This is a genomic window from Pseudomonas sp. B37(2017) (assembly GCF_002112885.1).
Lineage (GTDB): Bacteria > Pseudomonadota > Gammaproteobacteria > Pseudomonadales > Pseudomonadaceae > Aquipseudomonas > Aquipseudomonas paraglycinae.
On the sequence record NZ_NEIX01000020.1, the window covers coordinates 1 to 53,902 of the forward strand.

Here is a 53,902-nt window from a genome sequence, read left to right on the forward strand (position 1 = left end):
TTGCTCCCACTCGTGCTTAAAGCACCGCGGACTCACAGCTTGCCATTCACCCCTCTCACCCCAGAGTCTATTCCCTTACCTAGACACAAGCGGGCTTGCTCGCGAAGAGGCCTGATCAGGCGATAGAGTTCAACCGGCCAGCAACCACGCGCCGGTCACCGCCGAAGCCGCTCCGGCCAGTCGAACCAGCGGCGCGGCCGCCTGAGGCAGAAAACGCACGACGGCATAACCCGCCGCATGCAGCGCAGCCGTCGCGACCACGAAACCGGCGGCATACGCCCAAGGGCTCGACATGTCCGGCAGCTCCAGGCCATGGGCCACGCCATGGAACAGCGCAAACAGCGCCGTTGCCGCCACCGCCATCACCAGTGGCGGACGCACCGCCAGCGCCACCGCCAGACCCAGCGCCAGCACCGAGGCGGCAATCCCGCTTTCCAGCGCCGGCAACTCCAGCCCTTCAAAACCGAGCAGGCCGCCGATCAGCATGGTGCCGACGAAGGTGCACGGCAGCGCCCAGCGCGCCGCGCCTTGCTGCTGCGCCGCCCACAAACCGACGGCCACCATCGCCAGCAAATGGTCGAGGCCGCCGATCGGGTGGCTGATGCCGGCCACCAGGCCAGAGTCGCCGTGGCCGGGGTGGGCGAAGGCCAAGGCCGGTGTCAGCAGCAGTGCGACGGCGCCGAGAATGCGTTTGAGTGTCATGGATAAGCTTCCTTGTTGATCAGTGAATCAGGCTGCGGTCAGCAGGCCCTGGCGTTCGATGAAGGCAATGATTTCTTCCAGGCCCTGACCGGTTTTCTGGTTGCTGAACACGAACGGCTTGCCGTTGCGCATGCGTTGGGTGTCGCTGTTCATCATCTCCAGCGAGGCGCCGACCAGCGGCGCGAGGTCGATCTTGTTGATCACCAGCAGGTCGGATTTGCAAATGCCGGGCCCGCCCTTGCGCGGCAGCTTGTCGCCGGCCGAAACGTCGATCACGTAGATGGTCAGGTCGGACAGTTCCGGGCTGAAGGTTGCTGACAGGTTGTCGCCGCCGGACTCCACCAGAATCAGATCCAGCCCCGGAAAGCGGCGGTTCAGTTGATCCACGGCTTCGAGGTTGATCGAGGCGTCTTCGCGGATCGCGGTGTGCGGGCAGCCACCGGTTTCCACGCCGATGATGCGTTCCGGTGCCAACGCTTCGTTGCGCACCAGAAAGTCGGCGTCTTCGCGGGTGTAGATGTCGTTGGTGACTACGGCCAGGTTGTAGCGCTCGCGAAGGGCCAGGCACAGGGCCAGGGTCAACGCGGTCTTGCCGGAACCGACCGGGCCGCCGATGCCGACGCGCAGGGGTTGTGTGTTCATGTGATTCTCCAGATAAAAGGCCCTAGGAACGGAACAGGCGGCTGTACTGGCGCTCATGGGCCATGCACGCCAGGGACAGACCGAACGCGGCGCTGCCGAGGTGTTCGGGATTGATTCGGGTGGCGTCCTGCTGCGCCTGTTGCAGCAGCGGCAGCAGTTCGCTGGTCAGGCGCTGGGCGGCTTGCTGACCCAGCGGCAGGGTTTTCATCAGCACCGCGAGCTGGTTTTCCAGCCAGCTCCACAGCCACGCGGCGAGGGCGTCCTGCGGGCTGATCTGCCAGGCGCGCGCGGCCAGTGCCCAGCACAGGGCCAGGTGCGGTTCGGCGCAGTGTTCGAGAAAATCCCGCGCGGGCTGATCGAGTTCGGGCAGGCCGTTGAGCAATTGCTGCAACGAGTAGCCCATCTGCCGGCTCTCCAGATGCAGTTCGCGGGTTTCGCGGCTGGCGCGGTGGTTTTCGCAGAGGTTGCGCAACTCATCCCAGTTTTCATCCGCGGCGGCCTGGCAATGGGCGAGCAGCATGGGTGCCTCGAACCGCGCGAGGTTGAGCAGCAATTGATCGCTGATCCAGCGACGGGCGCGGTCCGGGCTGTCGACGCGGCCGTTATCCACAGCCATTTCCAGGCCCTGGGAATAGCTGTAGCCGCCAATCGGCAATTGCGGACTGGCCAGGCGCAGCAGCGCCCAGGCCGGGTTCACAAACGTACGCCGAACTGATGGAGTTTCGGCGCGTAGTTGAAGTCTTCGTCACCGTGCCGCGAATGATGATGGCCGCCACCGTAGGCGCCGTGTTCCGGCTGGAACGGCGCTTCGATCGATTCGACCTGCGCACCCAGTTGTTCAAGCATCGCCTTGAGCACGTAATCGTCGAGCAGGCGCAACCAGCCGTCACCGACTTGCAGCGCCACATGACGATTGCCCAGGTGATAGGCGGCGCGGGTCAGTTCAAAGGCGTTGGCGCAGGTGACGTGCAGCAGTTGTTCGGGGCGGGCGCAGACCCGGACGATCCGGCCATCTTCGGCTTGCAGGCATTCGCCGTCATATAGCGGCGGCTGACCGCGCTCCAGAAACAGTCCGACGTCTTCGCCTTCGGCACTGAAACAGCGCAGGCGGCTTTTGCTCCTGGCTTCGAAGGTCAGGTGCAACTCGGCGGCCCAGACGGGTTGGGGGTCGATTCTGCGATGAATCACCAGCATCGGAAAGCTTCCAGCAGTGGACGATGCTCAGGCTAGAGCAAGGGGCTTGCCAATCGGACGAAGCGTAGGAAAACCCTGTCGGAGACTAGTGGATGTTTCAAGATGTTGCAGGATTGTGGGGTGTTTTGGTGCATGAAGTTTTTTACATGCACCAATTTGCGGCGCAAAAAAATCGCAGCTCCAGGCTGCGATTTTTTGCTTTCTCACTCGGTACTGCCGAGCCCTTGCCAATGCTTCAACCCGATAAAGATGAAGCGCAACTGCTGGGTGATCTTCGCCTGGGGCGTCAGATGCTCGGGCAGGGCTTCGGCGGGCGGGTCGATGATGTCCGGCAGGGTGGCGAACACCGATTTGACGATCAGGTCGGCCATCACGCTCAGGCCCTCGCGATTGAGGTGCTGCAGCTTGGGCATCAAGGCCAGGTCCGCCGCCAGGTCGGAGCTGATGTCCTCCCGCAAACGGCCAATGGCCTGACGCACCGGCAACGATCCGCCGTACTGCTCGCGGGCCAGAAAGAGAAATTGCGAACGGTTGGCGCTGACCACATCGAGAAAGATTCGCACCGACGCATCGATGATGCCGCCCATGACAAATTCGTTGTGGCGTACCAGGCGGATGGTTTCGCGGAAGGTCTGGCCGACTTCACTGACCAGCACCAGGCCGAGTTCGTCCATGTCGGCGAAATGCCGGTAGAAACCGGTGGGCACGATGCCGGCGGTTTTCGTCACTTCACGCAGGCTCAGGCTGCCGAATCCTCGGCCGCTTTCCATCAGGTGGCGGGCAGCGTCCATCAGGGCGTTGCGGGTCTGTTGTTTCTGTTCGGCGCGGGGCAGCATCGCAAGGGAGTGTTTTTAGGCAAGACAAGCGCCGCACTCTAGCAAATCGGCTTTGTCGGCGTCGAACGGCAGGGGGGGATGAAAGCGGGAAATCGCGACTTCTTTATACAGGCTGCTAAAAAGTCAAAAGCCCAATCCGGAGATTGGGCTTTTTTTCCAGGCCGCCATGGGCTTAGCTCAAAGCGCTGTTGCGTTCGATCACACGGTCACCACCACCTTCGGCCAGCGTTTGACCTTGTGGGGTTTTGTCGTAGCCGTCAGCAGCCAGGGTTTGACCTTGTGGGGTACGGTCGCCGCCGTCAGAAGCCAGAGTCTGGCCTTGTGGGGTACGGTCGCCACCGTCAGAAGCCAGGGTTTGACCTTGTGGAGTGCGATCCGAACCGTCTTGAACCAGACCTTTCTCTTCCAGACGATCACGGCCGCCTTCAGCTACGGTTTGACCTTGTGGGGTTTTGTCATAGCCATCTTGAACCAGACCTTTTTCTTCCAGACGGTTGCGACCGTTTTCAGCCAGGGTCTGGCCTTGTGGAGTGCGGTCCGAGCCATCAGCGTCAACAGTCTGGCTGAACACCGAGTGGCTGGATTTCACTTGCGGGGTAGCCTGTTCGGCAGCTGGCAGGGCGAAAGCGGTGCTGGCCAGCATCGAGAGGGTAAGACTGAACAGAAGTTGGCGTTTCATGATGGGTTGCTCCTTGGGAGGGCGATAAAGTGGGTACGAGGGCAATGCTACTCTCGATAAGTCGATATAAAAGTTCATAAACACAATGGTAATAATCAACAGAATTGATTGTTCGCTTGGGAGGCTCTAGCTCGGGCGTTTCAGGCGGGCGGTTTTGCACTGCGGTGGGTATTTTCCACCCACTCGCGCCCCGCAAAAGTGCGGGTCCGGTAACGCCAAATCGACCGATCGGTCAGAATGACGACCGTTTTTTCCCCTCGCTGGGGCTTTGGATTAAACCTGCGGGCTGTTTGTCAGTCACAGATTTCATGAGGGCCATCACGGCCCGTCGTTTCAGCTGCGTCGTGCCAATGGATGCAGTCGTCTTCAGGAGCTTTGTGCAATGACGCGCACGCGTAAAATCTTCGCCTGGACCTTCGCCACCCTCGTGCTGCTTCTGGCAGTGCTGGTGTTGATTATCGTGTTCTTCGACTGGAACCGGATCAAACCGCCGCTCAACGCCAAAGTTTCGGAAGAACTGCATCGACCGTTCGCCATCAACGGCAACCTGTCGGTGGTCTGGCGGCGTGAACTCGACGAGGGTGGTTGGCGCGCCTGGGTGCCGTGGCCGCATGTGGTGGCCGAGGACCTGACGCTGGGCAATCCGGACTGGTCGAAACAGCCGCAGATGGTCACCCTCAAACGGGTCGAGCTGCGCATTTCGCCACTGGCTTTGCTGGCGCAGCGGGTGACGATTCCACGGATCGACCTGACCGAACCCAACGCGCAATTGCAGCGCCTGGCCGACGGCCGCGCCAACTGGACCTTCAAGTTCGACCCCAAGGACCCGAATGCCGAGCCGTCGAACTGGGTGGTCGACATCGGCGCCATCGGCTTCGACAAGGGCCACGTCACCCTCGATGACCAGACCCTCAAGACCAACCTCGACCTGCTGATCGACCCGCTGGGCAAGCCGATTCCGTTCAGCGACATCGTCGGCGACAAAGCGGCGAAAACCGCACAGGACAAGGGCGGTGCACCGCAGGATTACGCCTTTGGCCTGAAAGTCACCGGCCAGTATCACGGCCAGAAACTCGCCGGCCAGGGCAAGATCGGCGGCTTGCTGGCCCTGCAGGACGCGAGCAAACCGTTCCCGTTGCAAGCCCAGGCGAAGATCGGCGATACCAGCGTCGAACTCGCCGGCACCCTGACCGATCCGCTGAATCTCGGCGCCCTCGACCTGCGCCTGAAACTGGCGGGCGCCAGCCTCGGCAATCTGTATCCGCTGACCGGTGTGACCCTGCCGGATACCCCGCCTTATGCCACCGACGGCCATTTGATCGCCAAGCTGCATGAGCCGGGCGGGGCGCAATTTCGCTATGAACAGTTCAACGGCAAGATCGGCAGCAGCGACATTCATGGTGATCTGGCTTACGTCGCCAGCCAGCCACGGCCCAAGCTGAGTGGCGCGCTGCTGTCCAATCAATTGCTGTTCGCCGACCTCGCGCCGCTGATCGGTGCCGACTCCAATGCCAAGCAGAAGGCCCGTGGCGGCGAGAGCAAACAGCCGGCGGACAAGGTGTTGCCGGTGGAAGAATTCAAGACCGAGCGCTGGCGCGACATGGACGCCGACGTCGAATTCACCGGCAAACGCATCGTCCACAGCGAAGAACTGCCGTTCACCGACCTCTATACCCACCTCAAACTCAACGACGGCGAACTGAGTCTGGAGCCACTGCGCTTCGGCGTGGCCGGTGGCAACCTCGACGCGCAGATTCGCCTCAACGGTCGTACCGAGCCACTGGAAGGCCGGGCCAAATTGACCGCGCGCAAGTTTAAGCTCAAACAGCTGTTCCCGACCTTCGAGCCGATGAAGACCAGTTTCGGCGAGCTCAACGGCGATGCTGATATTGCCGGACGCGGCAACTCGGTGGCCAAACTGCTGGGCGGCGCCAACGGTAATCTGAAGATGCTGATCAACGACGGCGCGATCAGTCGCGAGTTGATGGAACTGGCCGGGCTCAACGTCGGCAACTATGTGGTTGGCAAGATCTTTGGCGACAAGGAAGTGAAGATCAACTGCGCGGCGGCGGACTTCGACATCAAGACCGGCCTGGCGAGTACGCGGCTGTTTGTGTTCGATACCGAGAACGCAATCATCTACATCGATGGCACAGCGAACATGGCCACCGAGCAACTGGATCTGACGGTGACGCCGGAGTCCAAGGGCTGGCGTCTGATTTCCCTGCGTTCGCCGCTGTACGTGCGTGGCAAGTTCATCAAGCCGGATGCCGGGGTGAAAGCGGTGCCGCTGATTCTGCGCGGGGCGGGGATGGTGGCGTTGGGCGTGATCGCTGCACCGGCGGCGGGACTGCTGGCGCTGGTGGCGCCGAGTGGTGGCGAGCCGAATCAGTGCGCGCCGTTGCTGGAACAGATGAAGGCGGGCAAGGCGCCGGTGACCGTCAAACCCACCAAGTAATCGCTGCAACCCGATCGTTCCCACGCTCTGCGTGGGAACGCCGCAATGGACGCTCTGCGTCCGCTCTTGGGACGCGGAGCGTCCCGGGATGCATTCCCACGCAGAGCGTGGGAACGATCGGTCAGCGGGGGAGCGGGGATTAGAGGTCTTTCAGGATATCGGCCATGTCATCCGCATGCTCTTCTTCCTGAGCCAGGATGTCTTCGAAGATCCGGCGCGTGGTCGGATCCTTTTCACCGATGTACTGGATGATCTCGCGATAGCTGTCGATGGCGATCCGTTCGGCCACCAGGTCTTCGTAAACCATTTCCTTCAAGGTGTTGCCGGCCACGTATTGCGCGTGGGACATCTTCGACAGCAGGTCAGGATTGAACTCGGGCTCGCCGCCCAGTTGCACGATGCGCTCGGCCAGACGATCGGCGTGTTCGGCTTCCTGAGTGGCGTGCTCGAGGAACTCGTCGGCGGCGACGTTGGCTTTCAGGCCGTTGGCCATGAAGTAGTGGCGCTTGTAGCGCAGGACGCAGACCAGTTCAGTGGCCAGCGATTCGTTGAGCAGGCGCAGCACTTCTTCACGGTTGGCGCTGTAGCTTTCGGTCACTGCGCCATTTTCCACGTGCTGGCGTGCGCGCTCGCGCAGGGTTTGAACATCAGACAAATGCAGGTCACTCATTTCAGTCTCCTGGAGGCTAATCCGATTGGCGTCACGTTCTGCTGACGTGATCGTTACCAGGTTGTGAGTGATGAACGCTGCAAAAAGTTTTGTCGGATTCAGCGCGGGACATGCCCGGAAAGCTGCGCCTCTTCACGCAGCCAGGCAAAAAACGCTTTCACCGGTGGATGCCGCTCGCGGCCCGGCACACACAGCGCGCTGTAACCGGCGCCGTCGACCTGCACCTCGCCCTTGTACGGCACCAGCAGACCGCTGGCGACGCTCTCCGAGACGAGGATGTTGCTCGCCAGCACCAACCCCTGACCGGCGATGGCCGCTTGCAGGGCGTAATGTTCTTCGTCGTATTCGCGGACGGCCGGTTGCTGATTCAACCAGTTCTCGCCTGACTGCGCGCACCACGACTCCCAGCCGTGGGCGTAGAGCTTTGAGTTGTGCCAGCGCACGCTGATCAGCGCCGGGGTGCGACGGGCGGCCAGCGCCACCTGTTCCGGCGAGCCGTACACGCCGAACGATTCATCGAACAGGCACAGCCCGTAGAGGTTCGGGTAATCGTCGAGGCTGTAGCGCAACACCAGATCGACGCTGGCGTCCTGATGCAGGTCGATCACTTCGCAATGGGTGTCCAGCCGCACATTGATGTTCGGGTGTTTAGCGTAAAACCGTCCCAGACGTGGCACCAGCCACAACGCAGCGAACGCGGCGGTGGTCGACAGCGTCAGGCTGCTGCCACTGCGTTGCGGGCGCAGGGTATCAACGCTTTGCGCCACTTCCAGAAATGCCCCATGCAGGCTGCGAAACAGCCGCTCGCCGCCCTCGGTCAGGCGCACCTGACGCGGCAGGCGTTCGAACAGCGCCACGCCGAGCCAGTCCTCCAGCGAGCGGATCTGATGGGAAATCGCCGTCGGCGTCACCGCCAGTTCTTCGGCGGCCGCCTTGAAGCTCAACAGGCGCGAGGCTGATTCGAACGCGCGCAGGGCGGTCAGGGGCAAGGCAGCGAACATGAAAACTCCACGGATGAAATCAATTCATCCCGACTGATTTTTGCTCATTTGAGGCGACGACTTAATGGCAGCAATCTGGCGCCACACAGTCACTCAAGTCTAGTCCCAAGGAGATTCAGATGAGCAAGATTCTTGCGATCCATGCCAGCCCACGCGGTGAACGCTCCCATTCGCGTCGTCTGGCGGAAAGTTTTCTCAGCGCCTGGCAAGTCCGTCATCCACAGGCTCAGGTCACTCGCCGTGAAGTCGGGCGGGCGTTGATTCCGGCAGTGAATGAAGCGTTTGTCGCAGCGGCGTTTTACCCGGAGCCCGAGGCTCGGCCGCTGACGATGCAGGCCGATCTGGCGCTCAGCGATCAACTGGTGGGCGAGTTGTTCGATCACGACCTGCTGCTGATTTCCACGCCGATGTACAACTTCAATGTACCCAGCGGCCTCAAGGCCTGGGTCGATCAGATCGTGCGGTTGGGCCTGACGTTCGACCATACCCTGGACAACGGCATTGCCCAGTACACGCCGCTGCTGCACGGCAAGAAGGCGCTGATCGTCACTAGTCGCGGAGGTTTTGGATTCGGCCCGGGTGGTGAGCTGGAGGCGCTTAACCACGCCGATCCATGGTTGCGCACCGCGCTAGGCTTCATCGGCATCAACGACGTCACGGTGGTCGCGGCCGAGGGCGAGGAGTCCGCCGAGCGCACCTTCGCGGTGTCGGTGGCCGAGGCCGAGCAGCGCTTGCTCGACCTCGCCCGGGAGTTCTAGGTGGCCTGGCTGTTTCTGCTGATCGCAGCCGGGTTCGAGGTCACCTTCGCCATGGGCATGAAGTACGCCGAGGGTTTCACCCGGCTGTGGCCGTCGCTGATCACCGTGGTTGCGGCGGTGGGCGGGATCTATTTCCTGACCCTGGCGATGCGCGAGTTGCCGGTGAGCATCGCCTATCCGATCTGGACCGCCATTGGCTCGCTCGGCACGGTGTTTCTCGGTTTCGCGCTGCTGGGCGAGAGCCTGACGCTGGTGAAGTTGTTGTCGGTGGGACTGATTGTGGCGGGGGTGGTGGGGCTGAAGTAGGCTGGTCGTGGAGTTGTCATCATCGAGGAGGATGCTTGGCGGGCGTTTTGCAGGCCCTGCATCCACTCACCGACCACAAGGATGTTTGCCCATGTCGCAAGATTCGGCCACACGTTACCCACTGGTGCTGGTGCCGGGAATGCTCGGTTTCATCCGTCTGGTGCTGTACCCGTACTGGTACGGGATCATCAAAGCGTTGCGCCGGGGTGGTGCGACGGTGATTGCGGTGCAGGTGTCGCCGCTCAATTCCACCGAAGTGCGTGGCGAGCAGTTGCTGGCGCTGATCGATGAAATCCTGCGCGAGACCGGTGCGGCCAAGGTCAATCTGTTCGGCCATAGCCAAGGCTCGCTGACGGCGCGTTATGCGGCGGCCAAGCGTCCGGATCTGGTGGCATCGGTGACCTCGGTGGCCGGGCCCAATCACGGTTCGGAACTGGCCGACTATCTGGCGAAGCATTATCCGGCGGACAGCGCCAAGGGCCGAATCCTCGAGGCGCTGTTGCGTTTTGTCGGCTGGCTGATGGCGCTGCTGGAAACCGGCTACCACGGGCCGAAACTGCCGGTGGATATCCATGCCTCGCACCATTCCCTGACCACTGAAGGCGTGGCGCTGTTCAATCAGCGTTATCCACAGGGCCTGCCTGATACCTGGGGCGGGCACGGGCCGGAAGAGGTCAACGGCGTGCGTTATTACTCGTGGTCCGGCACCTTGCAGCCGGGCAAGACCGATCGTGGTGGCAACCTGTTCGATGGCACCAATCGCAGTTGCCGGTTGTTTGCCAAGACCTTTGTGCGCGAGCCTGGGCAGTGCGATGGCATGGTCGGACGCTACAGCTCGCACCTGGGCACGGTCATCGGCGATGACTACCCGATGGATCACTTCGACATCGTCAACCAGTCGCTGGGACTGGTCGGCAAAGGCGCGGACCCGGTGCGGCTGTTCGTCGAGCATGCCGCGCGGTTGAAAGCCGCCGGGGTCTAGCAGTCAGACCGCGTCATCGTTCTTCGCGAGCAAGCCCGCTCCCACAGGGGAACGCATTCCAAATGTGGGAGCGGGCTTGCTCGCGAAGAGGCCAGATCAGGCGACGCTGAGTTTGCGGCCGAGCACCGTCGTCCAGCGCTCGGAAAGAATCACCCCGCCCAGCGTCAGCAAGCCACCGACCAGGTGATACATCGCCAGTTGTTCCTTCAACACCACCGCTGCAATCAGCGCGGTGATCAACGGCAGCAGGTTGAAGAACAACGTGGTCCGGCTCGGGCCCAGGCGCTGTACGGCCTGCATCCAGGCCAGCGGCGCGAGCATCGAGGCCAGCAGGCACGCGTACAGCACCAGCGGAATGTTCTGCAGGGTCAGGCCGGTTTTCGGCGACATGACGTACAGCGGAAACAGCACCACTACCGCCACCAGCACCTGCAAATACAGCAACACCAGCGGCGGCAGGCGCAGTTGCCATTTTTTCAGCAGGGTGCTGTAGATCGCGTAGGCGAGGGTGGCGACCAGCATCATCGCGTCACCCAGGTTCACCCCGTGTTGCAGCAGTGCGCCGAGGCTGCCGGACGACACCACCACCAGCACACCGGCGAATGACAGCACCGCACCGACCAGCGCACCGGCGGTCAGGCGCTGGCCGAGGCTGATGATCGCCATGGCCAGCGACATCAACGGCATCAGCGACAGGATGATGCCCATGTTGGTGGCGCTGGTCATGGTCGCGGCGAAGTACGCCAGGCTCTGATAGACCGCCATGCCGAGCACGCCAAGGATGAAAATCTTGCCCAGGTTCGGGCGGATCTGCGGCCAGTGCGCGATTACCTTCCTGAGCATGAACGGCGTGAACAGCAGGCCGGCGAGCAGCCAGCGGTAGAAGCCGATCTCGGCGGGGAAGATCGCGCCAACGGCCAGCTTGTTGATCACGGTGTTGCCGGCCCAGATGAAAATCGCCAGCAGGGGAAACGCGTATTGCATGGGAGGAGAAACCAGTACGTTGATGAACGGTGATTATCCCCTGTCTGGATGCAGGCCTATACTGCGAACCGGACAACCCGCCCCTGATTCCGGACAGCATGAACAGTAAACACATCGATCTGCTGGATTTCAGCGAACTGCCGTCAGCGGTGTATTTCCGCTATGCCGACTTCAACGCCCATGAATACGCCGCGCCGCACCGCCATCCGTGGGGCACGCTGGAGTACGCGGCCCACGGCGTGCTGCACATGGATGTCGACGGCAGCCGCTTCATGTCGCCGCCGCAATACGCGGTGTGGGTGCCGCCGCAGGTGGAGCACAGTTTCTACAGCCATCAACCGGTCAACTATCGGGCGGTGTGTCTGGCGCCGGATGTCTGTTCCGATTTGCCGGCGCAGGCCTGCACCCTGGCAATCAGCGATATTCTCAAAGCGATCCTCAAGGACTTCGCCGCCCGTGATGTGAAGATTCCCGCGTTCGAAGCCGACCAGCGCCTGGCCCAAGTGTTGGTGGATCAATTGCGCCAGGCGCCGGTTCACCAATGCTATCTGCCCTACGCCAGCAGCCCCGGATTGCTGACCATCCTCGAAACCCTGCAGGCCGAGCCCGGCAACAACGAGCCGCTGGCGCACTGGGCGGCGCAGGTGCATGTCAGCGAGCGCACCCTGGCCCGGCAATTCGTGCGGGAGCTGGGGATGAGTTTCGGCGAATGGCGTCAGCGGCTGCGTTATCTTGCGGCGATCGAGGCGCTGGAGTCTGCGCGCAGCGTGCAGGAAATCGCTTTTGATCTCGGCTACAGCAGCGGCTCGGCCTTCATCGCCATGTTTGCCCGGCAGGCTGGATGTACCCCGGAGCAGTATCGGCGCAGCCATCTTGAGGCTAGGAAGGTGTAACAAGCTTTGACTACACTCCAGCAGAGGCCACCTCCATCGAGGCGGCGCCAAGGAGAAAACTCCATGAAGATGCTGCGTGTCCCTTTGTTGATGATCGGTCTGCTGCTGTGCTCCCAGGGTTTCGCCGCCACGGCGCAACAGAACAAGATGACCACCTGCAACGCCGACGCCACGGCCAAGAGCCTCAAGGGCGACGAGCGCAAAGCCTTCATGAGCACCTGCCTCAAGGCAGCGCCGGCGGCCAATGACGCCAAGGCCCTGACCCCGCAGCAGGAAAAGATGAAAACCTGTAATGCCGATGCCAAGACCAAGGCGCTGACCGGTGATGCGCGCAAGACGTTCATGAGTGATTGCCTGAAGAAAAAATAAGATCGACAGATCGCAGCGAGCGGCAGGGCATCCGCTCGCTTCGGCGCCGGATCGCTGGCAGACTGCCAATCCTTTTACGCCGTTCGTTTTGAGGCTGTATGCCAACGTTTTCTGAGCGTCATGTAGTGTTCTGGGTCAGTTGCATCATCATTTTCGGCGGTCTGTTGCTGGTGTTGCCATTGCGTCTGCTGCCCAGTCTGCTGGCCGGCTTGCTGGTGTTCGAACTGGTCAACATGCTCACCCCGCAACTGCAACGGCTGATCGAAGGCCGGCGCGCGCGCTGGCTGGCGGTGGCGCTGCTGGGCACGCTGGTGGTGAGTGTGCTGGCGCTGATCTTTGCCGGGGCCATCAGTTTCCTGCTGCACGAGGCGGAAAACCCCGGGGCTTCCCTCGATAAATTCATGGGCGTGGTCGACCGCGCGCGCGGGCAACTGCCGCCGTTTCTCGACAGCTACCTGCCGGCCAGTGCCGCCGAGTTCCGTGTGGCCATCGGTGAATGGGCGAGCAAACACCTGTCCGACCTGCAACTGGTGGGCAAGGACGCGGCGCACATGTTCGTGACGCTGCTGATCGGCATGGTGCTGGGCGCGATCATCGCCTTGCAGCGCGTGCCGGACGTCACCAAGCGCAAGCCGCTGGCGGCCGCGCTGTTCGACCGTCTGCACCTGCTGGTTCAGGCGTTTCGCAACATCGTGTTCGCGCAGATCAAGATTTCCCTGCTCAACACCTTCTTCACCGGGATTTTCCTGGCGGTGATCCTGCCGATGTTCGGGATCAAGCTGCCGCTGACCAAGACCCTGATCGTGCTGACCTTCCTGCTCGGTCTGCTGCCGGTGATCGGCAACCTGATGTCGAACACGCTGATTACCATCGTCGGTCTGTCGCTGTCGATCTGGGTGGCGATTGCGGCGCTGGGCTACCTGATCTTTATCCACAAGCTGGAATACTTTCTCAACGCGCGCATCGTCGGCGGGCAGATCAGTGCCAAGTCCTGGGAGTTGCTGCTGGCAATGCTGGTGTTCGAGGCCGCGTTCGGCCTGCCGGGGGTGGTGGCGGGGCCGATCTATTACGCGTATCTGAAGAGTGAGTTGAAGCTGGGCGGGATGGTTTGATCCAGGCTAGATCGTTCCCACGCTCTGCGTGGGAATGCCTCAATGGACGCTCTGCGTCCGCTTTGGGACGCAGAGCGTCCCGGGCTGCATTCCCACGCAGAGCGTGGGAACGATCTTCGTGCGGTGTCAGTTCACCGAGCCATAGCGTTTCATGGCCTCGATCGCCAGACCGCTACCGATACTGCCAAAGATATTCCCTTCAACATGCCGCGCGTTCGGCAGCATCGCCGAGACGCTGTTGCGCAGTGCCGGAATACCGCTCGAGCCACCGGTGAAGAACACCGTATCAACCTGACCCACCGCCACATTGGCGTCCGCCAGCAACCGGGTGACGCTGCCGCGCACGCGCTCGAGTTGCGACTCGATGGCCGATTCGAACAACGCCCGGGTCAGTTCCACGCTCAGGCCCGACTCGATGCGGTCCAGCGGCACATGACGGCTGTCGTTGTGGGTCAACTGAATCTTGGTTTCTTCCACTTCCATCGCCAACCAGTGCCCGGCGCGCTGTTCGATCAGCTTGAACAGACGGTCGATGCCGCCGGTGTCCTCGATGTCGTAGCGCATGCTGCCCAGAGCCAGGGTCGATTTCTGCGAGTACACCGAGTTGATGGTGTGCCAGGTCGCCAGGTTCATGTGGTGGCTGGTCGGCATGAATGCACCGCTCTTCATGCGGCTGCCGTAGCCGAACAGTGGCATCAGGCCTTGCAGGCTCAGCTGTTTGTCGAAGTCGGTCCCGCCGATGTGCACGCCGCCGGTGGCGAGAATGTCATCGTGACGGTTATCCACACCGCGACGCTCGGGCGACAGGCGCACCAGCGAGAAGTCCGACGTACCACCGCCGATGTCGACGATCAGTACCAGCTCTTCCTTTTCGATGGTCGACTCGTAGTCGAAGGCCGCGGCAATCGGCTCGTACTGGAACGAAACGTCCTTGAAGCCGAGCTTGCGCGCCACTTCCACCAGGGTGTCTTCGGCTTCCTGGTCGGCCAGCGGATCGTCGTCGACGAAGAACACCGGACGGCCCAGCACCACCTGCTCGAACTCACGACCGGCGGCCGCTTCGGCGCGGCTCTTGAGCTGGCCGATGAACAGCCCGAGCAAGTCCTTGAACGGCATCGCGGTGCCGAGGACGCTGGTGTCGTGTTTGATCAGCTTGGAACCGAGCAGGCTCTTGAGCGAGCGCATCAGCCGGCCTTCGTAGCCTTCCAGGTACTCGTGCAGCGCCAGACGGCCGTAAACCGGGCGGCGCTCTTCGATGTTGAAAAAGACCACCGACGGCAGGGTGATCTTGTCGTCTTCCAGCGCGATCATCGTTTCCATGCCGGGGCGCAGCCAGCCGACGGTGGAGTTGGACGTGCCGAAGTCGATGCCGCAGGCACGGGCTGGAGAGGCGTCTTTCATGGTCTTTCGGTTCCGGTCAAAAAAACGGCCGCGCAGTGTATGTCAGTGCGCGACAGATTCGAAGGCCGGTCATCTGCTATTTCACGACTAAGCTTGCTTGAAACTCGGCGCTTTGCCCCAAACTTGCTGGCATGGGCCGGCAGACATACCGGCGGTCGCAAGAACCGCCGTCCACTGCCGATAAACTTCTGCTGCGCCACCCGGTCACAACCTTGAGATCGGTCAACCAGCCTTGCGCGAATCGGCGCATGCTGGCATCGGCGCGAAATCGATAACGGATGGTGATTCCTTCGATGGACTTCAAAGACTATTACAAGATACTCGGCGTGGAGCCGACGGCTGACGACAAGGCAATCAAGGCTGCCTATCGCAAGCTGGCGCGCAAATACCACCCCGATGTCAGCAAGGAAAAAGACGCCGAGGCCAAGTTCAAGGACGCCTCGGAAGCCTATGAAGCGTTGAAAAGCGCTGACAAACGCGCCGAATACGACGATCTGCGACGTTACGGCCAGCACGGTCAGCCGTTTCAGGGCCCACCGGGCTGGCAGAGCCGTGGCGGCTTTGGTGGCGGCGGTGGCGACACCGGTGACTTCTCGGACTTCTTCAGTTCGATCTTCGGCAATCGCGGCCCCGGTTTCGGTGGCGGCGCTGGCCGGCAATCCCGCAGCGCCGGACGGCGAGGGCAAGACGTGGAACTGGAACTGCCGATCTTTCTGGAAGAGACGCTTTCGAACGAATCGAAAAAGATCAGCTTCCAGGTTCCGCAATACAACGGTTCGGGCCAGCACGTCAGCAACACCAGCAAGAGCCTGAACGTGAAGATCCCGGCCGGCGTGGCCGACGGCGAGCGTATTCGCCTCAAGGGCCAGGGCGCACCGGGCATCGGTGGCGGCGCCAATGGCGATCTGTACCTGACCATCCGTTTCGCGTCGCACCCGAAATTCGACGTCGAAGGCGAAAACCTGATCATTACCTTGCCGCTTGCTCCCTGGGAGCTGGCGCTGGGCGCCGAAGTGGCCGTGCCGACCCTGACCGGCAAGATCAACCTCAAGGTCCCGGCCGGCAGCCAGAACGGTCAGCGCATGCGTGCCAAGGGCCACGGCCTGCAGAATAAGGCCGGCGAGCGCGGTTATCTGTTCGTCCAGCTGAAGGCCGTGATGCCGAAAGCCAACGGCGATGACGTCAAGGCGCTGTGGCAGGAGCTGGCGAAGAAGGCCGCCTTCAATCCGCGAGAGAACTTCTGATACTGACGACGGAGTAGCCCATCATGAGCAGCCCCCTGATCGTTCAACTGGACATGGCAGAATTCTGTGAGGCGGCCGACCTGTCGGACGTCTACGTGATCGAAATCGTCGAACACGGCATCCTCGAACCTCAGGGCACGCAGCCCAGGGAATGGCGCTTCACCGACTACGAACTGGCCCTGGCCAAACGCGCCGCCAAGCTGCGGCGCGACCTTGACCTGGAATGGGAAGGCGTCGCCCTGGCGCTGGACCTGCTGGAAGAAGTGCAGGAGCTGCGGGCCGAGAACCGCATGCTCCGTCAGCGTCTGGCGCGGCTGGTGGTCGAGTAGCGCTTCAAACCTGTCTGGGCAGCGTCACGCTGAACAGCGTTCCGTCGGCTTCGCTTGAACTGACTTCGATCGCCCCGCCGTGGGCGGTCACCACTTCCTTGACGATGAACAGGCCCAGACCGAGGCTGGTCGACGGCTGGCCGAGTTCTTCGTCGGCACTGCGCACCAATGGATCGAAAATCGTGCCGATGGCCTCTTCGGGGATGGGGTTGCCGTAGTTTTGCACGCTCAGGTGAACGCTTCCCGAATCGCCCCGCAGCGTCACCAGAACTTCCCGCGGGTCTGAACCATGCTGCAAGGCATTGCCGATCAGATTTTGCAGCAATTGATCGATCCGTCCGGCATCCCAGACGCCGCGGGTGTCGCCCTCGGTTTTCAGTGTTGGATCACATTCCGGATTGCCGGCGCAGGCTTCGGCGATGGCTGCTCGCGCCGCGTCGGCCAGGTCCATCGGTGCCGGTTCGATCGGCAGGCTTCTGCCCAGGCGGCTGCGCACCAGTTCCAGCAGGTCGCTGACCATCGCCGCCATGTGCCGCGCGCCTTGCTTGATGTTCAGCGCACAGGTCAGCGCATCGCCTTCAAGCGCTGTTTTGCGCATCAGCAATTCGGTGGACATGCTGACCGCTTGCAGCGGCGCGCGCAGGTCGTGACCGAGGATCGCGAGGAAAATGTCCCGCGAGCGGTTCACCTGCTCGGCGTAGGCGGCCGTCGATTCGGCCAGGGCTTCGTCGATGGCTTCGTTGAAGCGGATCATGTCCTGAAAATACGCCATGTCCGGGGATTCCAGACTGTTGACCCAAAGGCGAATCACACAGGCCCGCAGATGGCGGAATTCCGATGTCATCTGCACCAGATCAAACCCGACGGTATGCCGCAACTCGCCATGGCTGGCGCCGGCCTCGTCCAGGCTTGGGGTTTTCTCCGGGCCTTCGCCCTTGGCCTTGGCGATTTGCTCGCTGGCGGTCTGTGCGGTGTCCATGTCGCGCGCGGCGGCCAGCAGGATCGCCCGGGCATGATCACGCAACGCTGCCCGATCCATGGTGTCGGCCGCCGGAGTGATGGTCCTGGCGAACTGTTCCCATTCCTCGACGATGTGATCCGCGTGTTGCCGGATGAATTCGGATAAACGCATGTCCGGGTTCCTGGAAATTCAAGGCGGGGCGTTCGAATATTAGCCCCTTTGCGCGGGAATGAAAGCGCCGCTCGGATCTGAAATTTTCGCTGACAACCCGCGGTGCCACGATACATATCTACCGCAGCCACAGAGGCTTGCCATGGTCTGCTTTCGCTCCATTTCAAGGAGTGAAACCATGCCCGGAATCCCTGTCACCCGATCATCACCCGATAACGCCCCCCTCCCGCCAGTTCCGCGCGCGACGCAAAGTCTGCACGCCGATTTCCTTCAGAAGGCCAGCCCGGACTGGCTGATCAACGCCTCGGCTCGGCAGCGGGAAGGGGTGAACAGTGTCGATCCCGCCAAACCTGACTGGTACAGGCGCGCATCGCGCGATCAACGCAAGGCGGTGGGCGATGCCGTGACCGCCAGCCTCGCCGCCCAGACTCGTCTGGACAAGGCCATGTCAAACTTTCAGGACATCGACAGCTTCGCCGCGCCGTTGCTGACCAAGGCCCTCAAGGACCGCTTCAACGTGACGCTGGACGTCAGCAAGACCTGGCTGGTGCTGAACAAACCGGTGGAGATCGGGATTTTTGCCATCGATATCGATTTCTTCGAAGTCCTGAAGCTGCCCTTGCTGCAAGCGGCGCTGCACAACTTCGAAGCCCGAGAATGCAAAAACGGGGCTTTTCATGAAACATCGGGATTTCGCAGTGAAACCTCGACACCCGGCACGCTTGCGCCGTTGAACACGCACCTGACCGTCGAGCAATTCACCGGCCTGTGCCGCTCGCTGGACATCGGGGAGAAATACCAGGCTTACCTCAAGGATTTCCTGCACCCCAGAGACGCGGTGGCCGAGCACGTGCTGCGCGATAAATTCATCGACGCCCATAAAACCGCATTGCATGCAGCTGCAGAACTGGCGTTGGTCAAGGGTGATATCGGCCGTGAGGATTACGCCTCGATTCGATCGATCCTCAACGGCGAACTGGCACCGCGTCAGGGCCAGCGGCAAATCTGGTTCCGTGATCTGGGCCTGATGGGCCGGCGCATGACCGGCTGTGTAATGTTCACGATCTGCGAGAAGTATCGCTACAGCGACGACGCGATCCTGTACATCCCGGGTGATCCCTACCACCCGCTCAAACGCTACAAGGGGCGGGAAATCGCGACGATGTTCAATCAGCGGTTCACCGCTCCCGATGCGACTCAGGCTCATCCTGCAGACCCCAATAGCTACCAGCGGTTTTTCAGCCAGTTCGTCGCGTATGCCGACCGACCGCGCTACTTCGGCCAGTTCACCGACGACACGCCGAACCGCACGTTTTCGCAAAAACTCGCTCCTTACGAGCCGCTGCTCAATGAGTTTTTCAAGGCACTCAATCCGATCAACGCGGCACTGATCGGCATTCACGAGTTACCGCCTGCGCCGCCGGTCGAACAGGTGCCCAACGCAGATCCGTATCTGAACCCGGTTGACCTGTCGCGCAAGGGCGGCGGGATCTGGTCGGACAACATCGACCTGTGGAATTACCAGTTCGAGCAGCATCGTGACCGTTTGATCGCCGATGCCCGTAGCCATGCCGTGCCCACGGCGGATGTCGACGCCAAAGTGCGCTCGGAGAAGCTCGCCACATTGTTGAACATCGGCATGCTGGTGCTGATGGGCGTCTCGATGTTCGTGCCGGTATTGGGCGAAGTGATGATGGTGGTGATGGCCGGGCAACTGCTCGAAGAAACCCTTGAAGGCGCCATCGAGTGGAGCGAGGGTGATCGCAAGGCCGCCAAGGCGCATCTGATCGATGTCGCGCAGAATCTGGCGTTGATTGCCTTGATGGCGGGCGCCGGCAAAGGGCTCGCCCGGCTGACCGCCGCCCGATCGACACCGGTCATCGAGCACCTGCACCCGGTGGAAATGCCGGACGGCACGACTCGCTTGTGGAAGCCTGATCTGAGTGGCTACGAGAGTCCGGTCACACTGGACGAGAATGCTGTACCGAATGCGCTGGGGCAGTACGAGTCGGGAGAAAAAACCTGCATACGCCTCGATGGCAAGACTTATCAGCAGACTTACGACGAGTCGCTCAAAGCCTGGCGCATCCAGCATCCGAGCGATCCGCAGGCCTATCAGCCGCCCTTGACGCACAACGGCGCCGGCGCATGGCGGCATACTCTGGAACGACCGCAGGACTGGGACCGGTTGACGCTGTTGCGGCGTATCGGCCACCGCACTGACCCGTTTGCTGACGAGCAATTATTGACGATGGCCGATGTGGCGGGTGTCAGCGACAACGCCTTGCGCAAGATGCACCTGGACAACGCCTTGCCGCCGCCGGAACTGGCGGATGCCATGCAACTGTTCAACGCCGAGCGCGATGCCGGATTGATCGTCGAACAGGCAGCCGGCACTCAGGCAGTCGACAGTCGACTCATGCATCTGTTGCCGCTGCTTCCCGACATGCCGCGCTGGCCGTTCGGGCGCAGGCTGCAGATCTTCGACAGCCCGGACTTCTCGGGGCGGGCAATCGGTTACGGGACGAAACGCGGCGGCAAGGCGCCGATTCGCATCAGCCGGGCCGAGGTGCTGAACGGTGAGCTACCGGCCCGGATACTCGCGGCACTGGATGAGGCAGAGACGGTGCGTCTGCTGGGTGGCGAGCCTGCACGGGTTCGCGCATCGAGGGCACAGGAGTTTTCCAGACAGATTGCCGACTACGCCAGCGCGCACCAGCCTGCGTTGTTCAACAGTCTTCTCAAGGCAAACGATCCATTCGACCCTCGGGCGGTAAAGCTGCAACGAGTCGTCCCCGGGTTGACCGGGCGAGAGGCAACGGCTGCATTGGGACAGGCCGATGCCGAAGAGCTGGCGCGACTGGACAGCGCCGCTAAGGTCCCGTCGCATTTGCAGGAACTCGGTCGCTGGTATCGCCAGCAGGGACGCCTGACCCGGGCTCTGGCCGGGTTGCGCAGTGAAACCATGGCCTCGCCCGACAGTCGTCATCTCGCGTTGCAGACATTGGGTCGGCTACCGGGATGGTCCGATGACGTGCATCTGGAAATCCGCGAGGGCAGCATCAGCGGGCCGATGCTGGATGCCATCGGCAGCGAAACGGCCTCTGCGCACAAGTATCTGGTCAAGCATGGAGATGCCTTTCAAGCCGACAATGAGCGTGGTGAGCCGCTCAATAGTATTCCCCACACGGGTGATAACTTTTTCAGCTCGTTGATGCATGCCTTGCCCGATCCGGCACGTCATGCGTTGGGTTTTCCGAGTGTCGGGCAGAGCATCGAGTTGCAAAACGCGATCATTGAACGAGCGCTCGCCGAGCGCAGTCAGTCGGCCTGGATTCTGCGTGCGGGCGCGGCAGAAAAACCATGGTTCAAACCGCCGCAACGCATTGCCCCCAAACTGCTCGGTTATCCCGCCAGCGGCGATGGACCGGGGCCGAACCCGGCGTTGACCGGTCATGTCCAGAGCGCCTACCCGGGGCTGACCGATGTTCAGGCCCGCGGCTTCATTCTCGAGCAATGGCGGCTGGGCAAGACCGACCAACAGATCTTTCATCTGCTCAATAACCGGTTGAGCGAGTGGCGGGAGCTGGAAACAACACTCGATCAGTGGATGATGTCGCAGAACCTGCGCCTGCGCAGTGCCCGCGACGAGTTCGTCAGCGTGGTGCAAAACATCAAGGACTGTTGGCGCAATGCACCGTTGGCCGAACACGATCCGCGAGCGGCCCGCCTGACGCTGATCAGTGACGCGCCGCTGCCGTCATTGGCGGCGGACTTCTCCCATGTTCGCGAACTGACGTTGCGCGTTCCGGTCGTGGGCGACACGCTTGCGGCGTTTCCCAATGTCGAGAAACTGGCACTGACCGCGCGCGTTGCGGAATTCGACAAAGTGCTCGCGACCTTGAAAACCCTGCGTCACATGACCCGTCTGAAACTCTCCACTCCGATTACCGGGCAAGTGGCGACACGGCTTCGGGAGCTGACCCGGCTCGAAGAGCTGGAGCTGCACTGTTCCTCTGGAGGCATGAATCCGGTGGTACCCATGACGCTCGACGTCGGCGGCCTGCGCCAACTGCGCAGGCTGGAAATCGGCAGTCCGCATATGCACCAATGGCCACACGGTGTTCTGGATTTGCCACGGCTGGAGCGCCTGAACCTGCGATCAACGGCAATCAACACCCTGCCGATGGAAATCTATGAGGGCCATCAGCGGCTGTTGTCCGGCCTGTCATTGGACTGGTCGAGGTTCCCGCGTCGGGTGTTCAAACCGATCTACGAATTTGTCCGCAACCAGCCCCGGCATCTGCTCGATCTGGACGAAATGGTCGCTGACTATTGCCGCGGCGAACTCAAGCGTTTTGTCGGCATGGAGCCGAGCCTGTTCGATGTCTTGAGTACGGGTTTCAAGGCGCAATGGGCTGACGTCGGCAGCCGCTTTGCGGCGATCGAAACCTTGAGTGAACAGTTCAGTGAACTCAACCGTCTGGACGGGTGGGTCGGCGCCGAACCGACGCTTCAAAATGGCGGGACCGCGCGTTTGGCGGTTGCCGATGCGCTGAAGGCCAGTTGGCGCAGCGGATTGTTCCAGCGTTATGGCGCGCGGACCGAAAGTATATTTTTCAACCTGTACGTCAGCTTGCCCAACGATGCGTCGGTGCTGGATATTCTCGGCTCGCCGGTGGACAGTCTGCCGACGCTTTCGGCAGAAGGATTCACCCACGTCAGAAGTCTGCATCTGGCCGGATTGCAGGCACCGGTCGAGCAGTTGCGTGGTTTCATCAGCACCTTTCGCGGGATCGATACCCTCGATCTGAGCCATTGTGGCTTGAGTGAATTGCCGTTGGATGCAGATACCCTGCCGGCACTCGAAACCCTGAACCTGCACGACAATCCGCTGAGCAGTATCGACGTGCGCGGGATGAATCGCCTGATGGCGCTGGATCTCAGCGCGACGGCCCTGCGCGAATGGCCGGTGGGGGCAGAGCTTCTGCCGGAGCTGACCTGGCTGGATCTCAGCAACAGTCAGTTGACCTCGCTGCCGGAGGCGTTGCTGGCGCGTGACGCGTTGTTGCTCGATACCAGCCTGGTCGGAACACCGCTGACCGAGCAGGCCAACCTGTTGCTGGTCATCGCACGTCAGCGCATCGAACAGGCCAGAGGCCTGCTGCCAGGATCGTTGCAGCGCTTTGCGCTGGAAGAACCGCGCCATCGCACGCCGCCCGTCGAAAGTGGCTCGGTGATCGCTCGACGTTTGTTGCCGCTGCCGCCGCTGTCGACAGGCGAAGATCCGGCCGGGTGGGTTGCACGTATCCAGCGCCTGCGCTCGCAGTACGACAGCGCTCAGGCGCAGCTGGCGATTGAACGGCTGCAAGGCGCGGGGCTGACCGAAGTTGAGATCGGTGCACGAATCGACGCTTGGGAGCAGACATTCGAGTCGCTGACGCGACGTCTGAACGATTGGTTGTTCACCCATGAAACCCGGGGCATGGATTGGGTCGTGTCATCGCGCACTCGTCAGCTCGCCGCACAGCGGATCATCGAATGCTGGCGTGAGGGCACGGTCGACTGGAATGGCGTGGTTGACCGAGAGCTGAATCTCGACGGCCTGCAGGTGGGCAACCTGCCCGCACTGGACGCAACGTTCGCGGCGGTGCGGACCCTGAATCTTGCGGGAGTGAAGCTCACTACCGAGGGTTCCAATGACTTTCTCAGGGCCTTCACGCAGGTGCGAAGGCTCAACATCGGCGGCAATCACTTGCTGGCAATTCCCGAGCCAGTGGGGCACATGCTGCAAATTGAGCGACTGGAGCTGTCATTCACCGGGCTTGTGGATTCCGCAGCGCTGGATCAAACGCTGGCGGGCCTGCCGCAACTGCGGCGGCTGGACCTGAGCCACAATGGCCTGCGCACGTTCAGCGTCGCCCGACTGGAGCGACTGGAGCGGCTGAACCTGCGTGACAACCTGCTCACGGCATGGCCGGAAGGGGTGCTGCAAGCTCCCCGATTGCAAGCGATCGATCTGAGCAACAATGAAATCTCGTCGATTCCCGTCGAGTTGTACGACAGCGACCATGCCGGTTTGCTAGCCGGCAGCAATCTGTCGGAGAACTACGAAATGTCGCAACAAAGTCTGATCCAGCTGCGTGATTACGCCGATACCCATGGGCGTGGCGACGTGCTGGGCCTGACGTATGCCGACATCGACCGGATGATCGATGACATGGACAGTACGACCGAAAGTGACGGTGATGGCGCGGGCTTCGAAAGTGATGCAGAACCGGATGAAGTGGTTCCGACACTTGCTGAAAGCGTTCTTGAACTCCAGGCCACACCCTGGATTGACAACATTCCTCATGAGGACGCCGCTCGCTGTCGGGCGATGTGGCAGCGGTTGGCCGCCGAGCCCGACAACGCCGCCTTCTTCCATCTGCTTTCGCAGATGCCGCATACGGAGGAGTTCCGGGTGTTTCGCGCCGATCTGACACGACGCATCTGGGAAATCGTCGAAGCGGCCGATGGCAGTCGGGAGCTGCGCGACACACTGTTTTCCATGGCGACCACGCACACGACATGCGTCGATGGCCGCACCCTGGCGTTCAGTGAAATCGAGGTCAAGGTGTTCGAGTACAACGCCTTGCGACATTTGCAACCCGGCCTCTTGGCGAAGGGGCGCGCCTTGCTCGACTTGTCGCGGCAGCTGTTCCGCCTGGGCGAGGTGGAAAAACTTGCTGCCCGCAACATGGGACGTCATGCCGATCCTGCGGAAGTTCGATTGCAATATCGAATCGGTCTGACTTCAGGTTGGGAGGACGGCCTGCAACTGCCCGGGCAGCCAAGGCACATGCGATTTGCCCGACCCATCAGGGGCGAGGAGCTGGCGACGGCGCGTGACGCCGTCGTGACGGCGGAAAAAAGCGAGCGGTTCTATGAAGAGCTGATCAGTCGCGAATACTGGGTGCAGTACCTGACCGAGAAGTACCCGGACGAACTCGGCGCACTCAAGCGCAGTGCGGATGAAAAGCTGCAACGACTCGAGGATGAATATGAAGACGTGACCAGCACGGCGTATCAGGAGGCGGTGCAGATGCTCGAGATCGAGCGCGGTATCGAGCGCAACCAGCAACTGATTGCCCTGTCGCACCTGGAAACAGGCGAACCGCTGACGGTCACTCTCGACGAGGAGCAGCCTGGCTCTTCACGTTATTCGATGGACACTTCAACCCGCTGAAGTGTCGGCAGTCCCGGTCATCGAAAGCCTCGACGACCGGGGCGCTGACTCAGAACAGAAAGTAACGTTGCGCCATCGGCAGGGTTTCGGCCGGTTCACACCAGAGCAACACGCCGTCGGCCTTGACCTGATAGGTCTGCGGGTCGACGTCGATGTTCGGCAGGTAGTCGTTGTGGATCAAGTCGGTTTTCTGCACGTCGCGGCAGCCTTTGACCACGGCGATTTTCTTCTTCAGGCCCAACGCTTCGGGCAGTCCCGACGCCTGCGCCGCCTGGCTGATGAAGGTCAGGCTGGTGGCGTGCAGCGAGCCACCGTAACTGGCGAACATCGGGCGGTAGTGCACCGGTTGCGGGGTCGGGATCGAGGCGTTGGCGTCGCCCATCAGGCTCGCGGCGATGGCGCCGCCCTTGAGGATCAGCGTCGGTTTCACGCCGAAGAACGCCGGGCGCCACAGCACCAGGTCGGCCCATTTGCCGACTTCCACGGAGCCCACCTCATGGCTGATGCCGTGGGTGATCGCCGGGTTGATCGTGTACTTGGCGATGTAGCGTTTGGCGCGGAAGTTGTCGTTGCCTTCGCCGTCCTGAGGCAGCGGGCCGCGCTGCTTTTTCATCTTGTCGGCGGTCTGCCAGGTGCGTGTGATGACTTCGCCGACGCGGCCCATGGCCTGACTGTCGGAGCTGATCATCGAGAACGCACCGAGGTCGTGGAGGATGTCTTCGGCGGCAATCGTTTCGCGGCGGATGCGGCTTTCGGCGAACGCCACGTCTTCGGCAATGCTCGGGTCGAGGTGGTGGCAGACCATCAGCATGTCGAGGTGTTCGTCGATGGTGTTGCGGGTGAACGGCCGGGTCGGGTTGGTCGAACTCGGCAGCACGTTGGCGAAACCGCAGGCCTTGATGATGTCCGGCGCATGGCCGCCACCGGCACCTTCGGTGTGATAGGTGTGGATGGTCCGGCCCTTGAACGCGCCGAGGGTGGTTTCGACGAAACCGGACTCGTTGAGGGTGTCGGTGTGGATCGCCACTTGCACGTCGTACTGGTCGGCGACGCTCAGACAGTTGTCGATGCTCGCCGGGGTGGTGCCCCAGTCTTCATGCAGCTTGAGGCCGATGGCGCCGGCCTTGACCTGCTCGATCAGCGGCTCCGGCAGGCTGGCGTTGCCCTTGCCGGTGAGGCCGATGTTCATCGGGAACGCATCCGCCGCCTGGAGCATCCGCGCCAGGTGCCACGGCCCCGAAGTGCAGGTGGTGGCGTTGGTGCCGGTGGCCGGGCCGGTGCCGCCGCCGATCATGGTGGTGACACCGCTCATCAGCGCTTCTTCGATCTGCTGCGGGCAGATGAAGTGGATGTGCGTGTCGATGCCGCCGGCGGTGAGGATCATGCCTTCGCCGGCTATCACTTCGCTGCTGGCGCCGATGGCGATGGTCACGCCGGGCTGCACGTCCGGGTTGCCAGCCTTGCCGATGGCGGCGATGCGCCCGTCCTTGAGGCCGACGTCAGCCTTGACGATGCCCCAGTGGTCGATGATCAGCGCGTTGGTGATGACGGTATCGACCACTTCGGCCGCCAGCAACTGGCTCTGGCCCTGGCCGTCGCGGATCACTTTGCCGCCGCCGAATTTCACTTCTTCGCCGTAGGTGGTGAAGTCCTGTTCGACCTCGATCCACAGCTCGGTGTCGGCCAGGCGCACCTTGTCGCCGACGGTGGGGCCGAACATGTCGGCGTAGGCTTGACGCGAGATCTTCATGTGTTCGCCTTGGAATTCAATTGGTTTTGAGATCGTTCGCTGCGCTCACTTTCGCGAGCAGGCTCGCTCCCACAGGGGATCGGATTCCAGCTGGAGGAACTCGGTTTAATGTGGGAGCGAGCCTGCTCGCGATGGAGACACCGCAAATTTCAGAGGTCACCCATGACCCGCCCGGCAAACCCGAACACCCGCCGGTGCCCGGCGTAATCCACCAGTTCCACCTCGCGGCTTTGTCCCGGCTCGAAGCGCACGGCCGTGCCCGCCGGGATGTTCAGGCGCATGCCACGGCTGGCCGCGCGGTCGAAGGTCAGGGCGTCGTTGGTTTCGAAAAAATGGTAGTGCGAGCCGACCTGGATCGGCCGGTCGCCGCTGTTCGCCACTTTCAGGCTGACAGTGCGACGACCGACGTTGAGTTCGATGTCGCCGGGCTGGATTTTGTATTCGCCGGGAATCATCAGTTCGCTCCTTGCAGGACTTTGTAATAGAGGGCCGTCGGGCGATAGGTGCCGTTCGGGTCGCAGGCGTAGTCGGGGATTTCCCCGGCGCGGGTGTAACCCAGGGCCTTGTAGAAATCTTCAGCCGGGGAGCCGGCCTCGGTGTCGAGGTAAAGCATGCCGCGCTTGTATTGGCGGGCTGCCAGCTCAAGCGCTTGCATCAACTGCTGACCGAGGCCGCGCCGCCGGGCGTGTTCGCGCACCAGCAGTTTCTGCACCTCGGCGCGGTTCAGGCCGTTGGCCTTCTGGCACAGGCTCAACTGGACGCTGGCCTGCACCTGTTCGTCCTTGACCACCACCCACAGCAAGACGCTGCCCTTGTTCAGGTTGTCCTGCACGTCGTCGAAATAGGTGCGGGCCTGCGCGGCATCGAGGTCGGCCATGAAGCCGACGCTGGCGCCATAGCCCACGGCGTCGAGCAGCAGGTCGATCAGGCCCTGACGATAGTGCGCAAAACTTTCAGCATTGACGCGTCGCAGTTGGGCGGGGTTCATCGGTGTCACTCCTTGTGGGCGGGCGGCGGCTCCGCGCCAGGATTGAGGGTCAGTTGCATGAAGGTCAGGTCGAGCCAGCGGCCGAACTTGGTGCCGACTTGCGGCATCTGCCCGGTGGTGATGAAACCGGCGCGCTCGTGCAGGCGGATCGATGCGGCGTTGCCGCTCTCGATGGCGGCGACCATGACGTGCTTGTCGCAGGTTTTCGCGCGTTCGATCAGCGCGGTCATCAGTTGCGGGCCGAGGCCGTTGCCGCGCTGGTCGCTGCGCACGTAGACCGAGTGCTCGACGGTGTGGCGGAAACCGTCGAACGGCCGCCAGTCACCGAACGAAGCGTAGCCGAGGGTGGTGTTGTCGGCGTCGACGATCACCAGGATCGGATAACCCTGGGCCTGGCGCGCGCTGAACCACGCCTGACGGTTGCCGAGGTCGACGGCGGATTCATTCCAGATCGCCGTGGTGTTGAGCACGGCGTCGTTGTAGATGTCGCGGATCGCCGGCAGGTCGGCATGCAGTGCATCGCGGATGGTGTAAGTCATGGCGCGGCCTCAGACGATCGGTTGGTGGACGGTGACCAGTTTGGTGCCGTCGGGAAACGTCGCTTCGACCTGGATCTCCGGGATCATTTCCGGGATGCCTTCCATCACCTGATCGCGGGTCAGCAGGGTGGTGCCGTAGTGCATCAGTTCGGCCACGGTCTGGCCGTCACGAGCGCCTTCGAGCAGCGCTGCCGAGATGTAGGCCATGGCTTCCGGGTAGTTGAGCTTCACGCCACGGGCCAGTCGCCGCTCGGCCACGAGGCCGGCGGTGAAGATCAGCAGCTTGTCTTTTTCGCGTGGGGTCAGGTCCATCGTTTGAAATCCATTGTCGGCAGTTGAAGAAAATCAGGTGTTCCAGATTCGGGGGGGCAGGGCTTCGCGGCCAAGCAGCGCAGGCCTGAGCAATCGCCACAGATCGATCAGCCACGCCCGCGCCAGCAACGCTTCACTGGCCAGGCAACGGGCGACCAAAAGTCCGGGAAGTTGCGTCAGATCCCCGCGCATCTCGTGGCCCAGCGAGCGGCATCGCTCCAGCAGTTCAGCATCAATCTCACCGGTGACCAGCAACGTCGCAAACACCGGATTGCCATCCAGCCCGATCGGCGAATCAAGCAAGCCGTCATCGCCGACGATGCGCTGGCGCTCATGCCACAACAACCGCCCATCACGGCGAATATCCAGATGCGCCTGGAAGTGCCCGAGGTCGAAACGCTCGCCACTGGCCGGACGCCCGAGCGCCACTACGTCCCAGTAGAACAGCCGCGCATCGCCTTCAAGCTCGATCGAGGTCGCGAGTTCAGCCTGGGCGGCGCTGTAGACGATGGTTTCCTGGGGCAGCCATTCCAGTGTCGCGCCATCAGCGACATGCAGGTTCAGCGACTGATAAGCGGGCCCCGCCGCGCGATACCACTTGGCCGCGCCGGGGCTGGTGATCTGTGCCCAGGCGCCTTGTTCGACGCGGGCGCTGATGTCCAGCCGGTCACCGCCGGCAATCCCGCCCGGCGGGTGGACGATGATGTGCTGGCAGACCTCGGGCCCTTCGGCGTACAGATGCTTTTGCACCCGCAACGGGCCGAGGTGCCGGCGTCGGGTCGGCCGCGTGCAATCGCCGAAGCGGGCGTAGGCCAGCTCGAGCTCGGCGTGCCAGCTCGGGGTAAACAGAGCAGTCGCAACAGGTAAGTTCATGTTTTCTAATTATCGTTAGGACGCTACAGATTAGACCGTAACCTCAAATAGTCACCAGCCCGCGCACACCTTCGGCTTCCATATTTTCGCCACGGCCCTGCTGCACGATCTCGCCCCGGGACATCACCAGGTACTGATCGGCCAGTTCGGCGGCGAAATCGTAGAACTGCTCCACCAGCAGAATCGCCATGTCGCCCCGGGCGGCGAGCTTCTTGATCACCGCGCCGATTTCCTTGATCACCGACGGCTGGATGCCTTCGGTGGGTTCGTCGAGAATCAGCAGACGCGGACGGCTGGCCAGTGCACGGCCAATCGCGAGCTGCTGTTGCTGACCGCCGGACAGGTCACCGCCGCGCCGCTGTTTCATTTGCAACAGCACCGGGAACAGCTCGTAAATGAACGCCGGAACTTCCTTGGCTTCGCTGCCGGGGAAACGCGATAAGCCCATCAGCAGATTTTCTTCCACGGTCAGCCGGCCGAAAATCTCCCGGCCCTGCGGCACGTAGGCGATCCCGGCGTGCACCCGCTGATGCGGCTTGAACGTGGTGATCGGTTTGCCTTCCCAGTTGACCGCGCCTTCCTTGGCCGGCAGCAGGCCCATCAGGCATTTGAGCAACGTGGTCTTGCCCACACCGTTACGGCCGAGCAGGCAGGTCACTTCGCCGACCTTCACGTCAAAGCTCAGCCCGCGCAGGATGTGGCTACCGCCGTAGTACTGGTGCAGCTTGTCGACTTGCAGCATGTTCAATTCCTCTTCAGCGGCCGAGATAGACTTCGATCACGCGCTCGTTGTCCTGCACCTGTTCCAGTGATCCTTCGGCCAGCACGCTGCCCTGATGCAACACGGTGACGTGGTCGGCAATCGAGCCGACGAAACCCATGTCGTGTTCCACCACCATCAGCGAGTGCTTGCCCGCGAGGGACTTGAACAGCTCGGCGGTGAACTCGGTTTCGGCGTCGGTCATGCCCGCTACCGGTTCATCGAGCAGCAGCAATTGCGGGTCCTGCATCAGCAACATGCCGATTTCCAGAAACTGCTTCTGCCCATGAGACAGCAGCCCGGCGGGGCGATTGACCGAAGTGGTCAGGCGAATCGTGTCGAGCACTTCGCTGATCCGGTCTTTCTGCTCGCCGCTCAACTTCGCCCGCAGACTGGCCCACACCGACTTGTCGGTTTTCTGCGCGAGCTCCAGGTTCTCGAACACGCTCAACGCTTCGAACACCGTCGGTTTCTGGAACTTGCGACCGATGCCGGCCTGGGCGATCTGCACTTCGCTCATCTGCGTCAGGTCGAGGGTTTCGCCGAACCACGCCTTGCCGTGGCTCGGCCGGGTCTTGCCGGTGATCACGTCCATCAGCGTGGTCTTGCCCGCGCCGTTGGGGCCGATGATGCAGCGCAGTTCGCCGACGCCGATGTACAGGTTCAAATTGTTCAGCGCCCGGAAGCCGTCGAAGCTGACGCTGATGTCTTCCAGGGTCAGGATCGTGCCGTGACGGGTGTCGAGGCCCGGACCGACGCGTTGCCCGAGGCCGATCGAGTCGCGGCTGGTGCCTTCGTCCTTGTTCGGCTCCACCGGGAAAAAGGCCGGTTCCAGCATGAATTCAGCGCTCGCCGTGACTCTCATGATTCACCTCGTTTCTTCAGCAGACCGATCACGCCTTTGGGCAGGTACAACGTCACGACGATGAACAGCGCGCCGAGGAAGAACAGCCAGTATTCGGGGAAGGCCACGGTGAACCAGCTCTTCATGCCGTTGACCACACCGGCGCCGAGCAGCGGGCCGATCAGGGTGCCGCGCCCGCCAAGGGCCACCCACACGGCGGCTTCGATCGAGTTGGTCGGCGACATTTCGCTCGGGTTGATGATCCCCACTTGCGGCACGTACAACGCACCCGCCAGACCACACAACACCGCGCTCAACACCCAGACGAACAGCTTGAAACCGCGCGGATCGTAGCCACAGAACATCAGGCGATTCTCCGCATCGCGCAGGGCAGTCAGCACCCGGCCGAACTTGCTGCGGGCCAGGCGCCAGCCGATGAACAGGCTCGCTACCAGCAACAGCACCGTCGCCAGAAACAGCACCGCGCGAGTGCCGGGTTCGGTGATGCCGAAACCGAGGATCGTGCGGAAATTGGTGAAGCCGTTGTTGCCGCCGAAGCCGGTCTCGTTGCGAAAGAACAGCAGCATCCCGGCGAAGGTCAGGGCCTGGGTCATGATCGAGAAATACACACCCTTGATCCGCGAACGGAAGGCGAAGAAACCGAACACCAGCGCCAGCAACCCCGGCGCCAACACCACCAGGCACATCGCCCAGAGGAAGTTGCCGGTGCCGCTCCAGTACCACGGCAATTCGGTCCACGACAGGAAGGTCATGAACGCCGGCAAGCCATCACCGGCGGCCTGACGCATCAGGTACATGCCCATTGCATAGCCGCCGAGGGCGAAGAACAGACCGTGGCCCAGCGACAAGAGACCTGCGTAACCCCAGACCAGATCCAGCGCCAGGGCAACGATGGCGTAGCAGAGAATCTTGCCGACCAGCGTCAGGGTGTAGGCCGAGACATGCAGCGCACTCTCCGCCGGCAACAACGACAGCAGCGGCAGGGCGATCAGCAACGCGAGAACCACCGCGCCGACAGCGAGAGTGACTTTCGGGCCGGCCTTTTGTGTGGCCGTGACTAGTAGAGGCTGGTTCATCAGTCGATCACCCGTCCTTTCAGTGCGAAGAGGCCTTGCGGACGTTTCTGGATGAACAGAATGATCAGCGCGAGGATCAGGATCTTGCCGAGCACCGCACCGATCTGCGGTTCGAGAATCTTGTTGGCGATGCCCAGGCCAAATGCGGCGAACACGCTGCCGGCCAGTTGGCCGACACCGCCGAGCACCACCACCAGGAACGAGTCGATGATGTAGCTCTGGCCGAGGTCAGGGCCGACGTTGCCAATCTGGCTCAGGGCCACGCCACCGAGTCCGGCGATGCCCGAACCGAGACCGAAGGCGAGCATGTCGACGCGCCCTGTCGGCACGCCGCAGCAGGCGGCCATGTTGCGATTCTGGGTGACGGCGCGCACGTTCAGGCCGAGGCGGGTCTTGTTCAGCAGCAGCCAGGTCAGCACCACCACAAACAACGCAAACGCGATGATCACGATGCGGTTGTACGGCAGCACCAGATTCGGCAACACCTGAATCCCGCCGGACAGCCACGCCGGGTTCGCCACTTCAACGTTCTGCGCACCGAACACCAGACGCACCAGCTGAATCAGCATCAGGCTGATGCCCCAGGTGGCGAGCAGGGTCTCCAGTGGGCGGCCGTAGAGATGACGGATCACCGTGCGCTCCAGGGCCATGCCGATGGCGGCGGTGACGAAGAACGCCACCGGCAGCGCGATCAACGGATAGAACTCGATGGCATTCGGCGCGTAGCGCTGGAACATCAGCTGCACGACGTAGGTCGAGTAGGCGCCGAGCATCAGCATCTCGCCGTGGGCCATGTTGATCACACCGAGCAGGCCGAAGGTGATCGCCAGACCCAGTGCGGCGAGCAGCAGAATCGAACCGAGGGACATGCCGCTGAAGGCCTGGCCGAGCAGTTCGCCGACCAGCAGTTTGCGCTTGACCTGGGCGAGGCTGGTTTCGGCGGCGGTGCGCACATTGGCATCGGTCTCGACGCCGGGTTCGAGCAAGCCTTCGAGGCGGGTGCGGGCCAGCGGGTCGCCGGTTTCACCAAGCAGGCGCACGGCCGCGAGGCGCACCGCCGGGTCGGTGTCGACCAGTTGCAGATTGGCCAGCGCCAGGCTCAGGGCGGCGTGGACGTTTTCGTCTTGTTCGCCAGCCAGTTGCTGGTCGAGGAATTTCAGCTGCGCCGGTTTGGCGCTTTTCTGCAATTGCTGCGCGGCGGTCAGACGGGTTTTGGCGTCGGCGGCGAGCAATTGGTGGCTGGCCAGCGCGGTGTCGATCAGACCCCGCAGGCGATTGTTCAGGCGCAGGGTTTTGGGTTGGCCGTCGACGGTCAGTTCGCCTTGTTGCAGGGCGTTGATCAGTTCGACACGGGCCGGATCGGGCTGCGCGGCCCAGGCTTCCAGCAATTTGGCTTGTTGCGTGGGGTTGGCGGCGACGAAGTCTTCGGCGTCGCTGGCGTGGGCGGCTATCGGCAGCAAAAGTGCGAGGGCCAGGATCAATCGGTAAAGGGCAGTGGGCATATGAAATGGCCTTGCGTAGTGATCGTTCCCACGCTCCGCGTGGGAATGCAGCCCGGGACGCTCCGCGTCCCAAAAGCGGACGCAGAGCGTCCATTGAGGCATTCCCACGCAGAGCGTGGGAACGATCAGGTTGAGCGGGTTAACTCAGTTGCTCTTCACCGCATACTCCGGCTTCTTGTCGTTACCCGGAATGAACGGGCTCCAAGGCTGCGCCCGAATCGGCCCCTCGGTCTGCCACACCACGTTGAACTGCCCGTCGCTCTGGATCTCGCCGATCATCACCGGTTTGTGCAGGTGGTGATTGGTCTTGTCCATGGTCAGGGTGTAGCCGGACGGCGCGGCGAAGGTCTGGCCGCCGAGGGCTTCGCGGACCTTGTCGACGTCGGTCGATTTGGCTTTTTCCGCCGCCTGCGCCCACATGTGGATGCCGACGTAAGTGGCTTCCATCGGATCGTTGGTCACCGCTTTGTCGGCACCCGGCAGGTTGTGTTTCTTCGCGTAGGCTTTCCAGTCGGCGACGAATTTCTTGTTCGCCGGGTTATCCACCGACTCGAAGTAGTTCCACGCCGCGAGGTTGCCCACCAGCGGTTTGGTGTCGATGCCGCGCAGTTCTTCTTCGCCCACCGAGAACGCCACCACCGGTACGTCGGTCGCCTTCAGGCCCTGGTTGGCCAGCTCTTTGTAGAACGGCACGTTGGAGTCGCCATTCACGGTCGAAATCACAGCGGTCTTGCCGCCGGCCGAGAATTTTTTGATGTTGGCTACGATGGTTTGATAGTCGCTGTGGCCGAACGGGGTGTAGACCTCTTCGATGTCTTTATCCGCTACGCCTTTGGAATGCAGGAACGAACGCAGGATCTTGTTGGTGGTGCGCGGGTACACATAGTCGGTGCCGAGCAGGAAGTAGCGCTTGGCGCTGCCGCCTTCTTCGCTCATCAGGTATTCAACCGCCGGGATCGCTTGCTGGTTCGGCGCGGCGCCGGTGTAGAACACGTTCGGCGACATCTCTTCACCTTCGTATTGCACCGGGTAGAACAGCAGGCCGTTGAGTTCTTCGAACACCGGCAGCACCGATTTGCGCGACACCGAGGTCCAGCAGCCGAACACCACCGCGACCTTGTCTTGGGTCAGCAACTGCCGGCCCTTTTCCGCGAACAGCGGCCAGTTCGACGCCGGGTCGACCACCACCGGTTCGAGCATCTTGCCGTTCACTCCGCCCTTGGCGTTGATCTCGTCGATGGTCATCAACGCCATGTCCTTGAGCGACGTTTCGGAGATCGCCATGGTGCCGGACAACGAATGCAGAATCCCGACCTTGATGGTCTCGGCGGCCTGTACGGTCCAGGTCATGCCCATCGCGGCAATGGATGCCGTGAGTGTGAAAGCCTTGATCAAACTGCGACGCTTCATTGTGCGATCTCCATGAACGTTAAAGTTTTTTATGGTTGGCAGATGCGAACGACTGAAGGGTGTTTTGCAAGGGCTGTGCCCGGTCGGGTTTGGGCAGGGAAATGTCGGTTTAGAGCGGTTGCGCGCAGAGTCGGCGCACCATGAGGGGACGTGTTGCATGCAAAGGTGCAGCGGGGTGCGCCAGATTGGGGCGCACCCGGAGGATTCAGCGGCGGCGCATCAGGCCGATGAAGAACAGCCCGCCGAGGGCGGCGGTGGCGACGCCGATAGGCAGGTCTTCGGGGGCGATCAGCGTCCGCGCGGCGACGTCGACCCAGACGAGGAAAACGCTGCCGAGCAACACGCACACCGGCAGCAGGCGACGGTGCTCGGCACCGATCAGACGCCGGGCAATGTGCGGCACCATCAGCCCGACAAAACCGATGGAGCCGCTGATCGACACCAGCACCCCGGTCATCAGTGAAGCAATCACGAACACCCGCAGACGCACCGCCCGGGCATTCAGGCCGAGGGTGACGGCGGTCTGTTCGCCGGCCATCAAGGCATTGAGCGGACGGGCCATGCCGATCAGCAGAATCAGTCCGAGCAACACGCTCAGCGCCGGCACCGCCAACAACTCCCAGCGCGCCAGACCGAGGCCGCCGAGCATCCAGAACATCACCGCCGAACTGGCGCGGTGATCGCCCATGAACAACAGCAGATTGGCGATCGCCATCATCACGAACGACACCGCCACGCCGCACAGCAGCAGACGATCACTGTCCAGCCGACCCTGGCGGTTGGCGATGCCCAGCACCAGAAACATGCTCAACAATGCGCCGATGAATGCGGCAATCGGCAAGGTCAGCAGGCCGACAATTTCACCGACGTGCAGCACCACGATCACTGCACCGAGGGTTGCGCCGGAAGTGACGCCGAGCAGGTGCGGATCGGCCAGCGGATTTCGCGTGACGGCTTGCAGCACCGCGCCGATCAACGCCAGCCCGGCGCCCACCAATGCACCGAGCAACATGCGCGGCACGCGGATCAGCCAGACGATGTGTTCCTGGCCGGCGCTCCAGTCCGGCACACCGAGGCCGAACAGTTTGTGCAGCAGAATCCGCCACACCACGTCCACCGGCACCCGCGCCGGGCCAAAGCCCAGCGACACCACGCACGACACCAGCAGCACCGCGCCGAGGGCAATCAGCAGCCAGCCGTAGCGACGATTGATCATTCGCCGTGAAACCCTTTGGCCAGGGTTTCAACCGCCAGCACGTTGTCGATCCCCGGCGTGGCCTGCACGTAAGGGATGACAATGAAGCGCTGGTTCTTGATCGCGTCCACCGATTGCAGCGCCTTGTTCTTCAGCAGGAATTCAATCTTCTGCTCGGCGGTGATTTCGCTGTAGTCGACGATCACGATCACCTGCGGATTGCGCTCGACCACGGTTTCCCAGTTGACCCGGGTCCAGCTCGCTTCGACGTCATCGAGAACGTTGCGCCCGCCGGCGGCGTCGATCAGCGCTTGCGGCATGCCGAGGCGGCCGGAGGTCATGGCGCGGTCTTCGCCGCTGTCGTACAGGAACACCCGCGGTTTTTCGGCGGGCAGGTCTTTGCGGACTTCGGCGACCTGACTTTGCATGTCGGCGATCAGCGCGTTGGCGCGATCCTGCACGTCGAAGATTTTGCCGAGGTTGCGCAGGTCGTTGTAAGTGTCTTCCAGCGTGGCGGCGGGGCGCTTCATCACGAAGGCGCAGGATTCGGTCAATTCATACACATTGATGCCCAGCGGTTGCAGGGTCTGCGGCGTGAGATCGCCGCCGACGCGCATGCCGTAGTCCCAGCCGGCGAAGAAGAAATCGACGTTGGCGTTGAGCAGGGTTTCCACCGATGGGTACTTGGCTGCCAGCTCCGGCAGACCGTCGAGCAGGCTCTGCATTTCAGGCGTTACCGATTTCCAGCCACTGACGCCGCTGTAGCCGGCCATCTTCGACTTGAGGCCGAGGGCGAGCATCATCTGGGTCATGTTGATGTCGTGACTGACCGCGTGTTTCGGCGCTTCCTTGAAGGTCACTTCACGGTTGCAGCTCTGGATCGTCAGCGGATACTGGGTGGCCTCGGCGAAGGCGTGGGTGGTGCCCAGCAACAGGGCGAGGCAAAGCAGGGAGCGCACAGTCATGGTCGGGTTATCCAGGTGATTCGCGGGTAGCCGTGGAGAGGGTGGGAATCGATCAACGCTTCGACGCCGAACACGTCACGCAGCAGTTCGACGGTCAGGACTTGTTGCGGCGTGCCGCTGGCGACGATGCGACCGTGATTGATCACATACAAACGGTCGCAGAACGCGGCGGCGAGGTTCAGGTCGTGAATGCTTGCCAGCGTGCCGATCTGCAAACGCTTGACCAGTTGCAGCAGTTCCAGTTGATAACGCGGGTCGAGGTGGTTGGTCGGCTCGTCGAGGATCAGCAGTTGCGGTTGCTGGGTCAGGGCTCGGGCGAGGATCACCCGCTGTTTTTCTCCACCGGACAGGGTGGCGAACGCGTGGTCTTCGAAGCCTTCGAGGCCCACGGATTTGAGGGCCTGGGTGGCGAGATTGCGGTCTTCCAGCGTGTCGCCGTCGAACAGGCCTTTGTGCGGCGTGCGGCCCATGGCGACCACTTCTTCGACGGTCAGGCCGAAGGCGTCGGGGAATTCCTGCAGCACCACGGCGATGCGTTGCGCGCACCAGCGTGAGGATTGTTTCCACACGTTGTGGTGATCGAGTCTGACCTCACCGTGTTCCGGCTGACTGAAGCGATAGGCGCAGCGCAACAGGCTGGTCTTGCCGCTGCCATTGGGCCCGATCAGCCCGACGAACTCACCGGAGGCCACTTGCAACGAGGCGTCACGCAGCTGGAACTGGTGATGGCAGTGGCCGTGGCCCAGAGGTGTCCAGGCGAGATGGGTGAGGGACAGTGAGGTCATTTCGTTCCTGTTCTAGAAGGTGTAGTCAGCTGTGACAAAGAACGAACGAGGCTCACCCAGAATCCACTGCTGGCCCTCATTGTATTGGCTTTGCGCGTACGTCCGGTCAAACAGATTGTTCACCTGCAACCCCAGCGTGGTGTTGCGCAGGGCTTTCCACGACAGCGTCGCATCGACCACGGTGTAGCTCGGCAGCTCGTTGCGGTTGGCCATGTCGGCGTAGCGCGCATCGACGTAACGCACACCAGCACCGGCCTTCAGATCATCGGTCAGCGCCTTGCTCAGCCACAGATTGGCAGTGCGACGTGGCACGTCCACCGGGCGATTGCCGTTGCGCGACACCGGCACGCCGCCGACCACTTCTTCAAAATCGTCGTACTTGGCCTTCACGATTGCAGCGTTGGCTTGCAGTTGCCAGGCGTGTGGCAATTGCAGATCGAGGCTGGCTTCCAGGCCGTTCGACGATTGCTGACCGACCTGCTGCTTGAGCGTCGGGTTGCCCGGGTCGTCGGTCAGCAGCTTCTTCTTCACGATGCGATACGCCGCCAGCGTGAACTCGCCGCGCTGATCCCAGAACAGCTGCTTCATGCCGATTTCGGTTTGCCGGGCGGTCGACAGGTCATATTGCTGTTGACTCGGGCTCAGGGAAATCAGACCGCCGATGCCATCGGTGCTGGTGGCGACCTGGCCGTAGAACGAGGTGTCCTGCGTCAGCGCGAACACCAGGCCGGCCTTCCAGTTGTTGCCGGTCAGGGTCTTGTCGCTCTGACTGCCGTCGACCAGATTGTTGCGATCCACGTGCACGTAGTCGCGGCGCACACCGGTCACCAGCGACCAGCGCTCGCTCAGTTGCGTGCGGTTTTCGGCGAACACCGACATCTGTTTGGTAGTGCTGTCGAACTGATCGCGATACGGATCGGCGCTCTCGAAATAGCCGGTTTGCGGGTGATAGCGATCCAGCGGCTGACCGCTCGGCAATACGTCGTTGAACGGCGAGTTGCTGTCGAGCTGGAAGCGGATGCGGTTGTAGTCGACGCCGGTCACGGTCTGGCTGTCGAGGCCGAACAGCGAGTGCTTGAAGGTGAAGGTCTGGCGGTCGCCGACCTGCTCCTGCTTGTGGCCGATGCCGAAGTAGCCGCTGCGGCTGAGCTGCTGACTGCCGGCATCGAAGTTGTAGTTCTCGGCGTTCTGCCAGCGGCGCTGGGCTTTCAGGTAGTACAGCTCGTTGCTGGCGCTGACCGCATCGTTGATCTGCCAATCCGTGGTCAGGCGCGTCCATTGATCGTTGTAGTGCTGCTTGTCGTCGCGCACGTTGTAGTTCTTGTTGCGCAGGCTGTCCTTCAACTGGCCGTTGATCAGTGGCGTGCCGAAGTAGTTCTGCGGGCGCTGATCGCCGTAATCGTGAGCCAGGGTGAAGGTCAGGTCGTCGGTGGCCTGCCAGCGCAAGGCGGCACTGATGAAGTCGCTGGACGAATCACCGCGATCGACCCAGCCATTGCTGCGCAGGCGATTGAGGTTGAGGCGGTAGCTCAGGGTGTCGGTCAGCGAACCGCCGCTGTCGAACGCCTGTTGCTGGCTGTCGAACGAGCCGTAGCCGACCCGCACATGGTTTTCGATTTCGCCTTCGAACGGTTTTTTCGGGATCACGTTGACCACCGCGCCGGTCGCGCCTTCGCCGTACAGCACCGAGGCCGGGCCGCGCAGCACGTCAACGCGCTCCACCGACCAGGTGTCGACCGGGAACGTCACCGTGCCCATGCCGGTGTACATCCGGTTGCCGTCATACAACTGCATCACCGAACTCTGCCCGGTAAAACCCCGGGCCTGCAACGAGGTGCCGCCGTCGCCCGGCGTGCCGGTGCGACTGATGCCGGTGCTGCGCGATACGGCGTCCTGCACGCTTCGATCACCACGGGCGCGGACTTGTTCGCCGCTCAGGCTTTCGACGCTGGCCGGGGTTTCCATCGCGCTGAGGTTAAGGCGCGAGCCGGCGCTGGTCGGCGTGGTCAGGCTGACGGTCTGGTCGTCATTGGCCGGTGCGGTGATGGTGCCGGTGGGCAGCGTCAGCGGGGCGTTGTCGGCGTGGGCGCTGTTGTTCAGGGCGAACAGACAGAGGCTGGACAAGAGGTACTTGTTCATCGGGACGGTGAATCACTTCTTCAAAAGAAAAGCCCGCAGGCTCATGACAGTGCATGGCTGCGGGCAGAGCAGCAAATTTGCGTTATACAGTAACACTAAAAAATGCCGGAGTTTAAGCCCCGGCAGTTTAAAGATCTGTCTAAATCGCGCATCTCGCCTGTTTCATGATGAAGTTGAGGCAGATTCAGCTTGTCGGCCCAGACGCGACAACAGCAGCCGATCCAGCAACCACACCACCACCAGCGAAGCCCCCACCAGCGGAAACACCACCGCCAGCACCAGCATGATCGCCACCCCGGTTTTCCACTTCGGCAGGTCGTGGCGCAGCGGCGGCACGCCGAACTTGCCCTGTGGCCGGCGCTTCCACCAGATCACCACGCCGCTGACGGCGCTGAGCAGGATCATCAGGCAGATCAGTAGCACGATGATCTGGTTGAAGGTGCCGAACATCTTGCCTTCGTGGAGCATCACGCCGATCTCGGTAGCGCGGGCAACAGCGCCGTACTGCTCGAAGCGCACGTCGGCCAAAACTTTGCCTGTGTACTGATCGACGTGCAGGGTGGCGTCGTTGCGCGGATCGTCGGCGAATACGGCGATGGTGAATACGCCGGTGGCGGTGGTCGGCAGGGTGATGCTGTAGCCCGGCTCGACCTTGCGCTCAACGGCGATGTTCTGCACGTCCTGCAGGCGGATGGTCGGGGCGGCGGGGCCGTGTTGCATGCCGCCGTGGGCCATGTGTTCGGCGTGGTCGCCGGACATCGGCATCGGGGTGTTTTCCATCGCCCACGGTACGGTCTGGCGCGCGGCGTTGTTGAGGCTGCCGGCCTCTACGTCGGAGGTCGGCACGTTGTCCCACATCGCCGCCGGGAACACGTTCCACACCTGGGCGTATTGCTTGCCCCAGAAGCCGGTCCAGGTCATGCCGCTGAGCAGCATCACCAGCAGCAATGCGGCGCCCCAGAATCCGGTAACGGCATGCAGATCACGCCACAGCACGCGGCCGCGACTGCTCAGGCGTGGCCACAGAATGCCCGCTGCCTGACCTCGCGGCCACCACAGGAAAACCCCGGACACCACCAGCACCACGCCCCAGCCGGCGGCCATTTCGATCAGTCGGTCACCGACGGTGCCGATCATCAGTTCGCCGTGGATCGCCCGGGCGATGGCTTGCAGGTTCTGCTTGGCATCCTGCTCGCCGAGGATGTCGCCGTGGTACGGATCGACGAACACGTTCAGCTCATGGCCGGCATTGGCCACGACAAACTGCGCGCTGCGCTCGGCATTCACCGGCGGCAGGTACTGGGTGACCTGGCCTTGTGGATAAGCGCTTTTGACCTTTTGCAGCAAGTCGTCGGCCGGAACCGTGTGATGCCCAGCGGGGACGTTCAGCAGGCTGCTGTACATCAGCGAATCGAGCTGCGGCTTGAACAGGTAAATGATGCCGGTCAGGGCCAGCATCACCATGAATGGGGCGACGAACAATCCGGCATAAAAATGCCAACGCCAGGCCAGGTTGTAGAAATTCGGTTTGGGCTGTTTCATCACGTGTGCTCCGCTTGGCTTGGATCTTCTAGTTGTTCTGCAACCCTTGTGGGAGCGAGCTTGCTCGCGAAGGGGGCGGCACATCCAACATAAATGCCGCCTGATACACCGCCTTCGCGAGCAAGCTCGCTCCCACAGGGGGAAGGGTTAGAAACTCATGTCCACCTTGGTCCAGAGCGTGCGCCCCGGTTCATTGATCGCTTGCGGGTCGTTGGCCGGGTAGCCGAACCCGGCGTTACCCGCCAGGTTCAGGTGTTCGGCGTAAGCCTTGCCGAACAGGTTGTCGACGCCGGTACTGACCTTCCAGTTTTTGTTGATCCGGTAGGCACCGTTGAGCGAGAACACGCCGAAGCCCGAACTCTTGTCGTAATCCTTCCCGACCACGTTGCCCTTGTTCTGGTCGATACGGTTTTGCGCGGCGACCACCCTCCACAGTGCGCCGGCGCTCCATTTGTCTTCGGTATAGGTCAGGCCGAAGCGCGCATCCAGCGGCGGCATCTGCGGCAGGGCCTTGCCGTCGCTGCTGTTCTTGCCCCAGGCGTAGGCCAGGGTCGCATCGGCTTTCCAGTTGCCGGTGAGTTTGTAGGCGGCACCGAGTTCACCGCCCATGATCCGCGCGTCGATGTTCTCGGCGCGGGAAGTGCTCATGCCCATCATTCCCGGGGTGTAATCGAACAGGATGTAATCGCGCACCTGGCCGATGTAGCCCGAGGCCCAGGCTTCGAGCTCGGCGCTCTTGTAGTTCACGCCGAAGTCGAGCTGAGTGGTCTTTTCCGGCTTGATCGAATCGAACGCATTGACCGAACCGGCCGGGCCGGACTTGGGCGAAAACAGCTCCCAGTAATCCGGGAACCGCTGGGCGTGGCCGAGACCGGCGTAGAGCGTGGTCGGGCTGTCGGCCAGGTCATGCTCGTAACGGACGAAGCCGCTCGGCAGGGTGTCGGCGCGGGTATCGCCGGCAGTCGGATTCGGCCGGGACATCATTCCCGAACCGGTGGTCTGCCGGAAATCCCTGGCCGAGGCGCGGTCGACCCGGGCACCGGTGATCAGCCGGTCGCGATCGGCGGCGTACCAGGTCATTTCGCTGAACACCCCGTAGTTATGGAAGTCGGCGTCCTTGGTGAACGGCTGATCCTTGTAGGTATCGATGCCCATGCCGCTGCGCTGCCGGTGTTCGTTGGTTTGCGCATCCAGGCCGGTGATCAGCTGGATATCGGCCCAGCGCCAGGTGGCCTTGATCCGCGCGCCGAGGGTGCGGCGGTCGACGTTGGACGCCATCGGCCCGGCCATCATCCCGGTGCCGGACGGTGTGCGCAGGGTGTAGTTGTCCATCACGTGGTCGGCGTAGTTGTAGTAGACCTGCGCTTCGAGCTTCTCCAGCACGTCGCTGATGTTGGATTTCTCGACGCGCAGACCGAGGCTTTCGCGCAGGAATTGCGAGCCATCCATGCCGCGCCCGGCGTAGCGTGCTTCGCCGTCGCCCTTGCCGGCGGTGAGTTCGATCAGGGTGTCGGCATCCGGGGTCCAGCCCACCGCAACATCGCCGTTCCACTTGTCATAGCGCGAGGCAACGATGTCGTTGTTGCCGTCGCGGTAGTCGTCGGAATGCGCGGTGTTGCCGATCACTCGCACGTAGCCCAGCGAGCCGCCGGCCGCCGCCTCGACGACCTTGTCGAAGCGCCCGTGGGAGCCGGCCAGCACGCTGGCGTTTACCCGGGTGCCGAGTTCGCCGAAGCTTTCCGGCTCGCGGTCGAACAGGATCGTGCCGGCCGACGCGCCCGGTCCGTAGAGCACGGTTTGCGGGCCTTTGATCACGGTGAGTTTGTCGTAGGTCTCGGGTGAGATGTACGAGGTCGGCGCGTCCATCCGGCCGGGGCAGGCGCCGAGCATCATGCTGCCGTTGGTGAGGATGTTCAGGCGCGAACCGAACATCCCGCGCAGCACCGGATCACCGTTGGTGCCGCCGTTGCGCACCAGGGCGAAGCCGGGAATGGTCTTCAGGTAGTCGCCGCCATCGCTGGCCGGCACCGGTTGGCGCGGGTCTTTCGGGTTGGTGACGATGGTCAGCGGCGAGCTCGGGGCGATGGCGGTGATCACCGTCGGGCTCAGTTCGTCAGTGTGGCCGGCGTGTTCGTCTGCGTGAACCAGCGGGGACAGCAGGACGCCGCAAAGGACGGCGGTAGCGTGCCTGAAACGAACGCGGGATTCGTTCAGGGCAAAGGACGCCGGGGCAGAACCCTGGCGTGGGACAGCAGAAAACCTGGACATGACAATTTCCATCAAACAGTCGTAAACGACACGGCCGGCAGCCTGAGGCTGTCTTCTCAACCGTGTGCAATCAGAGGTGGGTGTTTACGCTGCGACGGGCGGGGCGCGGGTGCGGGCGCCAGGGAAGAAGGTCTGCCGGGCATGGCCCAGATGCGGGGAGGGTGGGGTGAAGGTGTTGACGAGCGGAATGCTGAAAGTGGCGAAGCTGCCACCACCGGTCAGCGCCGGACAGTTGAACAGCAGGCTGCAATAGCCGCACTTTTCCCACAGCACATGGTGCGAGGATTGCGGCGGGCAGTGTTCGGCCGAGGGTTTTGCTTCATGCGCGGAATGATCCATGCCCGCCATGTCCATCGACATGTCCATGCTCATCGGCATGGAGGTCGAGGCGTGCTGATCCATCGGCATCGACTGGGAAATCAGCGGGCCGATGAAGATCATCAACATGGCGAACAGGGCGATCCAGCTGCCGCGGGTCAGGTGTTCAGTCTGACGGCGTTGCAGGGAGGGCCTGGCGCTCAGGGGGCGCATGGGCGGAGTCTGCCGGAACGGTTACTGGGCGTGCGCGTGGGCTTGCGTGGCTTCCGGCGGCTTCTTCTGCACGGTGACTTCGACGGTCACGTCACCGGCCTTTTCGAAGTGCATCGTCAGGGGAAAGCGCTTGCCGTCGGTCAGCAGACTGCGGTCGGTCGGATTCATCAGCATCACGTGATTGGCCATCGGCGCGAAGGTCACGTTTCCACCGGCCGGGATGGCCACGTTCGGCACCTGTTGCATCTTCATCAGATCACCCTGCATCACATGCTCGTGCAGTTCCGCAGTCGGGGCGATGGGCGAGTCGACACTGAGCAGGCGGTCAGCGGTTTTGCCGGCATTGTGAATGATGAAATACGCGGCAACGGTCGGCGCGTTCGGCGGCAGTTCCTGCGACCACGGGTGGGCGATTTCCAGCTCGCCGGCCTTGTATTCGTGGGCATGGGCGAAGCACGCAGGCAGCAACAGCGCAGCGATGACGATGAATTTGTTCAACATGGCAGTTCTCCAGAACGATTTGAAACGCAGGTCAAATGCGGGAACAAATCAAACCAGAGGAGAGGCGCGGGGATTGAGGCTCGGCCATTGCTGGCGCGGTGTCGGAGTTTGCAGCACGGCGGGCGCCACGCTGCGATTGCTTTCGTATTGAGCGAAATACAGCTGCGGCGAATGCCCCGGCAACGCCACCACCGGCGCCGATCCGGAACAGCACCAGCAATGCTGCATGGTCGAATGATTGTCACCGCTTTGCGGCGCTTTCTGATCGAGGCTGCCGATGTCGATCGCCACCATCTTCGTCCCGCTGCCGGTGCAGAAACTGCTCCACAGCAACTGCTCGGCCGGCGTCTGCGCCGCCTGCGCCATCGCTCCCGTCAACGGCATGGCGAGCATGTTGAACAGCACTGCAAAGCAGGCGATCCAGGCAAATGCGAGCCGGTGTCGGTTCATGGGACAGATCCGTAGGGTGGGCGATCAGGCGCGGCTATTTAGCCTGATCAGGGCCGATAAGTAAAAAAGCGTCGTGCGGTTTGGTGTCGCAGAGGATTCAGCCTGCTACGGCATGTAACCGCAAACCCAGCGCCTTCATGACTTTCATGATAGTCGCGAATTCCGGATTTCCAGTGCTGCTCAGCGCTTTATAAAGGCTTTCGCGGCCCAGACCTGCATCTCGTGCAACCTGGGTCATGCCTTGGGCGCGGGCAATGTCATTAAGCGCTGCACGGATGAGAACGCCGTCGCCAGCATCTTCGTCAAAACAAGCGTCCAGGTAAGCCGCCATCTCCTCCGGCGTTTTAAGAAACTCTGCAGCGTCGAAGCGGGTGAATTTTTCGGTCATGACTTACTCCTCATTACCGATGCTTTGCGCCATCCGGATGGCGCTTTTGATATCTCGTTTTTGTGTCGACTTGTCGCCCCCCAGCAGTAGCAGATAAATCACGTTACCTTTACGTGTGAAGTACATCCTGTAGCCGGGGCCGTAATGAACACGCATTTCATAAACGGCACTGCCAACGAACTCGCAATCACCCATGTTTCCATGCTCTGCACCTCGAATCCTGGCGATGATGCGAGCTTTGCCGTTGGTGTCTTTCATCGAGTCGAGCCAATCGGCAAATGCAGGGGATCGTTCAAATTCGATCATGTCGAAATCGTATTCCTTGGGATACAGACTGACAAGCTGCATTTTTCTTGAACGCTGCAGTGCGCTTCAAGAATTTGCTCGCTGCAAATCTGTGGGGATTAAAGGAATCGAAATCTTGGCTTGAGGTGGCAAAAGCGAACAGTCAGCTGCTTCCTGAAAATTTGCCGGCCAAATCAAGGATTAGCTCGAAATCAGGAATAATCTGACGTAGAGAGGGCTTTCAGGACTTCAGACGTACTCATGAACTCCCGATCAATCCCCGCCAACACCGGCCGCTTCAACACCATCACCGGCACCCCAAGCTCCCGCGCCACGTCCAGTTTCGGCTCGGTTGCGGTGCTGCCGCTGTTCTTGCTGATCAGCACGTCGATCTGCCGGCGTTCGAACAGCGCCCGTTCATCCTCCAGCAGAAACGGCCCACGGGCGCCGATGACTTCGCAGCGTTCGTTGCCGGGGTAGACGTCGAGGGCGCGCAGGGTCCAGAACTGGTGCGCAGGGATTTCGTCGAGGTGTTGCAGCGGTTCGCGGCCGAGGGTGAACAGGGGGCGGCGGAAGGGTTCGAGGGCGGTGATCAGTTCGGCCCAGTCGGCGACTTCGCGCCAGTCATCGTCGGGTTGCGGTTGCCACGCCGGGCGGCGCAGGGCCCAGCAGGGAATGCCGGTGAGTTGCGCAGCGGTGGCGGCGTTCTGGCTGATTTGCGCGGCGTAGGGATGGGTCGCGTCGAGCAAAAGTGTGATGCCTTCGTCGCGAATGAACTGCGCCAGACCTTCGGCGCCACCGTAGCCGCCGACGCGCACCTGACACGTCAGATCGGTCGGCACCCGGCCGACGCCGGCCAGGCTGTAAATGTGTTCCGGTCCCAAAGTGCGCGCGATGGCCAGTGCTTCAGTCACGCCGCCGAGCAACAAGATTCGCTTCATACAAAGGCTCCCGCATGGCCAACGATGCTGCCCTGACGATCAATCGCAAACACTTCGACCTGGATCTGCGCCGGCACCACGCTACGGGCGAATTCCAGAGCATGGCGACAGACCTCATCACCGAGGGCAACGCCCGCTGCACTGGCCATCGCCAACGCCTGCTGACTGGTGTTCGCCCCGCGAATGGCTTGCTGCAACGCATCGTCCGCACCAATCGCCGCCGCCCAGTCGGCCAGTTGCGGCAGGTCGATGCTCGAATGGCGCGAGTGCAGATCCATGTGCCCGGCCGCCAGTTTGCTGACCTTGCCGAAGCCGCCGCACAGGCTGAGTTTATCCACAGGCACTTTGCGCAGGTGCTTGAGCACGGCGCCGACGAAGTCGCCCATTTCGATCAGGGCGATTTCCGGCAGGTTGTAGACCCGGCGCATGGTGTCCTCGCTGGCGTTGCCGGTGCAGGCGGCGATGTGCAGGTAGCCGTTGGTTTTCGCCACGTCGATGCCTTGATGGATCGAGGCGATGTACGCCGCGCAGGAAAACGGCCGGACGATGCCGCTGGTGCCGAGGATCGACAGGCCGCCGAGAATCCCCAGGCGCGGGTTCATGGTTTTCAGCGCCAGGGCTTCACCGCCCTCGACATTGACCGTCACCTCGAAGCCGCCGCGATAGCCGGTTTCCTCGGCGAGCAGCGTCAGGTGATCGCTGATCATCTTGCGCGGTACCGGATTGATCGCCGGTTCGCCGACGGCCAGCACCAACCCCGGGCGGGTGACGGTGCCGACGCCTTTGCCGGCAATGAAGCGGATTCCCGGCTCGGCCATCAGTTGCACCCGTGAATAGAGCAGAGCGCCGTGAGTCACGTCCGGGTCGTCGCCGGCATCCTTGATGGTTCCGGCTTCAGCGCCGTCATCAGTCAGTCGACAGAACTCCAGGCGCATCTGCACCTGCTTGCCCTTGGGCAACACGATCTGCACGGCGTCCGCCACCACGCCGCCGAGCAGCAGGCGGGCAGCGGCGAGGCTGGTGGCCGTGGCGCAGCTGCCGGTGGTCAGGCCGCTGCGCAGGGGCGCGGGTTGTTCGGCGGTTTCGTCACGCATCGAGGGGTTTGACCAGATCGAGCAGGGTGATCGGCAGAGCCTGGCGCCAGGTGTCGAACTCGCCCAGCGGCTGGGCTTGAGCGATGTGGATGCGGGTCAGCTCGCCGCCGTGGCGTTCGCGCCAGCTCATCAAGGTCATTTCGCTTTGCAGGGTCACGGCGTTGGCGACCAGTCGGCCGCCGGGTTTGAGTTGTTCCCAGCAGGTGTCGAGCACGCCTTCGCGGGTCACGCCGCCGCCGATGAAAATCGCGTCCGGACGCTCAAGACCGGCGAGGGCCTGAGGAGCACTGCCGCGAATCAGTTGCAGGCCGGGCACGCCCAAGGCGTCACGGTTGTGTTCGATCAACTGTTGTCGGCCGTCATCGGCTTCGATAGCCAGAGCGCGGCAGCTCGGGTGAGCGCGCATCCACTCGATGCCGATCGAGCCGCTGCCGGCGCCGACGTCCCACAGCAATTCGCCCGGTGTCGGGGCGAGGCGGGCGAGGGTGATCGCGCGCACGTCGCGCTTGGTCAGTTGGCCGTCATGCTGGAAGGCCGAGTCCGGCAGACCGGCGAGACGCGACAGGCGCGGTGTCTGCGGATCGCCCAGGCATTCGATGGCGATCACGTTGAGGTCGGCAATGAGCGGATCGTTCCAGTCGTTGGCTGTGCCGTCGATCCGGCGCTCGGTGTCGCCGCCCAGATGTTCCAGAACACTCAGACGACTGGCGCCGAATCCGCGCTCACGCAGCAATTGCGCAACGGCGGACGGGCTCTGGCCGTCATTGCTCAGCAACAACAGGCGCACGCCGCTAAACAGTTGTGCGTTGAGGGCTGCAAGCGGGCGAGCCACCAGCGACAGCACGCTGACGTCCTGCAACGGCCAGCCCAGTCGGGCCGCCGCCAGCGAGCAGGACGACGGCGCCGGCAAAACCAGCATCTCGGCCCCCGGCACCTGCCGCGCCAGACTCGCGCCAACGCCGTAGAACATCGGATCACCGCTGGCCAGCACGCACACCGCTTCACCGCGACGCTCGAGCACCGGGGCCATGGAAAACGGGCTCGGCCACAACTGGCGTTCGCCACGGATGCACACTGGCAACAGATCCAGCTGACGCTGACCGCCGATGATCCGCGAAGCACCCAGCAAGGCGCGCCGGGCATTCTTGCCCAGGCCCTTGAAGCCGTCTTCACCGATTCCTACTACTGTCAGCCAGGGTGACATCTGTAGCCCCTCAAAAAAGTGTCCGCAAACGCGCCGTTCCGACGGGCAGACTTTTCATGCCGTCGGACAAAGCAGGCATAATACCGCGCCTTCGCCCGCGAAGCGCCTTTCCCACAGAGCTGCCAGCCCTTGAACGAACGTCCGATGTCCAACGCCATACGCCCCTCGGCCTGTCCGGGGTTGCTGCGTATCGTCCAGGCGCTGGATGGAGGGATCTGCCGGATCAAGCTCGATGGCGGTTCGATCACGGCCGATCAGGCCGATGCGGTGGCCAATGCCGCCGAGCGGTTTGCCGGCGGGGCGATCGAGGCGACCAACCGGGGCAATCTGCAGATTCGCGGGATCGGCGAGCAGTCCGCCGCGCTGATCGACAGCCTGTTGGCCGCCGGTCTCGGGCCGCGAACCGCAGCGGGTGACGATGTGCGCAACCTGATGCTCAGTCCCGCCGCCGGCATCGACCGGCAGATGCGCTTCGATACTCGTCCACTGGCCGGGCAGATCCTCGAAATCCTGCAAAGTCATCCGCGCTTCCACGAGCTGAGCGCCAAGTTCGCCGTGCTACTGGACGGCGGTGAAGCGCTGGCGATGCTCGAACATCCCCACGATCTGTGGTTGTCGGCATTCGAAGATCGCGGCGACACGCTGCTGGCGTTCGGCCTGGCGGGTTGCCCGACGGATCGACCGCTGGCTGCCGTGGCGCTTGCGGACGGACATGCGCTAGTGGTCGCGGTGCTGGAACTGTTCCTCGAACTGGCCCGTCCGGAGCAGACGCGAATGCGCCATCTGCTGGATGAATGCCCGGCGCCGGTGTTCCTGGAAAAACTCGCTCAGCGGATCAACCTGAAAGCCGCCGCTGATTGGCAGCGCGAAGCCGGACCTGAAGGTTTGCACCTCGGCATCCACCCTCAGCAATCGGCCGGTCAGGTCTATGTCGGTGCCGCCCCGGCGCTTGGCCGCCTCGATCCGGACATGCTGCGTGGCGCCGCACAATTGGCCAGAACCTTCGGTGACGGCAGCCTGCGTTTCACCCCTTGGCAGAGTCTGTTGCTGCCCAATGTGCGGGAAACTGATGCGGTTCAAATGCTCGACGAATTGAGCAAGCTGAACCTGCTGACCCGCATCGAAGATCCTTTGGCGCACCTGATCGCCTGCACCGGCGCCAACGGCTGCGGCAAAGGCCTGGCCGACACCAAACACGATGCCCGCCTGCTGGCTACGCTGTTGCCACACGCCGTTGATGTGCACCTGTCCGGCTGCCCGCGTTCCTGCGCCGCCGCGCATCGGGCTGCGGTGACTCTGCTGGCGGTCGGCCCCGGCCACTACGATCTCTATTTTCGCGATGCAGCGCTGCCGGGGTTCGGCGCGCTGCACGCTCACAACCTTACTATCGAAGCGGCGGCGAAATTGCTCGCCGCCCGCTCACGGAGCCCCCTTGATGCTTGATTACATCCGCGACGGTCAGGAGATCTATCGCAACTCCTTCGCGATCATTCGCAGCGAGGCCAACCTGGCTCGCATCCCGGCCGACCTGGAAAAACTCGCGGTGCGGGTGATCCACGCCTGCGGCATGGTCGAGGCTATCGACGGGCTGCAATTCTCCGAAGGTGCCGGCAAGGCCGGGCGCGATGCGCTGGCCGCCGGCGCGCCGATCCTGTGCGATGCGCGGATGGTTTCCGAGGGCGTGACCCGTGCGCGCCTGCCTGCCAACAACGAGGTGATCTGCACCCTGCGCGACGACAGCGTGCCGGAGCTGGCGCGCGAGCTGGGCAACACTCGCTCGGCAGCGGCGCTGGAACTGTGGCGCCCGCACCTGGAAGGCAGCGTGGTGGTGATCGGCAACGCGCCGACCGCGCTGTTCTATCTGCTGGAAATGCTCGACGCCGGTGCCCCGAAACCGGCGCTGATCCTCGGCTTCCCGGTGGGCTTCGTCGGCGCCGCCGAATCCAAGGCCGAGCTGGCCGCCAACAGCCGTGGCGTGCCGTTCGTGATCATGCAAGGCCGCCTCGGCGGCAGCGCCATGGCCGCCGCTGCAGTCAATGCCCTCGCCACGGAGATCGAATGATGCAGGCTCAAGGACGTTTGATTGGCCTGGGCGTCGGCCCCGGTGATCCGGAACTGATTACCGTCAAGGCCCTGCGCCTGCTGCGCGAATCGCCGGTGGTGGCGTACTTCGTGGCCAAGGGCAAGAAGGGCAACGCGTTCGGCATCATCGAAGCGCACCTGCAGGACGCCCAGAATCTACTGCCGCTGGTGTACCCGGTAACCACCGAAGTGCTGCCGGCGCCGCTGTCCTACGAGCAAGTGATCAGCGATTTCTACGATGACGCGGCAGTGGAAGTGGCCGCGCATCTGGATGCCGGCCGCGACGTGGCAGTGATCTGCGAAGGTGACCCGTTCTTCTACGGCTCCTACATGTACCTGCATGATCGCCTCGCCAGCCGATACGAAGCCGAAGTGGTGCCGGGCGTCTGCTCGATGCTCGGCGGCGCTTCGGTGCTGGGCGCGCCGCTGGTGTATCGCAATCAGAGCCTGTCGGTGCTGTCCGGCGTGCTGCCACATGACGAGCTCAAGCGCCGTCTGGCGGATGCCGATGCGGCGGTGATCATGAAGCTGGGGCGCAACTTCCCGAAAGTGCGCGACGTGTTGGCAGAGCTGGGCCTGGCTGAGCGGGCGCTGTACGTGGAGCGCGCGACCATGGCCAACCAGAAGATCGTGCCGCTGGATGAGGTCGAGCCGATGTCGTCGCCGTACTTCTCGCTGATCATTGTTCCCGGCGAACGGTGGCAAGGCTGATGACTCATTCCACACCGGCCATCGTCATCCTCGGCCAGGGCGCGCTGGCCACGGCCCGTCGCCTTAAGCAGGTCTATCCGGCGTCGCAGATTCACGGGCTCAACGGGCGAGTCGAAGGGGCTGATCTGACTTACAGCGACTTCGGCGCGACCCTGCGCGAGCTGTATCAACAGGACACTCCGATCATTGCCCTGTGCGCGGCCGGCATTGTCATCCGCACCCTGGCGCCGCTGTTGCTGGAGAAAGGTGTCGAGCCAGCGGTGCTCGCCGTGGCTGAAGACGGCAGCGCCGTGGTGCCGCTGCTTGGCGGCCTCGGCGGGGTGAATGTCATGGCTCGCGAGATCGCAGCTGCGCTTGAAGTGCCTGCGGCGATCACCACCAGCGGCGAATTGCGTTTCGGCACCTGCCTGCTCAACCCGCCCGGCGGTTATGCCCTCGGCGATCTGGAGCAGGGCAAACGCTTTGTCTCCGACTTGCTCGCCGGCCACAGCGTGCGCATCGACGGCGCAGCGCCGTGGCTTAAGCAGGCGCAACTGCCGGAAGATCCACAGGCGCAGCGTTCGATTCATGTGGGCAGCGATGCCCGCGCGGCGAGCGCCAGTGAGTTGCTGATTTATCCGCGCAGCGTGGCGGTGGCGGTCGGTGCCGATGTGGCCGACCTGCCTGATGTAATTCGCGATGCGTTGCAGCAGGCCGGTGTGGCGATTCAATCGCTGACCTGTCTGGTGGCGGCGGATACTCAGATGGCCAGTCCGGTATTGCGTGAAGCAGCGCTTGAACTGGCAGTGCCGCTGCGCTTTGTCGCGCCGGCGAATGACATCGGTGAGCTGGCTCGCGATGCAGTCTCCGCCGCTCGAATCATCACAACATCCCGCGACATTGCCATCGCCGTGGCCGAACAGCCGCTGGATGTTTCACAGGTCGGCCGTCCACGCGGTCGCCTGGCCGTCATCGGCCTCGGCCCAGGTGCGGCAGAGCTGATGGTGCCGGCGGTGAAAGCCGAACTGGCTCGGGCCACCGACGTGCTGGGTTACGAAACCTACGTGCGCATGGCCGGCCCGTTCCGCGACGATCAGGTGCAGCATTGCACCGACAACCGCGAAGAAATGCAGCGTGCCCGTCACGCCTTCAGGCTGGCGGCTCAGGGCCGTTCGGTGATCGTCGTTTCGTCCGGCGATCCGGGCGTGTTCGCCATGGCGGCGGCAGTGCTCGAAGCGTTGCACGAGTCGACGGACCCGGCGTGGCACAGCGTCGATCTGGAAATCCTGCCGGGTGTTTCGGCGTCGCTCGCCACCGCCGCTCAGGCCGGTGCACCGCTGGGCCACGACTTCTGCGTGATGTCGCTGTCGGACAACCTCAAGCCGTGGTCGATCATCGAAAAACGTCTGGATCTGGCCGCCGAGGCGGATCTGGCATTGGCCTTCTACAACCCGATCTCCCGTGCCCGTCCGTGGCAACTGGGGCGAGCGCTGGAAATCGTCGCGCAACACCGCACGCCGCAAACGCCGGTTGTGTTGGGCCGCGATATCGGCCGTCCCGGACAGGCGTTACGCACCACCACGTTGGGCGCATTGACTCCGGATCAGGTCGACATGCGCACCATGGTCCTGATCGGTTCGTCCACTACGTGCACCTTCTCTCGCCCGGAAGGCGGGGAGTGGGTGTATACACCGAGGTGGTACGGGGACAAGCCCGTAGCCTGATACCGTTATATTAGTTTTCGATAATGTCTAGTCCTGAAATAGGTTTACACCTGTTTCACCCTAACGCCCGATGCACCGCATCGGGCGTTTTGTATTTTAAGGACAGGTGCGGGCGCTCCTGGT

50 protein-coding genes are annotated in these 53,902 nt (G+C 62.5%); 14 read left to right on the plus strand and 36 right to left on the minus strand.

From position 1 onward, the window contains the following. Window positions 1-129: 129 nt before the first annotated feature. The 6 genes from CAF90_RS28335 to CAF90_RS28360 all read right to left on the minus strand — a co-directional run bounded on the left by CAF90_RS28335 (window position 130) and on the right by CAF90_RS28360 (window position 4,053). On the minus strand, window positions 130-702 hold the full coding sequence (locus CAF90_RS28335) for a HupE/UreJ family protein (RefSeq protein WP_064379124.1): 573 nt from the start codon (window positions 700-702) through the stop codon (window positions 130-132). Between the two features lie 27 nt (window positions 703-729). Next, on the minus strand, window positions 730-1,344 hold the full coding sequence (gene ureG / locus CAF90_RS28340) for an urease accessory protein UreG (RefSeq protein ID WP_008001031.1): 615 nt from the start codon (window positions 1,342-1,344) through the stop codon (window positions 730-732). 22 nt (window positions 1,345-1,366) lie between these two features. After that, on the minus strand, window positions 1,367-2,041 hold the full coding sequence (locus tag CAF90_RS28345; RefSeq protein ID WP_085609208.1) for an urease accessory protein UreF: 675 nt from the start codon (window positions 2,039-2,041) through the stop codon (window positions 1,367-1,369). Next, on the minus strand, window positions 2,038-2,538 hold the full coding sequence (gene ureE, locus CAF90_RS28350) for an urease accessory protein UreE (protein ID WP_011332214.1): 501 nt from the start codon (window positions 2,536-2,538) through the stop codon (window positions 2,038-2,040). The genes CAF90_RS28345 and ureE overlap by 4 nt, the downstream gene beginning before the upstream one ends. 203 nt (window positions 2,539-2,741) lie before the next feature. Further along, on the minus strand, window positions 2,742-3,374 hold the full coding sequence (locus tag CAF90_RS28355) for a TetR family transcriptional regulator (protein ID WP_007950628.1): 633 nt from the start codon (window positions 3,372-3,374) through the stop codon (window positions 2,742-2,744). A gap of 172 nt (window positions 3,375-3,546) precedes the next feature. After that, on the minus strand, window positions 3,547-4,053 hold the full coding sequence (locus CAF90_RS28360; RefSeq protein ID WP_085609209.1) for a hypothetical protein: 507 nt from the start codon (window positions 4,051-4,053) through the stop codon (window positions 3,547-3,549). Between the two features lie 382 nt (window positions 4,054-4,435). Here CAF90_RS28360 and CAF90_RS28365 point away from each other — a divergent pair, with 382 nt between their 5' ends. After that, window positions 4,436-6,511, plus strand: a complete 2,076-nt coding sequence (locus CAF90_RS28365) for an AsmA family protein (protein WP_085609210.1) — start codon at window positions 4,436-4,438, stop codon at window positions 6,509-6,511. 139 nt (window positions 6,512-6,650) lie between these two features. On the opposite strand, the gene CAF90_RS28370 is transcribed toward CAF90_RS28365, so the two are convergent. Both CAF90_RS28370 and CAF90_RS28375 read right to left on the minus strand, forming a co-directional pair. Continuing rightward, on the minus strand, window positions 6,651-7,181 hold the full coding sequence (locus CAF90_RS28370; RefSeq protein ID WP_064379129.1) for a bacterioferritin: 531 nt from the start codon (window positions 7,179-7,181) through the stop codon (window positions 6,651-6,653). 98 nt (window positions 7,182-7,279) lie between these two features. Beyond that, complete coding sequence (locus CAF90_RS28375) at window positions 7,280-8,182, minus strand: LysR substrate-binding domain-containing protein (protein ID WP_085609211.1); 903 nt, start codon at window positions 8,180-8,182, stop codon at window positions 7,280-7,282. Between the two features lie 119 nt (window positions 8,183-8,301). Here CAF90_RS28375 and CAF90_RS28380 point away from each other — a divergent pair, with 119 nt between their 5' ends. From CAF90_RS28380 to CAF90_RS28390, 3 genes are all read left to right on the plus strand, one after another. After that, complete coding sequence (locus CAF90_RS28380) at window positions 8,302-8,940, plus strand: FMN-dependent NADH-azoreductase (protein WP_085609212.1); 639 nt, start codon at window positions 8,302-8,304, stop codon at window positions 8,938-8,940. Further along, a complete protein-coding gene (locus CAF90_RS28385) occupies window positions 8,941-9,246 on the plus strand; it encodes a multidrug efflux SMR transporter (RefSeq protein WP_007950617.1) in 306 nt (101 codons plus the stop codon). 91 nt (window positions 9,247-9,337) lie between these two features. Then, complete coding sequence (locus tag CAF90_RS28390) at window positions 9,338-10,228, plus strand: triacylglycerol lipase (RefSeq protein ID WP_085609213.1); 891 nt, start codon at window positions 9,338-9,340, stop codon at window positions 10,226-10,228. Between the two features lie 96 nt (window positions 10,229-10,324). On the opposite strand, the gene CAF90_RS28395 is transcribed toward CAF90_RS28390, so the two are convergent. Then, window positions 10,325-11,212, minus strand: coding sequence for a DMT family transporter (locus CAF90_RS28395; RefSeq protein WP_085609214.1), 888 nt, complete (start codon window positions 11,210-11,212; stop codon window positions 10,325-10,327). Window positions 11,213-11,310: 98 nt separating this feature from the next. Here CAF90_RS28395 and CAF90_RS28400 point away from each other — a divergent pair, with 98 nt between their 5' ends. From CAF90_RS28400 to CAF90_RS28410, 3 genes are all read left to right on the plus strand, one after another. Further along, window positions 11,311-12,105 (plus strand): helix-turn-helix transcriptional regulator, encoded by a 795-nt coding sequence (locus CAF90_RS28400; RefSeq protein ID WP_085609215.1) that lies wholly within the window; start codon window positions 11,311-11,313, stop codon window positions 12,103-12,105. A gap of 63 nt (window positions 12,106-12,168) precedes the next feature. Further along, window positions 12,169-12,474: a PsiF family protein gene (locus CAF90_RS28405; RefSeq protein ID WP_064379136.1), complete on the plus strand. Its 306-nt coding sequence runs from the start codon at window positions 12,169-12,171 to the stop codon at window positions 12,472-12,474. A gap of 98 nt (window positions 12,475-12,572) precedes the next feature. Beyond that, window positions 12,573-13,586, plus strand: coding sequence for an AI-2E family transporter (locus tag CAF90_RS28410; protein ID WP_007950612.1), 1,014 nt, complete (start codon window positions 12,573-12,575; stop codon window positions 13,584-13,586). Between the two features lie 126 nt (window positions 13,587-13,712). On the opposite strand, the gene CAF90_RS28415 is transcribed toward CAF90_RS28410, so the two are convergent. Beyond that, window positions 13,713-14,987, minus strand: coding sequence for an Hsp70 family protein (locus tag CAF90_RS28415; RefSeq protein ID WP_085609216.1), 1,275 nt, complete (start codon window positions 14,985-14,987; stop codon window positions 13,713-13,715). Window positions 14,988-15,280: 293 nt separating this feature from the next. Here CAF90_RS28415 and CAF90_RS28420 point away from each other — a divergent pair, with 293 nt between their 5' ends. Further along, window positions 15,281-16,231: a DnaJ C-terminal domain-containing protein gene (locus CAF90_RS28420; RefSeq protein WP_085609240.1), complete on the plus strand. Its 951-nt coding sequence runs from the start codon at window positions 15,281-15,283 to the stop codon at window positions 16,229-16,231. 23 nt (window positions 16,232-16,254) lie between these two features. Then, a complete protein-coding gene (locus CAF90_RS28425; protein WP_085609217.1) occupies window positions 16,255-16,560 on the plus strand; it encodes a chaperone modulator CbpM in 306 nt (101 codons plus the stop codon). A gap of 4 nt (window positions 16,561-16,564) precedes the next feature. On the opposite strand, the gene CAF90_RS28430 is transcribed toward CAF90_RS28425, so the two are convergent. Beyond that, window positions 16,565-17,692, minus strand: a complete 1,128-nt coding sequence (locus CAF90_RS28430; RefSeq protein WP_085609218.1) for a sensor histidine kinase KdpD — start codon at window positions 17,690-17,692, stop codon at window positions 16,565-16,567. 178 nt (window positions 17,693-17,870) lie between these two features. Here CAF90_RS28430 and CAF90_RS28435 point away from each other — a divergent pair, with 178 nt between their 5' ends. After that, window positions 17,871-24,920 carry an NEL-type E3 ubiquitin ligase domain-containing protein gene (locus tag CAF90_RS28435; protein ID WP_170929434.1) on the plus strand — a complete coding sequence of 2,350 codons (7,050 nt, stop codon included), beginning with the start codon at window positions 17,871-17,873 and terminating at the stop codon, window positions 24,918-24,920. A gap of 49 nt (window positions 24,921-24,969) precedes the next feature. Here CAF90_RS28435 and ureC read toward each other — a convergent pair whose 3' ends face one another. The 25 genes from ureC to cbiE form a co-directional block, all read right to left on the minus strand. Next, on the minus strand, window positions 24,970-26,670 hold the full coding sequence (gene ureC / locus CAF90_RS28440; protein ID WP_011332230.1) for an urease subunit alpha: 1,701 nt from the start codon (window positions 26,668-26,670) through the stop codon (window positions 24,970-24,972). A gap of 149 nt (window positions 26,671-26,819) precedes the next feature. Beyond that, entirely contained in the window at window positions 26,820-27,125 is a 306-nt protein-coding gene (locus CAF90_RS28445; RefSeq protein WP_007950605.1) for an urease subunit beta, read from the minus strand. Further along, entirely contained in the window at window positions 27,125-27,658 is a 534-nt protein-coding gene (locus tag CAF90_RS28450; RefSeq protein WP_085609220.1) for a GNAT family N-acetyltransferase, read from the minus strand. Before CAF90_RS28450 ends, CAF90_RS28445 begins: the two co-directional genes overlap by 1 nt. 5 nt (window positions 27,659-27,663) lie before the next feature. Continuing rightward, window positions 27,664-28,197, minus strand: coding sequence for a GNAT family N-acetyltransferase (locus tag CAF90_RS28455; RefSeq protein WP_007950603.1), 534 nt, complete (start codon window positions 28,195-28,197; stop codon window positions 27,664-27,666). A 9-nt stretch (window positions 28,198-28,206) separates the two neighbouring features. Then, window positions 28,207-28,509 (minus strand): urease subunit gamma, encoded by a 303-nt coding sequence (gene ureA / locus CAF90_RS28460; RefSeq protein ID WP_039766748.1) that lies wholly within the window; start codon window positions 28,507-28,509, stop codon window positions 28,207-28,209. Between the two features lie 33 nt (window positions 28,510-28,542). Further along, a complete protein-coding gene (locus tag CAF90_RS28465; RefSeq protein ID WP_085609221.1) occupies window positions 28,543-29,382 on the minus strand; it encodes an urease accessory protein UreD in 840 nt (279 codons plus the stop codon). A 43-nt stretch (window positions 29,383-29,425) separates the two neighbouring features. Continuing rightward, window positions 29,426-30,124: an urea ABC transporter ATP-binding subunit UrtE gene (gene urtE, locus CAF90_RS28470; protein ID WP_007950600.1), complete on the minus strand. Its 699-nt coding sequence runs from the start codon at window positions 30,122-30,124 to the stop codon at window positions 29,426-29,428. A gap of 13 nt (window positions 30,125-30,137) precedes the next feature. Continuing rightward, window positions 30,138-31,007 carry an urea ABC transporter ATP-binding protein UrtD gene (gene urtD, locus CAF90_RS28475; protein ID WP_007950599.1) on the minus strand — a complete coding sequence of 290 codons (870 nt, stop codon included), beginning with the start codon at window positions 31,005-31,007 and terminating at the stop codon, window positions 30,138-30,140. Further along, complete coding sequence (gene urtC, locus CAF90_RS28480; protein ID WP_085609222.1) at window positions 31,004-32,083, minus strand: urea ABC transporter permease subunit UrtC; 1,080 nt, start codon at window positions 32,081-32,083, stop codon at window positions 31,004-31,006. The genes urtD and urtC overlap by 4 nt, the downstream gene beginning before the upstream one ends. Further along, entirely contained in the window at window positions 32,083-33,585 is a 1,503-nt protein-coding gene (gene urtB / locus CAF90_RS28485) for an urea ABC transporter permease subunit UrtB (protein WP_085609223.1), read from the minus strand. The genes urtC and urtB overlap by 1 nt, the downstream gene beginning before the upstream one ends. 144 nt (window positions 33,586-33,729) lie before the next feature. Further along, a complete protein-coding gene (urtA, locus tag CAF90_RS28490) occupies window positions 33,730-34,995 on the minus strand; it encodes an urea ABC transporter substrate-binding protein (protein ID WP_007950596.1) in 1,266 nt (421 codons plus the stop codon). Window positions 34,996-35,200: 205 nt separating this feature from the next. Next, entirely contained in the window at window positions 35,201-36,211 is a 1,011-nt protein-coding gene (locus CAF90_RS28495) for an iron ABC transporter permease (RefSeq protein ID WP_085609224.1), read from the minus strand. After that, the gene (locus CAF90_RS28500; RefSeq protein ID WP_085609225.1) at window positions 36,208-37,155 is read right to left on the minus strand and encodes an ABC transporter substrate-binding protein; all 948 of its coding nucleotides are present in this window, start codon (window positions 37,153-37,155) and stop codon (window positions 36,208-36,210) included. The genes CAF90_RS28495 and CAF90_RS28500 overlap by 4 nt, the downstream gene beginning before the upstream one ends. Continuing rightward, complete coding sequence (locus tag CAF90_RS28505) at window positions 37,152-37,940, minus strand: ABC transporter ATP-binding protein (RefSeq protein WP_085609226.1); 789 nt, start codon at window positions 37,938-37,940, stop codon at window positions 37,152-37,154. The genes CAF90_RS28500 and CAF90_RS28505 overlap by 4 nt, the downstream gene beginning before the upstream one ends. A gap of 12 nt (window positions 37,941-37,952) precedes the next feature. Further along, on the minus strand, window positions 37,953-40,079 hold the full coding sequence (locus CAF90_RS28510) for a TonB-dependent siderophore receptor (protein WP_085609227.1): 2,127 nt from the start codon (window positions 40,077-40,079) through the stop codon (window positions 37,953-37,955). Window positions 40,080-40,241: 162 nt separating this feature from the next. Then, window positions 40,242-41,621: a PepSY domain-containing protein gene (locus tag CAF90_RS28515; protein ID WP_085609228.1), complete on the minus strand. Its 1,380-nt coding sequence runs from the start codon at window positions 41,619-41,621 to the stop codon at window positions 40,242-40,244. Between the two features lie 147 nt (window positions 41,622-41,768). After that, on the minus strand, window positions 41,769-43,889 hold the full coding sequence (locus CAF90_RS28520; protein WP_085609229.1) for a TonB-dependent copper receptor: 2,121 nt from the start codon (window positions 43,887-43,889) through the stop codon (window positions 41,769-41,771). An 84-nt stretch (window positions 43,890-43,973) separates the two neighbouring features. Next, window positions 43,974-44,420: a DUF2946 domain-containing protein gene (locus CAF90_RS28525; RefSeq protein WP_085609230.1), complete on the minus strand. Its 447-nt coding sequence runs from the start codon at window positions 44,418-44,420 to the stop codon at window positions 43,974-43,976. Window positions 44,421-44,441: 21 nt separating this feature from the next. Further along, a complete protein-coding gene (locus CAF90_RS28530; RefSeq protein ID WP_085609231.1) occupies window positions 44,442-44,921 on the minus strand; it encodes a copper chaperone PCu(A)C in 480 nt (159 codons plus the stop codon). A gap of 48 nt (window positions 44,922-44,969) precedes the next feature. Beyond that, entirely contained in the window at window positions 44,970-45,371 is a 402-nt protein-coding gene (locus CAF90_RS28535) for a DUF2946 domain-containing protein (RefSeq protein WP_085609232.1), read from the minus strand. A 97-nt stretch (window positions 45,372-45,468) separates the two neighbouring features. Next, a complete protein-coding gene (locus tag CAF90_RS28540; RefSeq protein ID WP_085609233.1) occupies window positions 45,469-45,759 on the minus strand; it encodes an addiction module antidote protein in 291 nt (96 codons plus the stop codon). Between the two features lie 3 nt (window positions 45,760-45,762). Then, window positions 45,763-46,065, minus strand: coding sequence for a type II toxin-antitoxin system RelE/ParE family toxin (locus tag CAF90_RS28545; protein ID WP_085609241.1), 303 nt, complete (start codon window positions 46,063-46,065; stop codon window positions 45,763-45,765). Between the two features lie 191 nt (window positions 46,066-46,256). Continuing rightward, window positions 46,257-46,985 carry a cobalt-precorrin-6A reductase gene (locus CAF90_RS28550; protein WP_085609234.1) on the minus strand — a complete coding sequence of 243 codons (729 nt, stop codon included), beginning with the start codon at window positions 46,983-46,985 and terminating at the stop codon, window positions 46,257-46,259. After that, the gene (locus CAF90_RS28555) at window positions 46,982-48,079 is read right to left on the minus strand and encodes a cobalt-precorrin-5B (C(1))-methyltransferase (RefSeq protein WP_085609235.1); all 1,098 of its coding nucleotides are present in this window, start codon (window positions 48,077-48,079) and stop codon (window positions 46,982-46,984) included. The genes CAF90_RS28550 and CAF90_RS28555 overlap by 4 nt, the downstream gene beginning before the upstream one ends. Further along, window positions 48,072-49,283: a precorrin-6y C5,15-methyltransferase (decarboxylating) subunit CbiE gene (cbiE, locus tag CAF90_RS28560; RefSeq protein WP_085609236.1), complete on the minus strand. Its 1,212-nt coding sequence runs from the start codon at window positions 49,281-49,283 to the stop codon at window positions 48,072-48,074. The genes CAF90_RS28555 and cbiE overlap by 8 nt, the downstream gene beginning before the upstream one ends. Window positions 49,284-49,427: 144 nt before the next feature. Here cbiE and cobG point away from each other — a divergent pair, with 144 nt between their 5' ends. The 4 genes from cobG to cobJ are packed head-to-tail and all read left to right on the plus strand — an operon-like array spanning window position 49,428 to window position 53,779. Beyond that, window positions 49,428-50,726: a precorrin-3B synthase gene (cobG, locus tag CAF90_RS28565; protein WP_085609237.1), complete on the plus strand. Its 1,299-nt coding sequence runs from the start codon at window positions 49,428-49,430 to the stop codon at window positions 50,724-50,726. Further along, a complete protein-coding gene (locus tag CAF90_RS28570) occupies window positions 50,719-51,345 on the plus strand; it encodes a precorrin-8X methylmutase (RefSeq protein ID WP_085609238.1) in 627 nt (208 codons plus the stop codon). The genes cobG and CAF90_RS28570 overlap by 8 nt, the downstream gene beginning before the upstream one ends. Further along, window positions 51,342-52,076 (plus strand): precorrin-2 C(20)-methyltransferase, encoded by a 735-nt coding sequence (locus CAF90_RS28575; protein ID WP_371915881.1) that lies wholly within the window; start codon window positions 51,342-51,344, stop codon window positions 52,074-52,076. The genes CAF90_RS28570 and CAF90_RS28575 overlap by 4 nt, the downstream gene beginning before the upstream one ends. Then, window positions 52,076-53,779: a precorrin-3B C(17)-methyltransferase gene (gene cobJ / locus CAF90_RS28580; protein ID WP_085609239.1), complete on the plus strand. Its 1,704-nt coding sequence runs from the start codon at window positions 52,076-52,078 to the stop codon at window positions 53,777-53,779. Before CAF90_RS28575 ends, cobJ begins: the two co-directional genes overlap by 1 nt. The last annotated feature ends 123 nt before the right edge of the window (window positions 53,780-53,902 follow it).

Excerpts from the sequence above, each read along its gene's own strand:
- CAF90_RS28335 (WP_064379124.1), bottom strand. The coding sequence starts at position 702 with ATGACACTCAAACGCATTCTCGGCGCCGTCGCACTGCTGCTGACACCG.
- ureG (WP_008001031.1), bottom strand. The coding sequence starts at position 1,344 with ATGAACACACAACCCCTGCGCGTCGGCATCGGCGGCCCGGTCGGTTCC.
- ureE (WP_011332214.1), bottom strand. The coding sequence starts at position 2,538 with ATGCTGGTGATTCATCGCAGAATCGACCCCCAACCCGTCTGGGCCGCC.
- CAF90_RS28355 (WP_007950628.1), bottom strand. The coding sequence starts at position 3,374 with ATGCTGCCCCGCGCCGAACAGAAACAACAGACCCGCAACGCCCTGATG.
- CAF90_RS28360 (WP_085609209.1), bottom strand. The coding sequence starts at position 4,053 with ATGAAACGCCAACTTCTGTTCAGTCTTACCCTCTCGATGCTGGCCAGC.
- CAF90_RS28365 (WP_085609210.1), top strand. The coding sequence starts at position 4,436 with ATGACGCGCACGCGTAAAATCTTCGCCTGGACCTTCGCCACCCTCGTG.
- CAF90_RS28370 (WP_064379129.1), bottom strand. The coding sequence starts at position 7,181 with ATGAGTGACCTGCATTTGTCTGATGTTCAAACCCTGCGCGAGCGCGCA.
- CAF90_RS28375 (WP_085609211.1), bottom strand. The coding sequence starts at position 8,182 with ATGTTCGCTGCCTTGCCCCTGACCGCCCTGCGCGCGTTCGAATCAGCC.
- CAF90_RS28380 (WP_085609212.1), top strand. The coding sequence starts at position 8,302 with ATGAGCAAGATTCTTGCGATCCATGCCAGCCCACGCGGTGAACGCTCC.
- CAF90_RS28390 (WP_085609213.1), top strand. The coding sequence starts at position 9,338 with ATGTCGCAAGATTCGGCCACACGTTACCCACTGGTGCTGGTGCCGGGA.
- CAF90_RS28395 (WP_085609214.1), bottom strand. The coding sequence starts at position 11,212 with ATGCAATACGCGTTTCCCCTGCTGGCGATTTTCATCTGGGCCGGCAAC.
- CAF90_RS28400 (WP_085609215.1), top strand. The coding sequence starts at position 11,311 with ATGAACAGTAAACACATCGATCTGCTGGATTTCAGCGAACTGCCGTCA.
- CAF90_RS28405 (WP_064379136.1), top strand. The coding sequence starts at position 12,169 with ATGAAGATGCTGCGTGTCCCTTTGTTGATGATCGGTCTGCTGCTGTGC.
- CAF90_RS28410 (WP_007950612.1), top strand. The coding sequence starts at position 12,573 with ATGCCAACGTTTTCTGAGCGTCATGTAGTGTTCTGGGTCAGTTGCATC.
- CAF90_RS28415 (WP_085609216.1), bottom strand. The coding sequence starts at position 14,987 with ATGAAAGACGCCTCTCCAGCCCGTGCCTGCGGCATCGACTTCGGCACG.
- CAF90_RS28420 (WP_085609240.1), top strand. The coding sequence starts at position 15,281 with ATGGACTTCAAAGACTATTACAAGATACTCGGCGTGGAGCCGACGGCT.
- CAF90_RS28425 (WP_085609217.1), top strand. The coding sequence starts at position 16,255 with ATGAGCAGCCCCCTGATCGTTCAACTGGACATGGCAGAATTCTGTGAG.
- CAF90_RS28430 (WP_085609218.1), bottom strand. The coding sequence starts at position 17,692 with ATGCGTTTATCCGAATTCATCCGGCAACACGCGGATCACATCGTCGAG.
- CAF90_RS28435 (WP_170929434.1), top strand. The coding sequence starts at position 17,871 with ATGCCCGGAATCCCTGTCACCCGATCATCACCCGATAACGCCCCCCTC.
- ureC (WP_011332230.1), bottom strand. The coding sequence starts at position 26,670 with ATGAAGATCTCGCGTCAAGCCTACGCCGACATGTTCGGCCCCACCGTC.
- CAF90_RS28445 (WP_007950605.1), bottom strand. The coding sequence starts at position 27,125 with ATGATTCCCGGCGAATACAAAATCCAGCCCGGCGACATCGAACTCAAC.
- CAF90_RS28450 (WP_085609220.1), bottom strand. The coding sequence starts at position 27,658 with ATGAACCCCGCCCAACTGCGACGCGTCAATGCTGAAAGTTTTGCGCAC.
- CAF90_RS28455 (WP_007950603.1), bottom strand. The coding sequence starts at position 28,197 with ATGACTTACACCATCCGCGATGCACTGCATGCCGACCTGCCGGCGATC.
- ureA (WP_039766748.1), bottom strand. The coding sequence starts at position 28,509 with ATGGACCTGACCCCACGCGAAAAAGACAAGCTGCTGATCTTCACCGCC.
- CAF90_RS28465 (WP_085609221.1), bottom strand. The coding sequence starts at position 29,382 with ATGAACTTACCTGTTGCGACTGCTCTGTTTACCCCGAGCTGGCACGCC.
- urtE (WP_007950600.1), bottom strand. The coding sequence starts at position 30,124 with ATGCTGCAAGTCGACAAGCTGCACCAGTACTACGGCGGTAGCCACATC.
- urtD (WP_007950599.1), bottom strand. The coding sequence starts at position 31,007 with ATGAGAGTCACGGCGAGCGCTGAATTCATGCTGGAACCGGCCTTTTTC.
- urtC (WP_085609222.1), bottom strand. The coding sequence starts at position 32,083 with ATGAACCAGCCTCTACTAGTCACGGCCACACAAAAGGCCGGCCCGAAA.
- urtB (WP_085609223.1), bottom strand. The coding sequence starts at position 33,585 with ATGCCCACTGCCCTTTACCGATTGATCCTGGCCCTCGCACTTTTGCTG.
- urtA (WP_007950596.1), bottom strand. The coding sequence starts at position 34,995 with ATGAAGCGTCGCAGTTTGATCAAGGCTTTCACACTCACGGCATCCATT.
- CAF90_RS28495 (WP_085609224.1), bottom strand. The coding sequence starts at position 36,211 with ATGATCAATCGTCGCTACGGCTGGCTGCTGATTGCCCTCGGCGCGGTG.
- CAF90_RS28500 (WP_085609225.1), bottom strand. The coding sequence starts at position 37,155 with ATGACTGTGCGCTCCCTGCTTTGCCTCGCCCTGTTGCTGGGCACCACC.
- CAF90_RS28505 (WP_085609226.1), bottom strand. The coding sequence starts at position 37,940 with ATGACCTCACTGTCCCTCACCCATCTCGCCTGGACACCTCTGGGCCAC.
- CAF90_RS28510 (WP_085609227.1), bottom strand. The coding sequence starts at position 40,079 with ATGAACAAGTACCTCTTGTCCAGCCTCTGTCTGTTCGCCCTGAACAAC.
- CAF90_RS28515 (WP_085609228.1), bottom strand. The coding sequence starts at position 41,621 with ATGAAACAGCCCAAACCGAATTTCTACAACCTGGCCTGGCGTTGGCAT.
- CAF90_RS28520 (WP_085609229.1), bottom strand. The coding sequence starts at position 43,889 with ATGTCCAGGTTTTCTGCTGTCCCACGCCAGGGTTCTGCCCCGGCGTCC.
- CAF90_RS28525 (WP_085609230.1), bottom strand. The coding sequence starts at position 44,420 with ATGCGCCCCCTGAGCGCCAGGCCCTCCCTGCAACGCCGTCAGACTGAA.
- CAF90_RS28530 (WP_085609231.1), bottom strand. The coding sequence starts at position 44,921 with ATGTTGAACAAATTCATCGTCATCGCTGCGCTGTTGCTGCCTGCGTGC.
- CAF90_RS28535 (WP_085609232.1), bottom strand. The coding sequence starts at position 45,371 with ATGAACCGACACCGGCTCGCATTTGCCTGGATCGCCTGCTTTGCAGTG.
- CAF90_RS28540 (WP_085609233.1), bottom strand. The coding sequence starts at position 45,759 with ATGACCGAAAAATTCACCCGCTTCGACGCTGCAGAGTTTCTTAAAACG.
- CAF90_RS28545 (WP_085609241.1), bottom strand. The coding sequence starts at position 46,065 with ATGATCGAATTTGAACGATCCCCTGCATTTGCCGATTGGCTCGACTCG.
- CAF90_RS28550 (WP_085609234.1), bottom strand. The coding sequence starts at position 46,985 with ATGAAGCGAATCTTGTTGCTCGGCGGCGTGACTGAAGCACTGGCCATC.
- CAF90_RS28555 (WP_085609235.1), bottom strand. The coding sequence starts at position 48,079 with ATGCGTGACGAAACCGCCGAACAACCCGCGCCCCTGCGCAGCGGCCTG.
- cbiE (WP_085609236.1), bottom strand. The coding sequence starts at position 49,283 with ATGTCACCCTGGCTGACAGTAGTAGGAATCGGTGAAGACGGCTTCAAG.
- cobG (WP_085609237.1), top strand. The coding sequence starts at position 49,428 with ATGTCCAACGCCATACGCCCCTCGGCCTGTCCGGGGTTGCTGCGTATC.
- CAF90_RS28570 (WP_085609238.1), top strand. The coding sequence starts at position 50,719 with ATGCTTGATTACATCCGCGACGGTCAGGAGATCTATCGCAACTCCTTC.
- CAF90_RS28575 (WP_371915881.1), top strand. The coding sequence starts at position 51,342 with ATGATGCAGGCTCAAGGACGTTTGATTGGCCTGGGCGTCGGCCCCGGT.
- cobJ (WP_085609239.1), top strand. The coding sequence starts at position 52,076 with ATGACTCATTCCACACCGGCCATCGTCATCCTCGGCCAGGGCGCGCTG.